General features: G+C 47.4%; 62 protein-coding genes (1 of these 62 cut by a window edge). 37 read left to right on the top strand and 25 right to left on the bottom strand.

Annotated features, from left to right (window positions below):
• The first annotated feature begins 379 nt into the window (after positions 1-379).
• Positions 380-1243 carry a hypothetical protein gene (locus RIF36_RS15370; protein ID WP_350123503.1) on the top strand — a complete coding sequence of 288 codons (864 nt, stop codon included), beginning with the start codon at positions 380-382 and terminating at the stop codon, positions 1241-1243.
• 65 nt (positions 1244-1308) lie between these two features.
• On the opposite strand, the gene RIF36_RS15375 is transcribed toward RIF36_RS15370, so the two are convergent.
• From RIF36_RS15375 to RIF36_RS15385, 3 genes are all read right to left on the bottom strand, one after another.
• Entirely contained in the window at positions 1309-2181 is an 873-nt protein-coding gene (locus tag RIF36_RS15375; protein ID WP_350123505.1) for a TIM barrel protein, read from the bottom strand.
• A gap of 89 nt (positions 2182-2270) precedes the next feature.
• Entirely contained in the window at positions 2271-3785 is a 1515-nt protein-coding gene (locus tag RIF36_RS15380; RefSeq protein ID WP_350123508.1) for a Gfo/Idh/MocA family protein, read from the bottom strand.
• 150 nt (positions 3786-3935) lie between these two features.
• Entirely contained in the window at positions 3936-4103 is a 168-nt protein-coding gene (locus tag RIF36_RS15385) for a pyridoxamine 5'-phosphate oxidase family protein (protein ID WP_350123511.1), read from the bottom strand.
• A gap of 404 nt (positions 4104-4507) precedes the next feature.
• On the opposite strand from RIF36_RS15385, the gene RIF36_RS15390 reads away from it, so the two are divergent.
• Positions 4508-4726 carry a type II toxin-antitoxin system HicB family antitoxin gene (locus RIF36_RS15390; RefSeq protein WP_152000793.1) on the top strand — a complete coding sequence of 73 codons (219 nt, stop codon included), beginning with the start codon at positions 4508-4510 and terminating at the stop codon, positions 4724-4726.
• 56 nt (positions 4727-4782) lie between these two features.
• Here RIF36_RS15390 and RIF36_RS15395 read toward each other — a convergent pair whose 3' ends face one another.
• Positions 4783-5229, bottom strand: a complete 447-nt coding sequence (locus RIF36_RS15395; protein WP_350123514.1) for a pyridoxamine 5'-phosphate oxidase family protein — start codon at positions 5227-5229, stop codon at positions 4783-4785.
• 106 nt (positions 5230-5335) lie between these two features.
• Between RIF36_RS15395 and RIF36_RS15400 the strand changes: the two genes are divergently transcribed.
• Positions 5336-5971 (top strand): TVP38/TMEM64 family protein, encoded by a 636-nt coding sequence (locus tag RIF36_RS15400; RefSeq protein ID WP_350123517.1) that lies wholly within the window; start codon positions 5336-5338, stop codon positions 5969-5971.
• Between the two features lie 24 nt (positions 5972-5995).
• Here the strand turns inward: RIF36_RS15400 and RIF36_RS15405 are convergent, their stop codons facing one another.
• The gene (locus tag RIF36_RS15405) at positions 5996-7396 is read right to left on the bottom strand and encodes a Gfo/Idh/MocA family oxidoreductase (protein ID WP_350123520.1); all 1401 of its coding nucleotides are present in this window, start codon (positions 7394-7396) and stop codon (positions 5996-5998) included.
• 126 nt (positions 7397-7522) lie between these two features.
• Here RIF36_RS15405 and RIF36_RS15410 point away from each other — a divergent pair, with 126 nt between their 5' ends.
• From RIF36_RS15410 to fbp, 4 genes are all read left to right on the top strand, one after another.
• Complete coding sequence (locus tag RIF36_RS15410; RefSeq protein ID WP_350123523.1) at positions 7523-8617, top strand: serine hydrolase domain-containing protein; 1095 nt, start codon at positions 7523-7525, stop codon at positions 8615-8617.
• 189 nt (positions 8618-8806) lie between these two features.
• On the top strand, positions 8807-9277 hold the full coding sequence (locus RIF36_RS15415; RefSeq protein WP_350123526.1) for a low molecular weight protein-tyrosine-phosphatase: 471 nt from the start codon (positions 8807-8809) through the stop codon (positions 9275-9277).
• Positions 9278-10156, top strand: a complete 879-nt coding sequence (locus tag RIF36_RS15420; protein ID WP_350123528.1) for a fructosamine kinase family protein — start codon at positions 9278-9280, stop codon at positions 10154-10156.
• Between the two features lie 86 nt (positions 10157-10242).
• The gene (fbp, locus tag RIF36_RS15425; protein ID WP_350123531.1) at positions 10243-11268 is read left to right on the top strand and encodes a class 1 fructose-bisphosphatase; all 1026 of its coding nucleotides are present in this window, start codon (positions 10243-10245) and stop codon (positions 11266-11268) included.
• Here fbp and RIF36_RS15430 read toward each other — a convergent pair.
• The 3 genes from RIF36_RS15430 to yihA are packed head-to-tail and all read right to left on the bottom strand — an operon-like array spanning position 11231 to position 12785.
• Entirely contained in the window at positions 11231-11566 is a 336-nt protein-coding gene (locus RIF36_RS15430; RefSeq protein WP_350123534.1) for a hypothetical protein, read from the bottom strand. The genes fbp and RIF36_RS15430 overlap by 38 nt on opposite strands.
• The gene (locus RIF36_RS15435; protein ID WP_350123537.1) at positions 11566-12120 is read right to left on the bottom strand and encodes a DUF5606 family protein; all 555 of its coding nucleotides are present in this window, start codon (positions 12118-12120) and stop codon (positions 11566-11568) included. Before RIF36_RS15435 ends, RIF36_RS15430 begins: the two co-directional genes overlap by 1 nt.
• Positions 12121-12173: 53 nt before the next feature.
• Positions 12174-12785: a ribosome biogenesis GTP-binding protein YihA/YsxC gene (gene yihA, locus RIF36_RS15440; protein ID WP_350078953.1), complete on the bottom strand. Its 612-nt coding sequence runs from the start codon at positions 12783-12785 to the stop codon at positions 12174-12176.
• Positions 12786-12931: 146 nt separating this feature from the next.
• Between yihA and ubiE the strand changes: the two genes are divergently transcribed.
• The 3 genes from ubiE (at position 12932) to RIF36_RS15455 (ending at position 15228) form a co-directional block, all read left to right on the top strand.
• Entirely contained in the window at positions 12932-13654 is a 723-nt protein-coding gene (gene ubiE, locus RIF36_RS15445) for a bifunctional demethylmenaquinone methyltransferase/2-methoxy-6-polyprenyl-1,4-benzoquinol methylase UbiE (RefSeq protein WP_317490802.1), read from the top strand.
• Positions 13603-14340 carry a type IX secretion/gliding motility protein PorT/SprT gene (gene porT, locus RIF36_RS15450; protein ID WP_350078949.1) on the top strand — a complete coding sequence of 246 codons (738 nt, stop codon included), beginning with the start codon at positions 13603-13605 and terminating at the stop codon, positions 14338-14340. Before ubiE ends, porT begins: the two co-directional genes overlap by 52 nt.
• Before the next feature lie 135 nt (positions 14341-14475).
• Entirely contained in the window at positions 14476-15228 is a 753-nt protein-coding gene (locus RIF36_RS15455; RefSeq protein ID WP_350078947.1) for an SDR family NAD(P)-dependent oxidoreductase, read from the top strand.
• Here the strand turns inward: RIF36_RS15455 and RIF36_RS15460 are convergent, their stop codons facing one another.
• Entirely contained in the window at positions 15229-15732 is a 504-nt protein-coding gene (locus RIF36_RS15460; RefSeq protein WP_350078945.1) for a cytidine deaminase, read from the bottom strand.
• A gap of 79 nt (positions 15733-15811) precedes the next feature.
• On the opposite strand from RIF36_RS15460, the gene RIF36_RS15465 reads away from it, so the two are divergent.
• Entirely contained in the window at positions 15812-17167 is a 1356-nt protein-coding gene (locus tag RIF36_RS15465) for a saccharopine dehydrogenase family protein (RefSeq protein WP_350078944.1), read from the top strand.
• Positions 17168-17173: 6 nt separating this feature from the next.
• Here the strand turns inward: RIF36_RS15465 and RIF36_RS15470 are convergent, their stop codons facing one another.
• Positions 17174-17884: a tRNA1(Val) (adenine(37)-N6)-methyltransferase gene (locus RIF36_RS15470; protein ID WP_350078942.1), complete on the bottom strand. Its 711-nt coding sequence runs from the start codon at positions 17882-17884 to the stop codon at positions 17174-17176.
• Positions 17885-18164: 280 nt separating this feature from the next.
• On the opposite strand from RIF36_RS15470, the gene RIF36_RS15475 reads away from it, so the two are divergent.
• The gene (locus tag RIF36_RS15475; protein WP_350078940.1) at positions 18165-18647 is read left to right on the top strand and encodes a hypothetical protein; all 483 of its coding nucleotides are present in this window, start codon (positions 18165-18167) and stop codon (positions 18645-18647) included.
• Positions 18648-18658: 11 nt separating this feature from the next.
• Here the strand turns inward: RIF36_RS15475 and rnhA are convergent, their stop codons facing one another.
• From rnhA to aroQ, 4 genes are read right to left on the bottom strand one after another with little or no spacing between them, the layout of a single operon-like run.
• Positions 18659-19117: a ribonuclease HI gene (gene rnhA / locus RIF36_RS15480; protein ID WP_350078938.1), complete on the bottom strand. Its 459-nt coding sequence runs from the start codon at positions 19115-19117 to the stop codon at positions 18659-18661.
• On the bottom strand, positions 19114-19689 hold the full coding sequence (locus tag RIF36_RS15485; RefSeq protein ID WP_317490794.1) for a MarC family protein: 576 nt from the start codon (positions 19687-19689) through the stop codon (positions 19114-19116). Before RIF36_RS15485 ends, rnhA begins: the two co-directional genes overlap by 4 nt.
• Positions 19690-19734: 45 nt before the next feature.
• Complete coding sequence (locus RIF36_RS15490) at positions 19735-20802, bottom strand: aminotransferase class V-fold PLP-dependent enzyme (RefSeq protein WP_350078936.1); 1068 nt, start codon at positions 20800-20802, stop codon at positions 19735-19737.
• Entirely contained in the window at positions 20799-21221 is a 423-nt protein-coding gene (gene aroQ / locus RIF36_RS15495) for a type II 3-dehydroquinate dehydratase (protein WP_317490792.1), read from the bottom strand. Before aroQ ends, RIF36_RS15490 begins: the two co-directional genes overlap by 4 nt.
• 85 nt (positions 21222-21306) lie before the next feature.
• Here aroQ and xerD point away from each other — a divergent pair, with 85 nt between their 5' ends.
• The 4 genes from xerD to lolA1 all read left to right on the top strand — a co-directional run bounded on the left by xerD (position 21307) and on the right by lolA1 (position 26655).
• A complete protein-coding gene (gene xerD, locus RIF36_RS15500) occupies positions 21307-22206 on the top strand; it encodes a site-specific tyrosine recombinase XerD (protein ID WP_350123540.1) in 900 nt (299 codons plus the stop codon).
• Between the two features lie 50 nt (positions 22207-22256).
• Positions 22257-23279 (top strand): quinone-dependent dihydroorotate dehydrogenase, encoded by a 1023-nt coding sequence (locus tag RIF36_RS15505; protein WP_350123543.1) that lies wholly within the window; start codon positions 22257-22259, stop codon positions 23277-23279.
• A 138-nt stretch (positions 23280-23417) separates the two neighbouring features.
• The gene (locus RIF36_RS15510; RefSeq protein WP_350123547.1) at positions 23418-25886 is read left to right on the top strand and encodes an FtsK/SpoIIIE family DNA translocase; all 2469 of its coding nucleotides are present in this window, start codon (positions 23418-23420) and stop codon (positions 25884-25886) included.
• Between the two features lie 130 nt (positions 25887-26016).
• Positions 26017-26655 (top strand): outer membrane lipoprotein periplasmic chaperone LolA1, encoded by a 639-nt coding sequence (gene lolA1 / locus RIF36_RS15515; RefSeq protein ID WP_350094221.1) that lies wholly within the window; start codon positions 26017-26019, stop codon positions 26653-26655.
• Between the two features lie 79 nt (positions 26656-26734).
• Here the strand turns inward: lolA1 and RIF36_RS15520 are convergent, their stop codons facing one another.
• Positions 26735-27796 carry a DUF6588 family protein gene (locus tag RIF36_RS15520; RefSeq protein WP_350078926.1) on the bottom strand — a complete coding sequence of 354 codons (1062 nt, stop codon included), beginning with the start codon at positions 27794-27796 and terminating at the stop codon, positions 26735-26737.
• A 268-nt stretch (positions 27797-28064) separates the two neighbouring features.
• Between RIF36_RS15520 and RIF36_RS15525 the strand changes: the two genes are divergently transcribed.
• From RIF36_RS15525 to RIF36_RS15535, 3 genes are read left to right on the top strand one after another with little or no spacing between them, the layout of a single operon-like run.
• Positions 28065-29315, top strand: coding sequence for a 3-deoxy-D-manno-octulosonic acid transferase (locus RIF36_RS15525; protein WP_350123549.1), 1251 nt, complete (start codon positions 28065-28067; stop codon positions 29313-29315).
• Between the two features lies 1 nt (position 29316).
• On the top strand, positions 29317-30240 hold the full coding sequence (gene rsgA / locus RIF36_RS15530; protein WP_350123552.1) for a ribosome small subunit-dependent GTPase A: 924 nt from the start codon (positions 29317-29319) through the stop codon (positions 30238-30240).
• A 44-nt stretch (positions 30241-30284) separates the two neighbouring features.
• Entirely contained in the window at positions 30285-31094 is an 810-nt protein-coding gene (locus RIF36_RS15535) for a phytanoyl-CoA dioxygenase family protein (protein ID WP_350078920.1), read from the top strand.
• On the opposite strand, the gene RIF36_RS15540 is transcribed toward RIF36_RS15535, so the two are convergent.
• The gene (locus RIF36_RS15540) at positions 31065-32024 is read right to left on the bottom strand and encodes a glycosyltransferase family 2 protein (RefSeq protein ID WP_350123555.1); all 960 of its coding nucleotides are present in this window, start codon (positions 32022-32024) and stop codon (positions 31065-31067) included. The genes RIF36_RS15535 and RIF36_RS15540 overlap by 30 nt on opposite strands.
• 12 nt (positions 32025-32036) lie before the next feature.
• Between RIF36_RS15540 and RIF36_RS15545 the strand changes: the two genes are divergently transcribed.
• The gene (locus RIF36_RS15545; protein WP_350123558.1) at positions 32037-32648 is read left to right on the top strand and encodes a sulfotransferase; all 612 of its coding nucleotides are present in this window, start codon (positions 32037-32039) and stop codon (positions 32646-32648) included.
• Positions 32645-33856 (top strand): glycosyltransferase, encoded by a 1212-nt coding sequence (locus RIF36_RS15550; protein ID WP_350123561.1) that lies wholly within the window; start codon positions 32645-32647, stop codon positions 33854-33856. Before RIF36_RS15545 ends, RIF36_RS15550 begins: the two co-directional genes overlap by 4 nt.
• Here RIF36_RS15550 and RIF36_RS15555 read toward each other — a convergent pair.
• Entirely contained in the window at positions 33848-34777 is a 930-nt protein-coding gene (locus tag RIF36_RS15555) for a GNAT family N-acetyltransferase (RefSeq protein WP_350123563.1), read from the bottom strand. The genes RIF36_RS15550 and RIF36_RS15555 overlap by 9 nt on opposite strands.
• Before the next feature lie 144 nt (positions 34778-34921).
• Between RIF36_RS15555 and RIF36_RS15560 the strand changes: the two genes are divergently transcribed.
• Together RIF36_RS15560 and RIF36_RS15565 are read left to right on the top strand one after the other, a co-directional pair.
• The gene (locus RIF36_RS15560; protein WP_350123565.1) at positions 34922-36064 is read left to right on the top strand and encodes a tetratricopeptide repeat protein; all 1143 of its coding nucleotides are present in this window, start codon (positions 34922-34924) and stop codon (positions 36062-36064) included.
• A gap of 4 nt (positions 36065-36068) precedes the next feature.
• Positions 36069-36674, top strand: a complete 606-nt coding sequence (locus RIF36_RS15565; RefSeq protein ID WP_350123568.1) for an IMPACT family protein — start codon at positions 36069-36071, stop codon at positions 36672-36674.
• A 2-nt stretch (positions 36675-36676) separates the two neighbouring features.
• On the opposite strand, the gene RIF36_RS15570 is transcribed toward RIF36_RS15565, so the two are convergent.
• The 3 genes from RIF36_RS15570 to RIF36_RS15580 all read right to left on the bottom strand — a co-directional run bounded on the left by RIF36_RS15570 (position 36677) and on the right by RIF36_RS15580 (position 39982).
• Positions 36677-37264, bottom strand: a complete 588-nt coding sequence (locus tag RIF36_RS15570) for a 3'-5' exonuclease (protein WP_350123571.1) — start codon at positions 37262-37264, stop codon at positions 36677-36679.
• Entirely contained in the window at positions 37264-38718 is a 1455-nt protein-coding gene (gene nhaC, locus RIF36_RS15575; RefSeq protein WP_350123435.1) for a Na+/H+ antiporter NhaC, read from the bottom strand. Before nhaC ends, RIF36_RS15570 begins: the two co-directional genes overlap by 1 nt.
• A 127-nt stretch (positions 38719-38845) precedes the next feature.
• Positions 38846-39982, bottom strand: coding sequence for an NAD(P)/FAD-dependent oxidoreductase (locus RIF36_RS15580; protein ID WP_350123575.1), 1137 nt, complete (start codon positions 39980-39982; stop codon positions 38846-38848).
• Between the two features lie 124 nt (positions 39983-40106).
• On the opposite strand from RIF36_RS15580, the gene RIF36_RS15585 reads away from it, so the two are divergent.
• From RIF36_RS15585 to RIF36_RS15600, 4 genes are all read left to right on the top strand, one after another.
• Positions 40107-40583, top strand: coding sequence for an Mpo1 family 2-hydroxy fatty acid dioxygenase (locus RIF36_RS15585; protein ID WP_350078900.1), 477 nt, complete (start codon positions 40107-40109; stop codon positions 40581-40583).
• A 287-nt stretch (positions 40584-40870) separates the two neighbouring features.
• The gene (locus RIF36_RS15590; protein ID WP_350094254.1) at positions 40871-41068 is read left to right on the top strand and encodes a hypothetical protein; all 198 of its coding nucleotides are present in this window, start codon (positions 40871-40873) and stop codon (positions 41066-41068) included.
• The gene (locus tag RIF36_RS15595) at positions 41068-41334 is read left to right on the top strand and encodes a type II toxin-antitoxin system RelE family toxin (protein ID WP_350123578.1); all 267 of its coding nucleotides are present in this window, start codon (positions 41068-41070) and stop codon (positions 41332-41334) included. Before RIF36_RS15590 ends, RIF36_RS15595 begins: the two co-directional genes overlap by 1 nt.
• A 126-nt stretch (positions 41335-41460) precedes the next feature.
• Complete coding sequence (locus RIF36_RS15600) at positions 41461-41826, top strand: helix-turn-helix domain-containing protein (protein ID WP_350123581.1); 366 nt, start codon at positions 41461-41463, stop codon at positions 41824-41826.
• 10 nt (positions 41827-41836) lie between these two features.
• Here the strand turns inward: RIF36_RS15600 and RIF36_RS15605 are convergent, their stop codons facing one another.
• Both RIF36_RS15605 and RIF36_RS15610 read right to left on the bottom strand, forming a co-directional pair.
• Positions 41837-43111: a glycosyltransferase family 4 protein gene (locus tag RIF36_RS15605; RefSeq protein ID WP_350123584.1), complete on the bottom strand. Its 1275-nt coding sequence runs from the start codon at positions 43109-43111 to the stop codon at positions 41837-41839.
• Between the two features lie 70 nt (positions 43112-43181).
• Positions 43182-44840, bottom strand: coding sequence for a VRR-NUC domain-containing protein (locus tag RIF36_RS15610; protein WP_350123587.1), 1659 nt, complete (start codon positions 44838-44840; stop codon positions 43182-43184).
• Positions 44841-44907: 67 nt separating this feature from the next.
• On the opposite strand from RIF36_RS15610, the gene RIF36_RS15615 reads away from it, so the two are divergent.
• The 3 genes from RIF36_RS15615 (at position 44908) to RIF36_RS15625 (ending at position 46083) form a co-directional block, all read left to right on the top strand.
• Positions 44908-45390 carry a hypothetical protein gene (locus RIF36_RS15615; RefSeq protein ID WP_350123416.1) on the top strand — a complete coding sequence of 161 codons (483 nt, stop codon included), beginning with the start codon at positions 44908-44910 and terminating at the stop codon, positions 45388-45390.
• A gap of 109 nt (positions 45391-45499) precedes the next feature.
• The gene (locus RIF36_RS15620; protein ID WP_152000838.1) at positions 45500-45805 is read left to right on the top strand and encodes a DUF4160 domain-containing protein; all 306 of its coding nucleotides are present in this window, start codon (positions 45500-45502) and stop codon (positions 45803-45805) included.
• Positions 45802-46083 (top strand): DUF2442 domain-containing protein, encoded by a 282-nt coding sequence (locus tag RIF36_RS15625; RefSeq protein ID WP_350123413.1) that lies wholly within the window; start codon positions 45802-45804, stop codon positions 46081-46083. Before RIF36_RS15620 ends, RIF36_RS15625 begins: the two co-directional genes overlap by 4 nt.
• 2 nt (positions 46084-46085) lie before the next feature.
• On the opposite strand, the gene RIF36_RS15630 is transcribed toward RIF36_RS15625, so the two are convergent.
• Entirely contained in the window at positions 46086-47411 is a 1326-nt protein-coding gene (locus tag RIF36_RS15630; RefSeq protein ID WP_350123590.1) for an ADP-ribosylglycohydrolase family protein, read from the bottom strand.
• Positions 47404-48396 carry a phosphotransferase gene (locus RIF36_RS15635; RefSeq protein WP_350123593.1) on the bottom strand — a complete coding sequence of 331 codons (993 nt, stop codon included), beginning with the start codon at positions 48394-48396 and terminating at the stop codon, positions 47404-47406. Before RIF36_RS15635 ends, RIF36_RS15630 begins: the two co-directional genes overlap by 8 nt.
• Positions 48397-49000: 604 nt before the next feature.
• On the opposite strand from RIF36_RS15635, the gene RIF36_RS15640 reads away from it, so the two are divergent.
• The gene (locus RIF36_RS15640) at positions 49001-49615 is read left to right on the top strand and encodes an HAD family hydrolase (protein ID WP_350123596.1); all 615 of its coding nucleotides are present in this window, start codon (positions 49001-49003) and stop codon (positions 49613-49615) included.
• On the opposite strand, the gene RIF36_RS15645 is transcribed toward RIF36_RS15640, so the two are convergent.
• Positions 49612-50466 carry an alpha/beta hydrolase family protein gene (locus RIF36_RS15645; protein WP_350123599.1) on the bottom strand — a complete coding sequence of 285 codons (855 nt, stop codon included), beginning with the start codon at positions 50464-50466 and terminating at the stop codon, positions 49612-49614. The two genes, RIF36_RS15640 and RIF36_RS15645, sit on opposite strands and share 4 nt — an antisense overlap.
• 294 nt (positions 50467-50760) lie before the next feature.
• Here RIF36_RS15645 and RIF36_RS15650 point away from each other — a divergent pair, with 294 nt between their 5' ends.
• The 6 genes from RIF36_RS15650 to RIF36_RS15675 all read left to right on the top strand — a co-directional run.
• Complete coding sequence (locus tag RIF36_RS15650) at positions 50761-51363, top strand: RNA polymerase sigma factor (RefSeq protein WP_350123602.1); 603 nt, start codon at positions 50761-50763, stop codon at positions 51361-51363.
• Positions 51360-51668 carry a hypothetical protein gene (locus RIF36_RS15655; protein ID WP_350076066.1) on the top strand — a complete coding sequence of 103 codons (309 nt, stop codon included), beginning with the start codon at positions 51360-51362 and terminating at the stop codon, positions 51666-51668. Before RIF36_RS15650 ends, RIF36_RS15655 begins: the two co-directional genes overlap by 4 nt.
• Entirely contained in the window at positions 51661-52131 is a 471-nt protein-coding gene (locus RIF36_RS15660) for a Spy/CpxP family protein refolding chaperone (RefSeq protein ID WP_350123605.1), read from the top strand. The genes RIF36_RS15655 and RIF36_RS15660 overlap by 8 nt, the downstream gene beginning before the upstream one ends.
• A 162-nt stretch (positions 52132-52293) precedes the next feature.
• Positions 52294-53262, top strand: a complete 969-nt coding sequence (locus tag RIF36_RS15665; RefSeq protein ID WP_350123608.1) for a YHYH protein — start codon at positions 52294-52296, stop codon at positions 53260-53262.
• A 15-nt stretch (positions 53263-53277) separates the two neighbouring features.
• The gene (locus RIF36_RS15670) at positions 53278-53913 is read left to right on the top strand and encodes a hypothetical protein (RefSeq protein ID WP_350123611.1); all 636 of its coding nucleotides are present in this window, start codon (positions 53278-53280) and stop codon (positions 53911-53913) included.
• 34 nt (positions 53914-53947) lie between these two features.
• On the top strand, positions 53948-54193 hold the beginning of the coding sequence (locus RIF36_RS15675) for a YHYH protein (protein ID WP_350123614.1). Its footprint extends 507 nt past the window's final position; 246 of the gene's 753 nt are visible here — the first part of the coding sequence; it begins with the start codon at positions 53948-53950; the stop codon falls past the right edge of the window.

Below are 54193 nucleotides of genomic sequence, written 5' to 3' on the forward strand. Positions count from 1 at the left end.
GGAATGATGAAGTGTGCTGTCAGGGGACAGCCCACGGGTACGGGAGTACCAACGCACGCAGTTTGGCGGCTGGCCCTGGCCCAATCACGAGCATGTGCATGCGAGAGAAAAGGGCAGGTTCGCCATCCACGCCGATGGTAAGGTAGAGGAGAAGGGGTAACGGGTAAAGAGGGTAACGAGTAAAGAGGTCGCTCTGTGCAAGCCGCAGGAGCGCCCTCTTTACTTTTTAACAGACCCTTTCTTTCCATCGTTCGGGCCTGATGTCTTCACCTGCCGGCAGAAATACCCGCACAAATACCCTCCTCCCCTGATACAATTTGCCATACGGCACTGATACCCTCAAACGGCGCTACCCGGGATATTTGTGCAAAAAACACCTATGCGCAAATTAGCACTTACCCTATTCGCAGTTGTCGTCACGCTGAGCCAAGTCAAAGCACAGAGTTACTCTTACACCGTTCTTGAAAACGACCCGGAAAAGGCTTATACCAAGTTCGTGGCACCCGAATTTGGCTCAGAGTTTTCCGGTGCCAACTTAAGCATACTAGTGGGTGCCAATGCCCGCATGGGCATTTCTGATAAGCTGGCATTTGAAGGCGATGCCCAAATAGATATTTGGCAGTTCGAGGGCAAGGGGCTTGGCTATCACCTGGAAGGCGGCATTTTTCTTCCCTTAAAAACAAAAACGAAGATAAAAGACGTGCCGGTTATCCTGAGCTACAATCCCTACGCAGATACCAAATATGAAAATGGCAGGCAATACAACATAGAAGAAACCAAATACCTCAATATCGCCGACATGGACTACAAAGACCAATATGGAATGCGGGGCGGTATCTACACCCGTGGGCTCGGCGTTGAAAGCGACGGTATACAGGCAGCAGCAGCGGTGGGAAGCCTATCGCTTGTGGGGCCTTATATTGGCGTGCAAAAAACCTCTCAGGCTTACGTAAAGACAAAAATCAACGACGATATTGACAGAATCGGCGCTGGCTTTGGCAGGTACTTCATCGACGTCATGCTCTTTCCAGTGAGAAGCTTAAGCGACGAAGCCATTGCTCCTGAGTTGAAGAAAGACAAGTTTGTTGGCTGGCGTGGTGGCTTTCAGTGGTACCTCGATCCCCACGACGGAGAGTACAAGCGCCTGATGAACAGTGTGTTTACTGCCGAAATTGGCTCAAGACCGTATACTGGCTTCTACCTCAACATGACCTGGGGCTTTGCTTTTATGAACCAGCGGTAAATAAGTTACCACAAAGGCTTTCGGCTGGCTTGTGCCAGCCGAAAGCTTTCCTCACACACCAAATTTTACTTTTTATTGAGCAAGTACTTATTGAGCAACTCTTTTCCTTTCTTAATTTCAGCCCTGCCGCTCGACTCAATGCCATACCAGCCGCTGTACCCTGAGTCTTTGGCCATGTTGATCATTTTGGCTGTCAGCTCCTCAGTGGGTTGGTTGCGGTAGCTCATGCCGTGCGCATAAGGCAGCGTCTTTTCGAGGTACTTCACATTGTCAAAGTCGTCCATGGGGCGGCGCCAGTCGGGGTAGGTGCCAAAATACAGGTTGTTCACCTCCTGCATCAGCCTCACCATCCAGTCGCCGTCGTTCGAAACTCCACCGTGGTTTTCAATGACCACCTTTATACCGGCCTCCATGGCATACTCCAGCAGCATATTGTACGATTCCACTGCCCATTTCAGCGCTTCTTCCGGGTTGGCACCTTCCGGTCCTCTGCAGTTGGTGCGTATGGCATGGCAGCCCAGGTACTGGGCGATGTCGATCCACTTGCGGTGATTGATCACAAACTGCTTACGACCCTCTTTGGTGTCGGAGGCTCCGTCGCCTTCGGCGTCTACCATGATCAGCACATTTTTCACACCGTGGTCGGCGGCGTTCTTGTTAAGCTGCTTCAGGTAGTTTTCGTGAGGCACTTCCATGAGTGTGTTCACATACTCTATACCGTTCAAACCAAAGTCTTCCCTGGCGACTTTAGCAAAATCCAGGGTTTTCCATTTCCCCTCTCTCACCTCATCCACCAGCGACCATTGGGCCAGCGAAATATCATCCTTCATAATGATAGGGGTTGACGGTTTCTTTTTGGAGGCCGCAAAGGCTGCGGGCCCCATCAGGGAGGCGGCACCAACAGCCGCTGTTTTTCCCATAAAATCTCTTCTGTTCATATCGTAGGTGTTTAAATCTTCTTTTGGTTAGCCTTGTCGGTGCAAGTGGTGCCACCAACAAGTTGTGGGCACGACAATCCTGCATTCTCTTACAGCTCCCAGCCTTTCCTGTATTCTCTTCTGAGGAACTTGTTCGCCTCGGCGTCGTTCGTTATTTCCATCTTCGCCGAGTCATACACCACCCGTTTGCCCGCTCGCAGAGCAACAGCGCCCAGGTTGATGGTCTCCGAAATAGCCCCCGCATAAAGGAAGCTTCCAGGTGACTGCGTTTTACTTTGAAAAGCATCGATCCATACATCGTCGCCCCGTACCGTGGTTTCCTCGGGGGCAGGCTTCCCTGCCTGATAGCTTTTCATCCTGGCTTCGGGCAGCAACACTGGGTTCTCGCACCTGAACTCCGCCAAAATCTTTCCCTTGTCTCCCACGAACATCATGCCTTCCTGCGGCATGTCCTTGCCATCTATTTCCAGCTCTTCAGGAGTCGGGGGTTTCATGCCTCCGTCGTACCAGAAAAGGTCGAAGGCAGGGAGTGTCCCTTGTTTGGCAAACTTGAACCGAACGATACTGGAATAAGGGAAGGCAACGTCATTCACCACCGCTTTACTGACACCATCTACTGTCGTTCGGGTGGTTGTGCCATAGGCTTCAGCACTGTAGGCAGGTGTTTTCACTCCCAAAGTCAGGAAAAGCGGCCACAGGCTGTAGTGGCCCATGTCGGCTATGCTGCCTCCACCGAAGTCGTACCAGCCCCGGAACACGCAGTGGGCATAGTTGGGGTGGTAGGGCCGATCAGGCACAGGGCCGAGCCACAAGTCCCAGTTGAAGCCATCGGGCACAGCCGGTTTGTCGGTCGGGTTTTGCGTCCACTGCTGCCATACCGGGCGGTACGACCAGTTGTGAATTTCCTTAAGGTTGCCAATGGCTCCTTCGTCAATCCATTTTTTCACCAAATCATTGCCACTCCGCTTGCTCCAGGCTAATAAGTGGGTGCTCGTGCCGGTTTTTCTCGCCGTGTCTATGGTCAGCTTAGTTTCGTGCATCCGGTTGGCAATGGGCTTATGAATCACCACATGTTTGCCTTTTTTCATGGCTGCTATCGACACGGTGGCGTGCAGGTGATCGGGCGTCATCACCTTCACCGCATCGATGTCTGTTTCCTTCTCCAGCAGCTCCCTGAAGTCTTCGTATGATTGACACCCCTTGTACTTTCCGGATGGCTTGTTCTTAGCGTAGTATCTCGTCACAAAATCGTGACCTACATCCCTTCCGCCCATAATCCCATTGAAGTTCGCCCCCCAGGAGTCGTCACCCAGCGCCTTTCTGATGCTGTTTCTTATGCCGTAAGGTGACCAGTCGATATAGTCGGTGCTAAGTTTGTTAGGATCGCAAACGGACGTGATTTGCAGCTTGGGATTGGCGATAAGGCCGACCATTTCCCGCATGCCCTGGGTGCCGCAGCCAATGTAGGCCAGGTTGAGCTTGTCGCTGGGAGCAACATAACCTACACCTCCCACAACATGCCTGGGAACAATAGTAAATGCCATCGACGCCAAAGCAGCCGACCCGACGAACTCCCGCCGGTTGATTTTTCTTGCTGGTGCCATAGTTTAAGTAGTTAGAGCGTTCTATAGTTGTTTCGATACATGGAACGTACTATAAGTTACCACCCGGCTATGAAGATCACAAAGCAAAAGTGTTGAATGGGGAAATTGTTGGCGGAAACACTGGTGTATTAAGCCATCGCTGGCAAGTGGCTAGGCCAACGGCACCTCATAGTATTCCAGCGCCCATTCAAGCATAAACCTGACCCGGTTGGGCACTACCTTGTAAACGATCAACTGTGGATTGTCAACGCTGCCCAGATAGTGCTGCAACAGGCGGTTACTGTTCCAGATGTCTTCCAGCAAAGCCCTGTCAATCACCTCTTTTTACATTTGAGTGACGCAGGGCTATTGTGTATTTAAATGCATTGAGTCTTTGACGCTTTCCACCAAAGAAGCTACAAAAGATCTGCCACACTTTGATATAAACCGAGTCGGAGACTCCCTGCTATTACCTATCCGGGAGCCCTTTGGAACACCAGGCAAAGTTGGTGGAAAACGACCCATTTGACTTATCTATCGTTTGAAATGCCGGATGAATTTATTTGCAAATTGGCCCACAGTAAACGGTTAATTATCAATTTCACCTTGCATGGGCAGGCACGAAAAACTATTAATCAAAATTCTACGTGGAACTTCCGATAAAAATATCGGGTTTGAGGAATTCAGAAACTTGCTACTGCACATAGGGTTTGTTGTGAAATATCAGATTAACTTGAGAGAGAATGAATAATAAACCCAGGTACGAAATAATTATTTACTGGAGCAAAGAAGACGATGCATTTGTCGCTGAAGTACCAGAACTGGCTGGGTGTGCCGCAGATGGAGAAACATATCAGGCGGCTTTGGCAAATGTCGAAGTGGTGATAGAGGAATGGATAGAAACTGCCGTTGCGAACGGACGAAATATACCAACTCCCAAAGGAAAGCTGATGTTCGCATGAGCAGGCTATTCTAATTCTAAAGCACTTCGTAACGCTGTGTATAGCGGTTCAACGACTTACGCCAGCGGCACCTCATAATACTCCAGCGCCCACTCCAGCATGAAGCGTACCCGGTTGGGCACTATTTTATACACAATCAGCTGGGGATTATCAACGCTGCCCAGATAGTGTTGCAACAGGCGGTTGCTGTTCCAGATGTCTTCCAGCAAAGCCCTGTCAATCACCACTTCTGCCACGCCGGTGATACGCACCTGGTTATGCTCTTCGTCGACATAACAAAGCTCCACTTTGGGGTTGGTGGCAATTTCCGCCGTCTTTCCGTAGCTTTTCAGATTAGCCACATACACAGTAAAACCGTCCGTTCGCACCGGCGACACGGGCCGCAGCCTGGGCTGGTCGTTGTCGATGGTAGCCAGCACAGGGAATTTCACCTTTTTTACAAGCTCGGCAGCCAGCTGTGGTACTTTGGCAGGGTCGATAGGTTCGGGTGTAGGTTTCGGCATAGGTCTCTGTTCTTAGTGAGCTAAAATTAACGGTTTCCTTTGAAAAACAGCAGGATAAAAACCATCCCGCTATTGGTTAAATTACGTCTCCTGAATACCTTCGTTCATGCGTCTCCTTTACCTTTTTCTCGCCCTGGCGGCCATTGTGCTGATCTCCTTCTTCATCTGGGGCGATCCGCTCATGGAGACTTTCTCTATGGACGGCTCCGTTAGCTGGCTCAGCCAGTATGGCAGCTGGGCCTGGCTCATGGGCATTGTGCTGCTGATGGGCGACTTGCTGCTCCCGCTACCTGCCACGCTTGTCATGTCTGCCCTGGGTTATATTTATGGCCCTGTAGTCGGCGGACTCATTAGTGCAGCCGGTTCGTTCATCACAGGTTCTTTCGGCTACTGGCTGTGCCGCATGATGGGAGAAAAGGCCGCTATTAAACTGCTGGGCGCAAAGGACTACGAAAAAGGAAAGAAGCTATCCGGCAAAATAGGCGGCTGGGTGGTGGTGCTTTCCCGCTGGCTACCGGTATTTCCTGAGGTGATTTCGTGCATGGCCGGCATGGTGCGCATGAATGCCACACACTTTCACCTGGCGCTGGCCAGCAGTGCCATCCCCATGGGCTTTGTTTTTGCTTTTATCGGAAGTGCGGGGACAGAGAATCCTACCATTGCAGTGATATTAAGCGCAGGGCTGCCTCCGCTGATTTGGCTTGCCATCAGGCCCATTTTTAAGGCAAGGCTTACAGCGTAAGCCCCGCCTTCACACACATAGCTATTAAAGTCGCTTTACGCTGGGTTTCAAATCTGTTAGGTCAGCAATCCTGATTTTCTTATTGCCTTGCTCTATGCTTTTTCGGGCAGCCACACCAATCAGCACCGCCATGGCTCCATCACGGCTACCAGCTGCATGACGCAATGGATCGGCCGCATTCGGATCTTTAAAAATCCTGTCCTGTAGTCGGCTGTCGCCGCCGCCATGGCCCGCTCTCACTCTCGGCACTTTGATCTGCTGATAGTCGGCAAAATTCTTCATCACCATCATCTGGTCAAACTCCTCAGCTTCTTCCTTTTTGCCCTGTGTCATTTCCAGCTCATGGCGGTTGGCCTGGTCCACCTCGTCTTTGCCCTGCTGCCATGGAATATCCTCCCAACTGTCGAGCCTGCCCTCCATACCATTGAAAGCCACTCTCCAGCCTTCGTATGGTGAATAGGTCGTCAACGAATAGTTCACCACCACTCCGTTAGCATATTTGATCTGGGCACTCATTTTATCGTAAATGTTGATATCGTCTTTCCATACGCAGCCGTCTCTCAGGTAGCCATCGTATTTTTCATTGTCGGCGTACAGGCTCATCAGGTTTTTGCTTTTGGTCATATCCCAGTAAAACTTGCAGTTACTTTTGTGCGGGCATGGCCGGCAGTTGGTGTGCTTGAATTCAGTGTGGTTCTTGCCATAATGCTCCAACTCGCCAAACGCTACCACTTCCACCGGGTCGGAATCGATCCACCAGTTGAGCAGATCGAAATGGTGACTGGCCTTGTGCACCCAAAGGCTTCCGCTGTTCTCAACCAACCGGTGCCAGCGACGGAAGTAATCCGCCCCGTGATACACATTGAGGTACCAATGGAAGTCCACCGAGGTGAGTTTACCGGCTGCATTGTCTGCCAGTTGCTGTTTGATAGCCGTGGCCAAAGTAGAATACCTGTAGTTAAAGCCCACAATCACCTTTTTGCCCGACTTGCGCTCAGCATCCAGTATCGCCTGGCATTTGACGTCGTCGGTCGTCATGGGCTTTTCCGTCAGCACATTGTAACCTTTATTTAGCGATTTGATAACGAATTCATGGTGCGTGGAATCCATGGTGGTAACAATTACCAGATCAGGCGTGGTCTTGTCGAGCATGTCATCGAAGTTGTCGAACATTTTGGCATTGGGCGCAAAGTCGTTTTTAGCCAACTCCATCCGCCCTTTGTTCACATCATGCAGGCCAACAAACTCAAGGTCGTCGCCGTAGCTGTTAACAACCCTCTTTCCCCAGAAGCCAATTCCCCTTGACCCTGTGCCTACCATTACTACTTTCCTTTTTGCCCGGCGGGCGAAAGCATTCATGGGATTCACCAACATGGAGCCGGCCACGGCCGCTCCGGTAGTAGCTACAAATGATCTTCTCTGCATATGTATTTAAATAGGTTTCAATCAAGATAACCATTTGTCCCGGGAATTCGAAGCATTTCTTGTCATTCTCCAAATGGCTGATGTGAGCGGCGGCTGCCCTGTTTTCAAATTTGATTATATTGAGTGATGAAAAAAATGCTCCTGACCTACCTTGCCGCTATCTGTTTCGCTTACAGTTGCCAGCAACCCGAAACGTCTTCCACTCCCTACAAAGCTGCCATTGCAGAAAGCAGCCGAATGATAGATTCGCTTATGACTGCGGAGAAAGTGCCGGGCATCGACGTAGCCGTTGCCATCAATGGGGAGATTGTATGGTCACAAGGTTTTGGCTATGCCGATCTTGAGAACGAAGTCCCTGTCAAAGCAGGTTACACGCTTTTCAGGATAGGTAGTGTTTCAAAGCCGATAGCTGCATCTGCTGTTGCGTGGCTGATGGATGAAGGTAAACTCGACCTCACACAACCTGTGCAAACCTACGTACCCAATTTCCCAGCAAAGAAGTATCCCGTAACCGTGAAACAGGTGGGCGGCCATATTGCAGGCATCAGGCACTACAGGGGAAATGAAATGCTAAGCAGCAGCTATTACCCCACGGTTGCGGAGGGACTCGATATTTTCAAAGACGATACGTTATTGTTTGAGCCCGGCACACGGTATTCGTATTCGAGCTATGGTTTCAACCTCCTGAGTGCCGTGGTAGAAGGTGCCAGCGGGAAAGATTTTCTTCCTTTTGTGCAAAAGAATGTGTTTGAGGCCCTGCACATGGATCGTACCACACCAGATGTCAACCACGAGATCATCCAGGGGCGCACCTCTTTCTACGACCTCGACAGCCTGGGAAGCATCGTGAACGCAACTTATGTTGACAACAGCTACAAATGGGCTGGCGGCGGATTTATTTCCTGCACCACCGACCTGATAAAATTTGGTGAAGCCTACAGAACAGGAACTTTCCTGAGCGATAGCAGTCGTTCCATTTTGCTCACCTCTCAAGTGCTGGCAGACGGCAACCCAACTGGTTACGGGGTTGGTTGGGGTGTTTGGGAAAAGAACGGCAGAAAGGGCTTCGGCCACACCGGCGGCTCTGTGGGAGGCATTACTGATTTTCGGGTCTACCCCAAAGAAGGCTTGATTCTCGTGCTTTTATCAAACTCCTCTGTTACAAAGTATGGAAATGTGAGTGACCGGATCGTCGAGCTTTTTCTCGCCAGTGACAAATAATGAAGCGATATTGAGGCTGTAAAAGAAGAAAAGCCTCCTGAAGATCAAGAGGCTTTCTTTACTGTTAAACAGGTGTATGAATAAATTTGTGTTATGTAGAGGTATATACGGGAAACCACCGATAGGTAACCACCCTTTTCGGAAATAATTTATTTTTTTTCATTTTATTTTAAAAGGCCATATTTAAGCATGATAAAGGTACTTTTTGTATGTCTGGGAAATATTTGCCGGTCACCGATGGCGGAAGCAATTTTTAACCGGCAGCTCAAAGAGCGGGGGCTGTCCGACCAGATAGCGTCCGATTCAGCGGGAACTTCACGCTACCACATCGGCGCCGACCCCGACCCACGCACCATCGACTGCGCCATTGGCAACAATACGCCCATTGACCACAAAGCCCGGCAGATTCGGATTGAAGACTATCACGAGTTTGACTATATCCTTGCCATGGATCAAAACAACTACAGAGACATTGCCGCTGTTTTCAAAAAGGAGCATCCCCACTTTTACCTGATGAGGGAATTTGATGAGCAACGTGACAGCCTCGATGTGCCCGATCCCTACTTCGGAGGCATGGACGGTTTTCAGCAAGTGTACGACATGCTGTGGCGGGCAAGCGACAAACTAATTGACAGCATTGCCCGGGAAAAGAACCTCTAAATGTTTGATGAGCATTTTAAATCGTTCTTCGAAAAGGTCATCTTCCAAAGTACGGGTGTAGAGACAGAAGAGATCGATTTTAGCTTTGTGGCTGGTGGCTGCATCAACAATACGGTCAAATTAAGCTGCAAGGCTGGCGTATTTTTTCTGAAATGGAACGAAAGCGCACCAGCAGGCATGTTCGAAGTGGAAGCCAAAGGGCTGAAGCTCCTGCAAGACACGGGAGCCGTGCGGGTGCCGGAAATAATCAATACTGGCACCATTGAAGGGAAAGATTATTTATTACTCGAATTCCTTGAGTCTGGCAGGCGAGCAACCAACTATTCAGAAACACTTGGAAGGGAATTGGCAGCCCTTCATCGCCACTCCTCTTCCTACTTTGGCCTCAATCACGACAATTACATTGGTCGCCTTCCACAAAAAAATGAATCCAAGCAATCTTGGGCCGATTTCTTTGTCGAGTGCCGGTTAAAACCGCAGGTGGGCCTGGCTGCTTATAACAGCCTTATTGCCAACGACACGGTGTTACGATTTGAAGCCTTCTACGCTAAGCTGCCCACTCTTTTTCCTGAAGAGCGCCCTTCCCTGCTCCATGGCGACCTGTGGAGTGGCAATGTGCACACAGGGCCCGATGGACATGCCTGGCTCATCGATCCTGCAGTTTATTTCGGACACCGGGAAATGGACCTGGCCTTTACCCAACTGTTTGGAGGATTTGATGCCTCCTTCTATTCCGCCTACCACGAATCTTCCCCCCTGCAGCCTGGCTGGAAAGAGAGAACCGATCTCTGTAACCTCTACCCTCTGATGGTGCATGTCAACCTGTTTGGCACCTCCTATCTCCCAGCCATTGAGCGAACACTTTCCAGGTATATTTAAAATATTTTCAGCGGTTTTCTTGCTGGTGCAATCGATTTAGATGTAGTTTTAGGCCTGTTTTAGACATTAACCCAAAGTTTAAGCGGATGGTAGACAAAAGCAAATTGGGCCAACCCGTTGGCACAACGCTTGATCGTTTTATTAAAAACAAACAAGACGAATTTTCTTTTGCTACCGGGGAATTATCCCAAATTCTGAGAGACATCGGGCTGGCAGGCAAAATCATCAATAGAGAGATCAGCCGTGCCGGCCTGGTGGACCTGGGAGGCTCAGTCGGTGAGCAGAACATCCAGGGTGAAAATCAAGAAAAGCTTGATGTCATTGCCAATATCCGTTTCAAAAGAGCGCTGAGAAACGGCGGCGAGGTGTGTGCCATCGTATCGGAAGAAGACGACGGCATCATAGACCTCAACAATCCACACGGAAGATACATTGTCGCCATCGATCCGCTTGATGGTTCTTCCAATATCGACGTCAACGTATCCATTGGTACTATTTTTTCAGTTTACCGAAGATTATCGCCGGTAGGCGGCCCCGCCCTGCGGGAGGATGTGCTGCAAAAAGGTGATGACCAGGTGGCGGCAGGCTATTTGCTCTACGGCTCTTCTACCATGCTGGTGTACAGCACAGGACACGGGGTCAATGGATTTACTTATGATCCGTCGCTGGGAGAGTTCTTCTTGTCGCACCCCAACATGAAAACTCCAACCACTGGCAATATTTACTCCATCAACGAAGGGCCCAGTCAGCTTTTCGATCCTGGTGTTCAGCAGTATATTCAGCACTGCAAGGAGCAACAACTTACTGCCAGGTACATCGGCTCGTTGGTCGGCGACTTCCACAGAAACATGCTGAAAGGCGGCATTTATATTTACCCGGCTACTCCGAAAGCGCCTAACGGAAAGCTGAGACTGCTTTACGAATGCAATGCACTAGCCTATATCATTGAGCAGGCAGGTGGGAAAGCCACAGACGGAAAAGGAAACAGAATTCTTGATTTACTACCCAACGAGCTTCACCAGAGAACACCCTTCTTCATCGGATCCAGCGAAATGATGGAAATGGCAGAGTCGTTCAGTCTGGCGACCGCCGATACCTCTCCCTTAGTTTGATTTTCTCCAGCTGCCGATCAACAATGGCAGCGGTAAGATTGGCCGCCACCTGTTCGGGTGCGCTCTCTTCCAGCAAGGATATGACTTTAGGTTCAGGCAGGTCGATCCGGTAGAGGATGTTCAGTAGCTGTTCAAAGGATTGATCAAGCATCCGACGAACGACAGGAGTCAGCACTTCTATAAGCAAACTCCTGGCTTTGTCTTCATCATCAGCTGCGGTGTTCTCAACACTTTCAGGCACCTCGAAATGCTTGTTCAGCAACTCCAGTGTCCTGTTGGCAAGATCACGCTCGGCCATTACTTGCCTGCGGACTTCTTTTTGGCAGCGGGCTTGGCCTTGGTTTTTTCTTCCTTGGGTTGCTTTTCAGCAGCCTTGGCAGCAGGAGCCTTCGTAGCAGCAGCTTCTTTGGGTGCCTTTGCCTTGGCTGGCTTTTCTTCCTTCACCTCTTCTTTGGGCTCGTCGAAAACCTCAGGGGCCACGTCCACCAAAATGCTGTACCAGTTCACCAGTTTTTTAATGTCGGACACGTATACCCTATCGGCATCGTAAGTGGGCAACACATGCTTCAGAAACGACTTCAGCTCTTCGTTGTCGGAGTTTTTGGTAAGACCAGTGTCGCCGGCAAATTCCTTGTGCACCTTGCGCATTACGTCCTCCAACGCCACCGTGCCTTCATTATCGGTGGTGTAAATAGAGATTTCATGAAGGATAGACACTTTGGAGTTAGCGTTGACTATCAGCTTGGACTTCTTTTCATCTAACGATTCCAGTATGACGCCTGAGCGGGTAGGATTGAGAACTTTGTAAAGTCCGCCTTTGCCAGACACTGTTGCAATTTCTTTAAACTCCATATTTGTCAGTTTGTGGGCGCAATTTTAGATATTTTAATCTCACCATTCAACGCTTAATCACTTTTTTGCATAAAAAGCCCGTTGGCTTCTTCTATATAGCCGAGCAATTCTTCCTTTCCCCGCTTGTCTTCAGCTGAAGTCACGAACGATGGAGGCAGAAAAATCCAATACTTCTTCAATTCCCTCATAAAGGCCGCTACTGAAGATTGAGTATGGTTTTTTGACTGTTTGTCGGCTTTAGTGAACACAATTGATAGTGGTATTTCGTTCTCCCCTGCCCAGTTAAGAAACTCGAGGTCAATTTTTTGGGGAGGAAGCCTCGAATCGATGAGCACAAACAGGTTGCACAGGTTCTTCCTTTCCAGCAAGTATTGCTGGTTCATGATCTCCCACTTGGCCTTTTCTGTCTTGCTTACTTTGGCCCAGCCATAGCCCGGCATGTCCATCAGCAGCCACGAATCGTTGATCAGGAATTGGTTGAGCAACTGGGTCTTTCCTGGCTTTGACGACGTTTTGGCCAATTTACTGTGATTGGTCAGCATGTTGATGAGCGACGACTTGCCGACATTACTGCGCCCAATGAAAGCATACTCCGGCAGCTCGGATTCGGGGCAGGTATTAACGTTGGCATAGCTTGCCAGAAAAGTGGCTGTATCAATCCGCATTTTTTGAAATTTTGGCAAAGATACAAACCCTATCGAGAACAAATTTTAAAAACGCAAGGTTTGCAGTATACTTGCGAAAAGTTTCGCACACCAGTTCCCTCATTCATTGCCCTTTTACTGGTTTTATTGACAATTATTTGCACTAGATGACCGTAGTACCCTACAAAGAAAAGGAAGGAAGCAAGAAAGCTCAGGTAGCTGAAATGTTTAACAACATTAGCCGCCGGTACGATTTCCTCAATCACTTCCTCAGCCTTGGCATCGATATCGTTTGGAGAAAAAAAGCTGTTCGGGAGCTTAAAGAGATAAAGCCAAAGCAAATACTCGACATCGCTACGGGCACAGGTGACTTCGCTATTGAAGCCCTTTCATTGAAACCCGACAAAGTAATTGGCGTCGACATCTCGGAGGGCATGCTGGCCATGGGTAAGAAAAAAATTGCCCGCATGAAGCTGGAAGACAAAGTTGAACTTCAAATGGGCGATTCAGAAAAGTTGCTCTTCGATGACAATACCTTCGATGCAGTGATCGTTGCCTTTGGGGTAAGGAACTTCGAAAACCTGGAAAAAGGGCTGGCCGATATGTGGCGGGTGCTGAAACCAGGAGGAAAAGTGGTGGTGCTGGAGTTTTCAAAACCCACCCGCTTTCCCATGAAGCAGCTTTATAGCTTTTATTTTAAGTACATATTGCCTATTATCGGCAGAATGATTTCCAAAGACCGGGCGGCATATACATACCTTCCCGAGTCGGTAAAAGCGTTTCCCGACGGGGTGCTGTTTACTAACATACTGGATCGGGTTGGGTTCAAAAAAACAATATGCAAACCACAAACCTTCGGCATTTGCTCCATTTATACCGGCATCAAGTAGCAATAATTATTTTGCTGCTTGGCCTTGCTTCGTCATCCGTAGCGCAGCACAGCACTGTCATCAACCTACCCAACTACACTGAAAAGTTTCTTCACTATGGATTTGGAATGGGCCTGCACAGTTCCCGATATGCCATTCAATATTCCGATGCCTTTGCTGCCGATGACACGCTTCATTCGGTAGTTCCTCACAGCCTGGGCGGCTTCAAAATTGGCTTTATTTCCAACATGAGGGTGATGCAATACCTCGATTTCCGGTTTTTGATCACCGTTGGGTTCTATGAAAACAAACTACTGTATCGGTCGGTGACGGGAAACACACTGGAGCAGCTGGTTGACGCCACCACGGTGGAGTTGCCTATGCTGCTGAAATACCGATCAGTGAGGCGTGATAATATTGGGATGTACCTGATAGGTGGCATCACTCCTACCATTGAGGCCCGTGGAAAAGACGACAAAGCAGACGCCAGCGAGCGTTTGCTCACCAAAAGCACTTCTGTGGCGCTGGAAGCCGGTGTTGGCTTCGACCTCTACTACCCGCTGTTCAAGTTCGCCCCGGAAATTCGCTACTCCTGGGGAATCTCCAATATCCTGACTAACGACGTGAACAAGTACAACGATCCGCTAAAGCGGGTTTCACCTCACAACCTAACCCTTTACATTACCTTCGAAGGCGGTCCATCTTAATTTGCTCCGTTGACCATTCTCAACTTTCAGCAACTATTTGTCCACTGATTGTGGCAGGCTATGCGCCATTTGGTTGAAGTTTAGGTCGCTATGCCTTTAATTGCCGCTGTTTACTCACCAAAGCATTTTAGCTCCATGAAAAAGATCGCTCTCATCACAGGTGCCACCTCAGGCATTGGAAAATCAACTGCCCACTACCTTGCCGACCAGTTTTACCTGATCATTTGCGGAAGGCGAAAAGACAAGCTGGAGGAGCTGGCCCACAACCTGCGAACCGAAACTGATGTGCACGTACTGAGCTTCGACGTAAGAGATCAGCGGGCCGTGAACCAGGCCATTGAGTCGCTGCCATCGAACTGGAGAGATATCGATGTGCTTATCAACAATGCCGGCAATGCGCATGGCATGGATGTTATTCATGAGGGCAGCACACAAGACTGGGACGACATGATTGATATCAATGTGAAGGGGTTGCTTTATGTAAGCAAGGCCATCATCCCTGGTATGGTAGAAAAAAAGTCGGGTTTTATTGTAAACATTGGGTCAATTGCCGGGAAAGAGGTGTATCCAAAAGGCAATGTGTATTGTGCCAGCAAGCATGCCGTAGATGCCATTACCAACGGAATGCGACTGGACCTGAACCCCTATGGCATTAGAGTAACGGGCATTCACCCCGGTCTGGTGGAAACTGAATTTTCGCTGGTTCGCTTCAAAGGCGATGAAGAGAAAGCCAAACAGGTATACAAAGGAATGAAACCTCTGACAGGCGATGACGTGGCAGATGTAATCAAGTACGTGGTGACCCGGCCTCCTCATGTGCTGCTCAGCGACATCGTGCTATTCCCGACCGCCCAGGCAAGCGCCACCATGGTGCACAGGGAGTCCTGATCAGATTTCGGATTCAAAGGGAAACGGCATCAAATCACTGGCTTTTTCGAGCACCAGCACTTCATCGTTGGGGTAAAGCATTAACAACTTGAATGGACGGCGTTGCTTATGCTGCATTTCCATCATCACCTGTCGGCAGCCTCCGCATGGGTGAGCCGGCTCGGCCACTTCCGACTTTGCCGGAAAAGCGACAACAGCCAGTATTTCAATTGGCGTGTTGGGATAGTTGGATGACGCATGGTAGAGGCAAACCCTCTCAGCGCAAAGCCCTGCGGGAAAAGAACGATTTTCCTGATTGGAACCGGCCACGACAGTACCATCAGCCAGCAATGCCGCCGCCCCCACCTGAAAATTGGAATAAGGTGCGTGTGCAGTGAAGCGTGCCTGCGAGGCGCTTTTCACTAGTGCAGCCTCTTCTTTACCCAGCTCATCTAATGGCACGATTGTATAATCGATTTCTACTTTACCCGTTCTGCTCATATATACATATTCGATGGACAGCATTATACTGATTTATTGTTGAAAAAGTTTTAAAGCCTCCACCAAATCGGCTAATTTTCGAACGATTTAACCCAAAATATTTATGACGAAGCGCATACTGTTGGTCGGAGCCGGAAGGTCTTCCTTTTCTTTAATTAACTACCTCATCAGCCTTTTGAAAGAGAACAACTGGCAGCTCTGCATTGGCGATCTCGATGTTGGCTTTCTAAGTGAAAAGTTCGGCTCTGTTGAGAATGTGCAAGTAATCTCCTTTGACGTTTTTAATCAGGAGCAAAAAACCAAAGAAATAACGCAATCCGACCTGGTCATTTCTATGCTTCCAGCCAAGTTCCATATCCACGTGGCTGAAGTGTGTGCAGAGCATGGCATCAACATGATTACGGCGTCGTACGTCTCCGACGACGTCAAAGCGCTTGATGAAAAATTCAAAGCCAAAGGAGCTATTTGCGTCATGGAAATGGGCCTCGACCCTGGCCTCGATCATATGTCGGCCATGAAGGTGCTTGACCGGATCAAAGACAAAGGCTACAAGCTCCATGCGTTCGAAACCTTCACCGGAGGCCTGCTGGCACCTTCCACGGAGGACAACCCATGGCAGTACAAATTTACATGGAACCCCCGCAACGTGGTGCTGGCAGGGCAGGGCATTGTGAAGTTTATTCAGGAGGGGCGATTTAAGTATATTCCCTATCACAAGGTGTTCAGGCGCACAGAAGTCATCCACATACCCGGACATGGCTATTTTGAAGGATACGCCAACAGAGACTCGCTGAAGTATGTCGACTCCTATGAGCTTCAGAACATCCAAACCCTTTACCGGGGCACACTGCGCAGACCCGGTTTTTGCAAGGCCTGGGATATTTTTATCCAGTTGGGTGCGACCGACGACTCCTTTAAAATGGAGAGAGTCGACGAAATGACACACCGCCAGTTCATCAACTCATTTCTGTATTTCAATCCACATGATTCCGTAGAATTGAAACTGGCCCATTACCTGAACATTGACATGGAATCGGAAGAAATGTACAAGCTGAAGTGGCTGGGTCTGTTCGATGATGAGTTAGTTGGCTTAAAAGAAGGCACTCCGGCACAAATTCTGGAGCATATTCTCAAGAAAAAGTGGACGCCACGCAAAGACGAAAAGGACATGATCGTGATGTGGCATAAGTTTGACTTCAAAGAAGATGACCAGGCCAGAGAAATCCAGTCGTACATGGTAGTGATGGGCGACAATGCCAACGATACGGCCATGGCCAAAACAGTGGGGCTGCCTCTGGGCATTGGCGCTAAGATGATTTTGAATGGGGAGTTCAAACTGAGTGGTGTGCAAATACCCACGAAGAGAGAAATTTACAAGCCGGTGCTGAAGGAGCTGGAAGCCATGGGATTTGAATTCAGCGAAAGGGAAATAGACTTGATGGAAACAGCCAAAGGATAAGAACCGTCATAAATTCAAGTAATACGGTGCCAGCAGCTTTTTAAAGGCTGCGGTATAGGCATTTGAGTCATCTCGTATCACCAGTTCACTTTGTGTTGTCTTGGCTTCAGTTTTCGCATAGCAGGTGATCATTCTGAATATCGAGCCTCCTTCCTTGTTTCTGATGATGTGGTTTTCTAACGGATGCAGCCCTTGTAGTTTGGCCGTTTGGGCAAACAGTCCTGCCTCGTAGGCGGGATAGATCACATAAAACCTTCCCTCCGGCATTAGCAGCTTACCGACAACAGCAGCCAGGTCCTTCATTGAAAGGCTATAAGTATGCATCGCCAGCTTTCTTCTGACGTCATCGGATGGCACGTAGTTGGTGTAAAAAGGTGGATTGGAAACAATCATGTCGAAACACTCGGGAGCTTCTTCAGCAAAAACCTGAATGGTAGCGTTGACGATATTCACTCTTTCCCTCCATGGACTGCTTTCCACATTTCGAAGCGCCTGTGCAGCTGCCTCTCCGTCAGCTTCAACCGACGTTATTTTTCCATTCGTTCGTTGAGCGATCATTAAAGCCAGCAGCCCCGTACCGGAACCAATATCCAGAACACTGGCATCGCCACCACAGGTGGCAATAGCTCCTAACAGGCAGCCCTCAGTGCTCACCTTCATGGCCGCACCATCCTGATTGATCCTGAATTGCTTGAATTGAAAAAAGTTATTTCCCATACGATACCGCTTTCAACACCTTGCCCCTTCCCGTGATACACTCATTTGTAGCTGCATAAATAGCCGTTTGGAAGGCTAAAGTGATTTTCAGTGTTAAAAATACCTAAAAATAGGTATAGAACTCCGTGTTATTCTTGGGTACTTCGATGCGTACAAAAATGACAGCAGAAATCCTGTTCGGAAGCGATACCTGGAAAAAGTAAAGCAGCCGAAAAATGACCTGAGCAATCATTGGGGTTTCTGAAAATGTCGAACTACTAACTTCTAACCCCGTGAGGCAATGCAACCTGAAATCAACAATGATAAACCAATTGCGGATGATCTTAAAAGCTCATCTGTAATAGGGCTGATTACCAATTACAAGAGAAAAGGAATGTTTGAAGCTCGTTTGATAGAAAAAGACGACGATGATAAAAAATATATCTATTTGAAAGTGGGCCACGAAGACTTTTATATTGATCTGGACGAGAACGACATCCTAAGCGATATGTTCTCAGAGCATGAAATGGCCTCGCTTATCGAGGAGCTGATCATTGAAAATTTAAGACTGGAAAGCAACCTGAGGGCTGCATCACAATGGCTCACAACTGATGAGTCGACCATTTTGGAGCTATCGGCCAAAGGATACAACGCACAGCAATTGTGCTCAAAAACAGGCCTTTCATCAGACACTATCGAAACACTGAAGGGAGAGCTAAGCTTAAAACTGAACAAGAGCAGCTTCGAGGAGGCTCTGGAATTTATCAGAATCAAGAAACTTTAGTAGTCGTAAGTTTAAGTAGTAGAATCCTCGAATCCTTGGTCAACTAGTAAGTGCGGAGCTTCAGCGCTTTGCACTGCTAGCTGATCACACCTTTCGTTCTCAACATTGCCAGCATGGCCCCTCACCCAGTGAAACTTCACTTTATGAGGTGATGAAGCTTTTAAATACTCCTCCCAAAGGTCCTGATTCTTCTTTCCCTTAAACCCTTTTTTCACCCAGCCTGCCAGCCAGCCCTTTTCCACAGAGTTCACCACATACTGCGAATCGGAATATACGTCCACCTGCACACCCGGCCTCTTCAGTGCCTGAAGACCTCTGATGACAGCCAGCAGCTCCATCCTGTTGTTGGTTGTTAACCTATAGCCTTCACTTAGCTCCTTCCTGAGGTCTTTGTGCAGCAACACAGTGCCGTAGCCTCCCCGCCCCGGATTGCCTTTTGCTGCGCCGTCGGTGTACATGATTACCTTCATGTCAGTAGGTTGGTTTTAATCAGTTTGATGGCTATCGAAAGCAAGATGATTCCAAATACCTTCCGAAGGATGTTGAGCCCGGCTTTGCCCAGTTTACGTTCGAGCCAGTTGGTGGTTTTTAACACCAGGTAAACAAACAGCAGGTTGACCACGATGCCCACCAGTATATTCGGCAGGGAGTATTCCGCCCTCAGGGAAAGTAAGGTTGTCATGGTGCCTGCCCCGGCAATAAGCGGAAAAGCAATCGGTACAATAGAGCTGGAAGTAGCACCGCCCTCTATTTGCTCATGCTTAAAGAACTCCACACCAAGAATCATTTCCAAACCAATAATGAAAATCACCAGTGCTCCGGCAATGGCAAACGAGCTGATATCAACCCCAAAAAGACCGAGAATTTTCTCTCCCAGAAAGAGAAAAACGATCATTAAAACCCCCGACGCCAAAGTAGCCTTTTCTGACTGGATATGCCCTACCTTCTGCCTGAGCGACACAATGATGGGAATGCTACCAAGGATATCGATAACAGAAAAGAGGATAAGAGAAACAGAAAGAATTTCTTTGAAGCTGAACATTTTCCTTATGAAAATTTGGAGCGCAAATTTTGCTCTCTGAATCAGCTAATCAAAGTTTTTCTTGAGGAAAAAGCGAAGAGATTGGATTTCTTTTTTCTTGATGGAAGGAAAGTTGGCAATTCGTATAGTGTCTTCCTTCCACTCACCATAGCCACTTCCGAGGGTGAACCCAGCATCGGAGGACTTCTCCAGCAGCTCTTTTATCACCGAAGGTTCAGCTTTCAGTGGAATGACGGTAGTAGAACGCACCGATTCATTCTCGACAAGGGGTGTCCATGAGTCAAACTTGTTCAGAAAATCCATCCAGTCGAGAAACCTGTTTTTGACTTTTCTATTAATTTCTTCAATAGGTCTTCTGTCTTCCATCAGCCGGTAGAGCAGGTAAATACCTAATATATTCGGAGTGTAGGGAGTCTGGTCCTTTCTGCTATTGGCTATAGAAAAGAGAAGGCTGTTGTAGTGATCGTTCTCATTCAATTTCTCAGCCTTTGCAACGGCGGTCGGCGACAAGATCATAATCCCCATCCCAGAAGGCAGCCCGAATCCTTTTTGCACAGAGGCAAACCAAACATCGGCCATTTTGAAAGGCAGTGTTGTGGCTGCCATGCTGGAAGTGGCATCCACGGCAATGAGCCTGTCGGCGAACTGCCGCCGTAAAATCGTTAGTTCTACATCGCTTACCTGCGTGCCGTTGGAGGTTTCATTTTGTGTAACACAAACAACATCCGCCTCGTCAGGAACGGCAAGTAACTTTATGGGGATTGAATCTTCTATATCAAATGAAGCGGCATGGGTTTCAACACCGAGCTTTCCGGCATATTCACACCATTTATTACCAAACGCTCCGTTATACACATGAAAACTGGCTTTTGCTGTCAAGCTCTGCGCAATAATCTCCCAGCATTCGGTAGCTGACGAAGTGAAAATGATCTCGTAGTCTTCGGGCACATCTAGTTTTTGTTTGAGCAACTTCTTTGTCTTTTTGAAGAGCTTCATAAAGGCAGCACTCCGATGGTTTTCGGAAAGTATTCCTTCCATGTAAGCATCATAGAAGTACTCGGTCACCTTGGCATTGACCCTCGACGGCCCCGGATAAAAGGAGATGTGGCTCATTTATTATCAAGCAGGTATTGAACTCCTAGTTTGTAGCCTGTAAGCCCCAGTCCGCTGATGATCCCTACACAATTCTTTGTCAGGTAGCTATGATGGCGAAAAGCCTCACGGGCATAAATATTGGAGATGTGAACTTCCAAAACAGGTGTTTCGATAGCGGCGATGGCATCGGCAAGCGCCACCGAGGTATGCGTAAAAGCACCCGCATTGAGCACAACGCCTTTCTGCGAAAAACCAATTTTATGCAAATAGTCGATCAGTTCCCCTTCATGGTTTGACTGAAAATACTGCAAATCGACAGACGGAAATGCTTTCTTGAGTTCTTCGAAATAGGTTTCAAACGACTGAGCACCATAAATGCTTTTCTCACGCACTCCCAGTAGGTTCAGATTGGGTCCGTTAACGATACTTATTTGCATACCTTAAGCCTGTGTTATCTAAATATTTTGTAAAGTAAATGTTCCTTGACTATTGGCAAGTACAATTCTCCTAAATTTACTGCCTATGGCTTGGGAACTCTACATTAAGCAATTTAAAAATTACCTGAAACTGGAGCGCTCTCTGGCTCAGAATTCTATCGACGCCTACCTTCACGATGTGCGCCTGTTTGCACAGTTTATGGAAATCAAAGGGCTTTCGCTGAGCCCCGAAGAAGTAAAGCCTAAGCATATCCACGATTTTCTGGAACATGTGAACGAACTTGGCCTGGCCGCCCACTCGCAGGCACGGATCATCTCAGGCCTCAAGGCCTATTTCCGGTTTCTGCTTAATGAGGGTGATATCCAGAAAGACCCGATGGCGCTTATTGAATCGCCTAAATTGGGGCGCAAGCTACCCGACACCCTCGACTACAACGAAATAGAGCAGCTTCTGGCAGCCATTGACCTCTCAACACCTGAGGGAATGCGTAATAGAACCATTCTTGAAACGCTCTACGGGTCTGGTCTTCGGGTATCCGAATTAGTCGGTCTCAAAAGAGAAAACGTGTTTCTGGATGTCGACTTTCTCAGAGTGCTCGGCAAGGGTAGCAAAGAAAGGCTGGTTCCGCTTGGCTCCGACTCCAAGAAATACCTCACTATGTACATGAACGAGGTGCGGGTGCATATTCCCATCAAACCAGGTAACGAGGCATTTGTGTTTTTGAACAGGCGTGGTTCTAAGCTCAGCAGGGTGATGGTGTTTATGGTGATCAAAGACCTGGCAGCGAAAATTGGACTAAAAAAGAAAATCAGCCCGCACACCTTCCGCCATTCATTCGCTACGCACCTCATAGAAGGCGGTGCCGACCTGAGGGCGGTGCAGGAAATGCTGGGGCACGAATCCATCACCACCACGGAAATTTATACCCACCTCGACAGAGACTACCTGAGGCAGGTGATTACGCAGTTCCACCCACGGAGTTAAAATTGGTGGATTAATGCTTTGTTGTTTTCTTTGCCCATAAATATCGTTGAATGTACAAAGCCCTTATTAAGCCCCTATTTTTCTTGCTTTCTCCCGAAAAAGCGCACTACCTGGCCATGAATTTGCTTTCGCTGGTTTGTAAAATACCTGGCGGAAAGTGGCTGACGTCTGCACTATTTAGCTACCAGCGGCCTTCACTGGAAAAAGAAGTGTTTGGCATCAAATTCCCCAACCCCGTTGGTCTGGCTGCCGGATTTGATAAGGATGCCAGGTGGATCGACAGCCTGGATGCGCTGGGCTTTGGCTTTATTGAAATTGGTACATTGACGCCAAAAGCGCAGGACGGAAACCCGAAACCACGGCTTTTCAGGCTGCCGGAGGATGAGTCGCTTATAAACAGAATGGGCTTCAACAACCAGGGAGTAGACGCAGCGGTGGTAAGGCTTCGTCAAAGAAAATCAAAAGTCATTGTGGGTGGCAATATTGGCAAAAACAAAGTAACCCCGAATGAGAAAGCTGTCGACGACTATGCTATCAACTTTCTTAAGCTGTTTGATGTAGTTGATTACTTCGTAGTCAATGTAAGCTCACCCAACACGCCCAACCTTCGGGCCCTTCAGGAGAAAGAGCCGCTGAAAGCGTTGCTATCGAGCCTGCAAACGATGAACCTTTCGAAGCCAGCGCCAAAACCAATTTTATTGAAAATCGCTCCCGATTTAACGAATAGCCAACTGGACGACGTCGTTGAAATTGTTACCGAAACCGGTATTGCAGGCATTATCGCCACCAACACCACTATCAGCCGAGATGGGCTTGTTACTGACCAGCAAAAGGTTGAGCAAATAGGTGCTGGTGGTCTCAGTGGAAAAGTCCTCAAAGAAAGGTCCACCGAAGTCATTCGCTATTTACACACCAAGACCAACGGAGGAATTCCCATTATTGGCGTGGGTGGCATCTCTACAGCCGCCGATGCGAAGGAGAAACTTGATGCTGGCGCCTCCCTGGTGCAGGTGTACTCAGGCTTTATTTACGAAGGACCATCCATTGTGAAGAACATTCTGAAACAGCTTTGATCGTTGAAAAGCTTTCAGCAGAAAGCTCATAGTTGCTGGCAAAGGAGCACACAAGAAACTCCTGTGCCTTTCGTTGAATTGCTGAAGAGGTATCACTATTTTTGAGGCTTATTCATACATCCTGGGAGAACCTCCTACATGGCAAAAAACACTTTCAAAACAAATAATTACAAAAAAGAAGAACCAAAGAAGGAGAGCACGCCCCTTCCCAATTTTTTCAAGGACAAAAGAACCCACCTCGTTTTCGGCTTCTTTTTGCTCATTCTTTCCATCTTCCTATTTGTGTCATTTTTCTCCTACTTGTTTTCGGGTAAGGCCGACCAAAGTGTGGTGGAGTCATTCATGGATACGGGAATAAGGGCTTCGGGGTCGGAAATCAAAAACTGGCTTGGGCTCCTCGGTGCCGTCACTTCACATTTCTTTATTTTCAAGTGGTTTGGTATTGCGTGCCTGCTGGTTCCGCCATTCTTATTCATTGTGGGGTTCAAAATACTGTTTGGCAAATACCTGCTCCCCCCCTTTCGGGTGCTTTCTTTCTCTTTGTTCTTCATCTTTTGGACAAGCCTCCTGCTGGGCTTCTTTTTGCTTTCCAGCAATGAGATTTCAGAATATGGATTCCTTAGCGGGGGCATCGGCTACGAGCTGGCGTTGATTTTTAACGAATTCATGGGCTGGGGCACCTTCTTGTTCCTGGTGTTCGCTTTTCTGGCGTTCAATATCTACTTCTTCAACATCACCAAACTTTTCACAGAAACAGTTCATGCTCCGGTAGTGGAAAGTGAGACTGAGGAGGGAGAATTTACGGAAGAAACAGAAGAAGTTTCCGACGAAGAAGAACTCGAAAGCTGGACTGTGAGCGGGAAAGAAAACGAAGAGCCTATAGAACTAGCCCTTGACAAGGAGCCACCCGTAAAAGAAAAAAGCACCGGCAATGTGCCGCTGGAGCTACTCAATGAGGAAGATCTGGAGGCAGAGCAGGAAGTAGACAAAGCCCTCAAAAAAATCCTCAGCTCATCGCCCAAGCCCTCAGTGTCTGAAGACGTAGCCCTTGAGGTGGAGGAAGTGGAGGAAGAGGTGGTAGACGGAAAGCTGGCCAACTACGACCCCACCCTCGACCTGCCGAAATACAAGTATCCAACGCCTGAGTTGCTGAACGATTACCCCGACAACAAGGTAAAAGTGACGAAAGAAGAGCTGGAGGCCAACAAGGACAAGATTGTAGAGACCCTTACCAACTTCAAAATTGGCATTTCCAGCATTAAGGCAACCATCGGCCCTACTGTTACGCTCTACGAAATAGTACCGGACGCCGGGGTGAAAATTTCAAAGATCAAGAACCTCGAAGACGACATTGCGCTGAGCCTGGCTGCCCTGGGTATACGGATTATCGCACCGATTCCCGGGAGGGGAACGATCGGTATTGAAGTGCCCAACAAGAACAGGGAAATGGTGGACATGAAGTCGGTGATCATGACCGAGAAGTTCATGAAAAGCGACAAAGAACTGCCCGTGGTTTTGGGTAAAACAATCTCCAACGAGGTGTTTGTACTCGACCTGGCCAAAATGCCTCACATGCTGATGGCTGGAGCCACGGGACAGGGAAAGTCAGTAGGTATCAACGTACTGCTCACCTCTCTGATCTACAAAAAGCACCCATCGCAGCTCAAGTTTGTGCTGGTCGATCCGAAAAAAGTTGAATTAACACTATTCAACACCATCGAGCGTCACTTTTTAGCGAAACTGCCCAACAGTGAAGAAGCCATCATCACCGACACCAAGAAAGTGATATTCACGCTGAACTCTCTGTGTATTGAGATGGATCAGCGTTACGACCTGCTGAAAGATGCGGCTTGCCGGAACATCAAAGAATACAACGGAAAGTTCGTCAACCGAAAACTGCTTCCAACAAAAGGGCACCGGTTCCTCCCTTACATCGTAGTGGTGATCGACGAATTAGCCGACCTGATGATGACAGCCGGCAAGGAGATAGAAACGCCTATCGCCCGACTTGCGCAGCTTGCCAGGGCCATTGGCATTCACCTGGTGGTGGCCACACAGCGCCCCTCTGTGAACGTCATCACTGGTGTAATCAAAGCCAACTTCCCGGCAAGGCTATCATTCAGAGTAGCCTCCAAGATCGACTCACGTACCATCCTCGACGCCGGCGGTGCCGATCAGCTGGTGGGGATGGGCGATATGCTGCTGTCTACAGGTAGCGACATCATCAGGTTGCAATGCGCCTTTGTCGACACACCTGAGGTAGAAAGGGTGTGCGAATTCATTGCAGCTCAAAGAGGTTATGACACCGCCTACATCCTTCCCGAATTTGACGGAGACGAGGGCGGCGAAAGCGGAGTGGGTGAGGTGGATCTATCAGACAGGGATGCTTTGTTTGATGAAGCTGCCAAACTCATCGTCATGCACCAGCAAGGCAGCACCTCGCTCATTCAAAGAAAAATGAAGCTGGGCTACAACAGGGCGGGAAGGCTCATCGACCAGCTGGAAGCAGCCGGAATAGTAGGGCCATTTGAGGGCAGCAAGGCGAGAGAAGTGCTGGTAAAAGACGAAATGGAGCTGGAATTTATCCTTAAAGGGCTTGATAATTAAACTTGGCACCAAACTTGGACAACAGGTACCTGACCTCCACAATCTGAAGCATTCAAACTTTATTGAGAGATTGGTGAGATAAAAGGTGTAGTTTTACAAGTTGGAAATGATAGTTTTTAAAAAAGAAGCAATGACATTAAAAGGAGTATTGAGTTTATTAGCATTAGTATTGACCACTTTTGTTTACGCACAGCAAGACCCGGCTGCAAGAGAAGTTCTTGATGCTATGAGCAATAAGTACCGCAAGGTACCAGCCTTCACAGCCGATTTCACCTACATACTTGAGAACCCGCAGGAAGGTCTCAATGAACAATTTGCAGGGAAAATTACTGTAAAGGGAGCAAAGTTTAAGCTGGAACTCGAAGGGCAGGAAATCATCAATGATGGCGAAACCGTTTGGACTTACCTTGGGGAAGTCAATGAGGTGACAATCAACACCTACAGCCCTGATGATGCTGAGATTAACCTGAACAATATATTTGACTTGTATAAAACAGGTTACAAATACATGATGGTGGATGACATGACCACTGCCACCAAAAAAACTGTGGACTTGGTTCCCGATGACAAAAACCTGAACTACTTTAAGATAAGGATGGACATTACAAGCGCAGGAAACAACCTGAACAGCTTTAAGATTTTCGACAAATCGGGCAACAGATACACTTACGCCATCACGAAGTTCACTGAGCAGCCAACACTAAGCGACAAGGTTTTTGTGTTCGACATAGCTGCCCACAAGGGCGTGGAGGTGATTGACTTTCGTTAGTCATCCTGCTTCTAAAGAACATAAAAAAGAAGGCCATCGGAACATCGATGGCCTTCTTTTTTATGTGATTCTGTTTGAATTACCTCACGCTGAATCCAACGCCAGCAGTAATTGTATTGTACTTCTGCACGGTATAATCACCATGTAGGGTGAGGATAGCCAATTTCAAACGAAGTCCGATGGTGGCTCTTGCTCCTCCTGACTTGAACATCAAGTCGACAGGATCCTGCAATTCGATATCCGCAGAAGCACCGTTTGAAGCTTCAGCTTCGATTGTGTAAGTACCCAACATTTTCAAGTTCGACTTAATCGAATTGGCACCAAACCCGCCGTATACGGTAAGAATGGATAGCTTTTTGGATACAAGTATCTGATAAGTCAGCGAGCTCACGGAAATCTCTCCGGTTCCATCATCAGTGATTTCAGAACCAGCAAAACTGTTTTCAGCACTTAGCTTTGTGTAGCCAATAAGTACCGAGGCATCGAACGGGAGCACTTTCATTCCAGGAATCCATTGTTTGAAGTCGTGCATGACGCCAATACCGAATAGGCTGATAGAAAAATCCTCTGAAGCAATGGTTGGCATCAACCTCAGTTTCAAATCAGTGCCTTTCGGCAAGCCTATGCCCAATTGTGCTACAGGCGTTGGTACATAAGGAAACCCAAACCCTGAAGGTAGCTCAACAGCGCTATTTACCGTATAGGTCTGTCCCTGGTATTCTCTTTGATAACTTAACTGTAATTCTGATTCAGTGTCTCCTGGCCCGAAAAGTGTTTCCACATCGGCAGTGCTTTGGGCAGCGCCGCCATTTTGACTCACGCCAGAAATTGAACTGTAGTCGGATGCATTGAACTTAAAAACCTGTCCCTCTTGCGGAACTGAGGCCAAATTCACGGAAACGGTCAAATCAAAGCCCGGAAATTTGTGAGGAGCAGCAGTGTTGTACCATCCATTGGCCATCCCTACGCCAAAGCCAGTAAAAAAAGGCCCCACGTAGTTTTCCAGCAATTTTTCGGCATCGTCACCTTGCGCTTTCAACACTTCAGAGAAATCCTGACCTTTTGACTCCTTTGAAGAAAGAACAACAATAAAAAGGGCTAACCCGAGACAACTAAAAACTTTTGTAAAAACAGACTTCATACGTTATACGATTTAGATTGGTTCATTATTTAGTCAAACCTATTAAAATGTAATTTTAATCAATTCATCTCAAGATTTATCAAAATGTTCTCAAAATTGACTTTTTCGAGCGTTGGCATCAATCCCCTAAAGTGGGTATTTATTTTGCTTAGCTCCCCGTTGACTTAAAAGAGAGCACACAAAGTCCCCCCAAAAGCGTCAGCCAGCATTCCCTGCGAAGAAGCGAAGTTGGTCAGCATGGTGGTGCGTTTTTTACTTAATTTGCGGCATGATCTACTTTCTTTATAAAGCAGGGGCCTGGATATACTTTGCATTGATAAGAATTGTTGCTGTTGTGAACCCGAAAGCCGCCCTTTTTTATAAGGGGAGAAAGAACCTGTTTCGTAACCTTGAGGACAATTTACCTTCGAGCAGCGAACCACTTGTTTGGTTTCATGCCGCCTCACTGGGAGAGTTTGAGCAGGGAAGGCCCGTGATCGAAGAACTCAAAAAGAGGCTGCCAAACGTGAGAATTCTGCTCACTTTCTTTTCTCCATCGGGCTTTGAGGTGAGAAAAGGGTATGCGATGGTCGATTATATCTGCTATCTGCCCATTGAGTCTGCAGAAAACGTTAAACGGTTCTATGATCTCACCAATCCAAAGCTGGCTGTGTTTGTTAAGTACGAGTTTTGGAAGGAATACATAGACCAGGCACATAGCCGAAACATCCCTCTGCTCTCCATTTCATCTATTTTTTGGGAAGCCCAGATTTACTTCAAAAGCTACGGCAAGTTTCTTAAAGAGTCGCTCTATTATTTCGATCATTTTTTTGTGCAAAATGAAACAAGCAAGCGACTACTTGAAAGCATCAATATTGACAGAATAACAGTTGCTGGTGACACCAGATTTGACAGAGTAACCACCATAAGGCAACAAGCAAAGGACATTGAGATAGCCAGGGTATTTAAAGATGATGAGTTGGTCATTGTGCTCGGAAGTGTGTGGGAGAGTGACATGAAAGTACTCTTTCCGGCGCTCAACGCTCTGGGTAAAAAAGTCAAAATCATTATTGCTCCACATCAAATTGAGCCGGGTTTTCTGACTAAAATTGAAATGAAGTTCAATCACTCATCCGTCCGTTTTTCGAAAGCAACCGCTGAAAACGCCGCTAACTACCGACTGCTCTTGATCGATAATATCGGCATGCTATCATCTCTTTATGGCTACGGGGAAATCGCCTTTGTGGGAGGAGGTTTTCGGGGAGGGCTCCACAACACCCTGGAACCGGCAGCTTTTGGCATTCCAGTGCTGTGGGGCGATAGTGAATCAAATGCAAGGTTTGCGGAAATCGCAGGCCTTATCGACTCGGGAGGAGGGCTGCCAATAGGCAGCTCTACCGGTGCTGCAAAGGTACTTGCCGATCTGGTAGAAAACGCAGAAACTAGGAAGGCGAAGGGTAAGGCAGCCGGAGACTACGTCCAAAGTAAAACAGGAGCCACCGACACCATAGTTGAGTACCTGACCAAACAACTTAAGTAGCATGAAGGGCAGAGTTATTAAGTCGACCGGGTCGTGGTATTCAGTGCTACTGGAAAACGAAGCTGTGGTAAACTGTCGGCTCCGGGGAAAATTCAAACTGGACAAGCAGAAGGTAACCAACCCGGTAACGGTTGGCGACTGGGTGGAAGTCGTTGTTGAGCCAAGCTCTGACACCGAGTACATCATTACTGATATTTATCCAAGAGACAACTACATCATTAGAAAGTCTCCCAAAAAAATGGCCTTTGGGCACCTCCTGGCTTCGAATATCGACCTGGCAGTACTGGTTGCTTCTGTAGTATATCCAAAGACTTCCACAGGCTTTATCGACAGGTTCTTAGTAACCGCAGAAGCTTACAGGATACCTTCTCTCATTTTATTCAATAAAAAGGATTTGTGGGACGATGAGGCCCGCAGTTTTGTCGAAGAAATGATGGAAACGTACAAATCAATAGGTTATTCGTCACTTATAATGTCTTCATTTGACGACGTGGATATTCAAAAGCTAAAAGAAGTACTCCACGGAAAAACATCGTTGTTTTCAGGCCATTCCGGCGTGGGTAAATCGACCCTTTTGAATAAGCTCACCGGCAGCGTCACCCAAAAAACACAGGAAGTGTCTGACTTTGCGAACAAAGGTGTGCACACCACCACATTTGCAGAAATGTTTGAAATTGAAAAAAATACTTTTGTAATTGATACACCAGGAATAAAGGAGCTAGCTTTGGCAGAAATTGAAGAAGAAGAGCTCAGCCATTATTTCCCTGAAATGAGAGAGCTTATCGGGCAATGCAAATACCACAACTGTACGCATACCCACGAGCCGGGGTGTGCGATCGTTGAGGCGCTGGATAGTGGGAAAGTGCCAGCGAGCAGATACAACAGCTATTTGTCGATGTACGACGACGAGGACAATCGCCGATAGCACATGCTTCAAATAGAAAAGAGCAAAGGATATAATTGAGAAAAATGAAGGCAAACGTAGGATTTGGATCAATTGACTACAAGGTAGAAGGGGAGCCTTTCGTTGGCAGGAATGAAGTGCTGGCAAAGCTGGATGATGATCTTACTGCAAGGAGAAACTGGCACAAGCAGGGCTATGTAATAAAGAGGTTCCTCCCTTCTGGCACCTACCTTCAGTTTCATGGCGGTATGGAAGAACTATTCCGCAAATGCCTGACCAGAGCAGGTATCGAAGTCAACCCAAATTTCAAGTCAAGCAATTATCATGAGCTTGTTAAAGGTAATTATGATCTCCACCTTAAAGTAATAGAGCAAACCAAACTGCTTCAATGGTATGACTTACCTATTCACGTGTCAATAATTGAGGAGATCGTCTCAGAGATAGTATCGATACCCGTGAGATCCGTCAAGCCTATGAACGGAGAGAGAGTCTTCCATTTTCGGGTGGTGAGACCAGGAGAGCCAGACTTCAATCCGTTGCACAGAGACGCCTGGCAGGAGGAAAATAAGGGTGCCATCAATATTTATGTGCCACTTGTGGGGAGCAATCAAAACTCATCACTATTGCTGGCTCCGGGTTCCCATTTGTGGCCCGAACATAGAATTACCCGATCAAAGGAAGGAGCCGTCATGAATGGCCTGAAGTTCAATGTACCAGGCGTTATGGACTCTCAAATCCCCATCGCTCTTGAACGACCAAATCCGGGCATCAACCATGTGATGGTGTTTTCTCCCTACCTTATTCATGGCGGGGCTGTCAACAAGAACAGAAGAACAACCCGCATATCACTTGAAATGAGATTTTGGCGCAAATAAGTGGCCTTGCAGCCAATGGTAACTGTTTCGCAACCACCTAAGATCAATTTTAAGCCGGTTGAGAAGCTCCAAAATAAGATAAATAAAAGGCAGGCGGCCATACCCCTTAAGCAATTCCAAAAACAACGTGGCTTCTTTGTGGTTGGCACTGAACACCGACTGACGTATTTCATACCTAAGCCTTCTTCTGAGAGCGTGATCCTCCTCTTCAGACTGGTTCATCTGTTGTATTTTCAAGCAAACCAGATAGGTAGAATGCAGTTGTTCGTCGCCCTTTTTATACCACCGGGTTGATAGGGACCCTGAATGCTTCCTGATCGAAGTAAACACCTCAGGCTGATAGGCATACTTATACTTTCTGGCCGACCTCACCCAAAAATCGAAATCTTCGTAAGAGAGCCTGGCATCGTATCCGCCAAGATTGTCAATCACCTGCTTCCGGAACATCATTGTGGGTGGAGCGATAAAATAGGTAGAGATAAGCAGCTTGTAAATATTCGCTTCAGGTTGACGAAAGGAAGTAGAAAAATGGTGCTTCAGGAAATCGCCTTTTTCGTTAATGTATTCAGCATTGTGGTAAATAACGCCAAAGCTTTCATCCAGTGTTTCAAAAAAAGAGACTTGAGCAGCGACCCGGTCAGGGCGCATCACATCATCAAGCGAAAAATCGATGATGTAGTCACCTTCTGCCAGCTTCAGTGCACTGTTGAACGAACTACAGTTCCCCTGATTTTTCGTATTCTCAATAAATGGAATATCTGGTTTACCTTTCAACAAAGACTTGATAACTTCACCGCTGTTGTCCTTGCTGGCATCGTCTACTACGATCACCTGAATATCAGGATAGGTTTGGTTCCAAACCGACTCCAGTGCCTCCTGTAGGTAGGGTGCCTGGTTATAGCAAAGACAGATGACGGATACCTTTTTCAAATCGTTTGCAAAATGTACAAAAATGGTGAAAATAAGATTTTTTGCATTGGACTACCCAGAACAGGTACCACTTCTATCCATCTGGCCTTTCAATACCTGGGCTTGAAGAGCATTCACTTTCCAAAACAACTTTGGGAAGATATTCAGCACCCAATTATGTCAGAGTTTACGGCATTCTCCGATACACCACTTTCACTTTTGTATCCAAAGCTAGACAAGGCGTTCCCCGGGTCGCTGTTTGTCCTTTCCACAAGAGAGTTGAACTCCTGGTTGAAAAGCTGTGAGTGGATGTTCAGGTACAAAGCCAATACGTGGGCATTTAACCAGGAACCCACCAAAACTTTCCATAGAGAACTGTTCGGCACCACTACATTCGACAAAGAAATGTTTACGAAAGGATACAATGAATTTCACAACGAAGCCCGCTCCTATTTTCAGAACAATGCGAACTTTCTTGAGCTAAACCTGCCTGAGGAAACAAGCCCATGGAAAAAATTATGCGGCTTTCTCGGCGCAGAGGAGCCTGATATTCCATTCCCACATCACAAAGACCACAGGTTTGGGCTCGTGGATCGGATTGCCATTTGGCTGGAGGATAAAAAGTATAACAACTCCCAGCCATGAACATCTTCGTCATTCCGTCGTGGTACCCTACCGAGGATGAGCCTCATACCGGCATATTCATCAAAGAGCAGGCTATTGCCCTGGCAACCTGCAATCGCCAAAACAACGTAGGTATTTCGACCTGGGGGTCGCACGTAAGGTCTCTTCTTCTTGAGAGAGAAAATATACATTTGTGGGGCAGAAAGATCCTTAGAGGGTTGGCATTGAAGCCACGCACAACTGACCACGCCAACAATTGTAGAGAATACTTCACACCTGCCTTTACATGGTCAAGGTCGCTTTTAAAAGGTAACATCAGAAAGATCATAGAGGTTAATGAAGCCCACTTTAATCGCTTTGCTAATGAATTTGGTAAGCCTGGCATCATCCACGCTCACACCGCCTATCCTGGTGGCTATGTGGCCATGAAGCTTGGAAAGAAACACGGCATTCCCTATGTGATCACAGAACAAATGAGCCCGTTTCCTCTCAAAACCTTCGATATCGCAGGTAAATTACACCCCTTAATACTGGTGCCCTACCAGCGATCACAAAAAAACATTGCGGTGTCCAGGGCCCTCTACCAAACGATGGCATCGAAAGGGGTGGCTAACCTAACGCTCATCAATAACCTGACTGACGAGGAATTCTTTCAGCCATCAACGTTCCAAAAATCGACCGCCCTGTTTCACTTCGCCTTTATAGGTAGAATAGAAGAACAAAAAGGCATCAGGTACCTTATTGAGGCAGCGGCTTTGTTAAGAGACGCAGATGTCGGCTTCACCTTGACGATAGGAGGCGATGGGTCGGAGATTGACAACCACAAGAAAAAAGCTGAGGAGTTGGGACTGACTGACCACATTCATTGGCTCGGCACACTTAGCAGGGAAGAAGTAAAAGCAGCACTACAGGCTTGCGATGCCTTTGTGCTGCCGAGCATCCACGAGAACCATCCGTTGGTATTGCTTGAAGCCCTGGCAATGGGCAAACCGGTGATAGCGACAAGATGCGGTGGCTCGGAAGAAATTGTGGCACCAGAAGTGGGTACGGTAGTGGACAAAGCGAATAGCCAGCAGTTGTTTGAAGCAATGAGGGAATTCTCACAAAGAAGCGTCGTTTTTGAAGCAAATGAGATAAGGGCGTATTTTCTTTCGCACTTCTCCAAACAAGTGATTACGCAGCAGTTGGAGGCTCTTTATAAGGAAGTCGTAGAAGGGTTCTCAACGTAGTAACCTGAGGCAAGCAGCAAAGCCCACTTCAGCTCCCATCTTCTCCTTAAAACTAAACAAGCCTTTCTGAGACTCACCACGCACCGACGACTTCCCCATGTCTATGAGTGCATACTCTCGCTCGGCCGCCCAGCCGTGGAGCCGATCGATCAGCATCACCATAGGGCTGTAGTTATTGTAAGCAGTGCTGGCAGCGGGCAAAAAATAGTAAAGCACCTTGTCTGACACGTGGGTGGTGATGCACGCAGCAACGATGAGTTGGCCGTCCCTGATCGTAAATGCCCGATAAACCCCTTCCAGGTTTACCCACGAACGCCGAAGGCTGCTTTCAGAGATATTGATAGCGACGCCCTGCTCCTTCCTGCAGTCTTCAATAAATGAATATACCTCGCCGAGCTTTTCCAATGACTCCTCAGCAAAAATGAACCCGGCATTCAGGCATTTATTTAACCGCCGCACCTGACTGCCATGCATTTTTTCCTTCAGTTGATGGGCTGGCGTTACGGGTATGTGTTGATGTAAGTCAGAGAATTGTGTAAGGAACCCAGCCTCCAGCAAGCACCTCGCAAACATATTCCCGGCAGTTGTCGGATATTCGGAGAAGGGTGAATAAACTGTTACCTGATGTCCTGAAGATTCACCTATAATACGACCGACAAGCGCTTGAATGTGTTGCCCTCCGACTTCCTGCGCAACCGAAAGCCCTCCGAATGGACTCCTGGGCATGCTCACCCAACCGTCATTGTCTATGAAAAAGTGAATAGCCCCATACACCTTGCCATTTCTCTCCAACGTAAATGAAACATAACCTCCATCAGGGAACTGGTTTTCCATAAATGCCATAGATTGAAATAGCAACGGCTTAAATGCCCACTGCCTTCTTTCCAGGCCTCTTCCATTCTGATAGAAATTCACTTCCATATTGCCTGAGTTACTCCTGTCTGGTACTAACAACCGTTGACCATCTTATTGCCAAAGAAAAATAAGCTTCGCAACATAATTCATGCATAGTTAGACGTTTAGTTTTTAGTTTTGCAACTGAATGAAAGATTATTGCTGCCATTTATGAAATCAACCTTTGGGCTAATTACTGTCCTGTTGTTCGTCATCCTCTCCCCTCCTCACACCGCAACATCGCAGGAAAGGCTTCCACTTTTTAGCAGTAAGAGTAAAATCAAATTAGTGCAGCTTTGTGTGGACCACATCTACAACATGGAATTTGATGAGGCCAGAGTGCTTTACAAAGAGATAAAAATTGCTTTGCCAGGTCATCCCGCCATCGATATGCTCGATGCTTTCTTTATCTCATGGCAGGAAATGCCTTTCAATGTTCATTCCCCGGGTTACAAGAACCACATTGCCAAGCTTCAAGCGGTAATTGAAAAGTCGCAAAAAATATTGAAAGAGGATGCTGATAATGAAGAAGGCATTTTCTTTGAAATGTCGGCAAGGGGGCTATTAGCAGAGTACTACGCTGACGAGGGTAGCTACATGAAGGCCATCAGCGAGGCTAAACAGACCTATGATTTCATCAAAAAAGGTTTCGAGCTGACCGACAAAAACCCGGAGTTTCTGTTCACTGTTGGCTTGTACAATTATTTCAGAGAGACCTACCCTGAAAGACATCCTATCTACAAGCCATTTTTGTGGTTTTTTAAGAGTGGAGACAAACAGCTGGGGCTTAAGCAGCTTGACCAGGCTTGCCGGCAAGGAGTGCTGACGAAAGTTGAAGCCAATCTTTACACGTCCTACATCTACTTGCGGTACGAGAACAATCCGGAAACTGCCCTCAAGTACCTTAGAAGACTTAATAAAGACTATCCGAAAAACGCCTTTTTCCAAACGAAGCTTGCTGAGGCGCTGGTGATGAACGAGCGCTACAAAGAGGTGGTTCCCCTGGCGGATGAGCTTCTTGGGAATTCAGACGCTTACTACCGTATGTCGGCCAACTTATTTCTTGGCATCATGGAGGAAAAGAAAGCTCAAAACTTAAGTGACGCAACCTATTATTACCAAAAAGCCCTGAGCGAATCAGCGACATTTGAGTTCAAGGGCGAATACTACAAAAGCCTGGCCTACCTGGGGTTGGGGCGGATTTTCCGGAGCCAGGGCAACAGCGACCTTGCCGACGGGCAGTTTAACCTGGCTATTGAATGGGCCACTACCGAGGAGGTGGAAAAAGAAGCTAAAGGTTATCTAAAACACTAGTGAAGTGGCCTCTTTTCAATCCATTAAAGCTACATCAGAAGGTTTCTACAAAGAGAAGGGCAGCAAGTTTCTGGCATTTGCATTCCCAGTGCGGACGGAAGATGATATCAAGCACCGGCTTGATGACCTCAGAAAGCAATACTATGATGCCCGGCACCACTGCTACGCCTACATCCTGGGCAACAAAAGTGACAAATACAGAGCCAACGACGACGGTGAACCCAACCACAGTGCAGGCGACCCCATTCTTGGTCAACTGCGCTCCAAAGACCTGACAAACACCCTTGTGGTGGTGGTTAGGTACTTTGGTGGCACCAAACTGGGCGTATCCGGTCTCATTACCGCCTACAAAACCGCTGCAAAAGAAGCGCTGGATGCTGCTGAGGTAATTGAAACCACCATCAAAGACGAGGTATTGATCGATTTCACCTACGAGCAGACCAGCGATGTGATGAGGCTCGCAAAAGAGTTCGGCCTGGAAATAGAGGGGCAAACATTTCAGGAAATGTGCTCACTTCAGGGTTTTATTGAGGTTGGCACCGGAGACTCGCTCAAAGAGAAACTTGCACTGGCAGGAGTTTCCAGTGTTCGCATAATCAAAGCCACATAACGTTAATACAAATAACCCTTGCTGTTCAGCACCTGGTAAATTTCCCGGCACACCCAGGCATCGGTAGCCGCATAGTGGATCTGCGCCTTTGTAAGCTCTTCGTTTTCCCAGTTGGAAGTTTGCTGGGCCTTGTTGATTCTTTTACCCAGAATCATCCCCGTCAAATTTCTGGCACCCATGTTTTCAAACTCAAGGTCTTTCACCACCTCATTCAGGTCAATAAACCCATCGGGTTCGAAGCGTCTGATCTTGTTCAAATCTACCAGGTCGTCACGCAAGGCCACACCTATTTTGGTAATGGATACGTCCTCCATCAGGTCGTAAATTCGATAGTGGGGCCCCAGGTGGTTGATTCTGAAGAGAAAGGCCTCTTCCTGAGTGGCAAACTGCACCAGAGCTGTCGGAAAATATTGGCCTTTCCTGAACGCTGGCTTTGTCTCGGTGTCGAAACCTAAAATTTTTTCCCTTGCAAGTACAGTGGTGGCATCTTTGATGTCGGCCTCATTCGAGATCACATGCACCTTACCTTCAAATCGAAACTCGGGTAATTGCAGTATTTCCTCTTTCGTAATTTTCTTTGGAAAGGTCATTAAGCTACTGCCTCCTTCTGCTCCTTGTACCTTCTGATTTTGATATTAAACACAGCAAAAGCAATGGTCATTAGTGGGCTTATTATATTAAAAAAACAATACGGGGCATAAATAAAGGTGCTCACACCAAGTACGCTGGACTGAGTGGCTCCGCAGGTATTCCACGGCACCAGCACCGACGTCACTGTTCCGCTGTCCTCCAGCGTTCGACTCAAATTCTCAGGCATCAATCCTCTTTCTCTGTAGATATCTGCATACATTCTTCCCGGCACCACGATAGCCAGATACTGGTCAGAAGCTGTGATATTAAAAAACACGCAGGTAGCAGCCGTTGATGTAATCAGCGACCATGTAGAATTCACCCGCTTAATAATCTCGGCAGCAATCTTTTTCAACAAGCCACCTGCTTCCATGATACCTCCAAATACCATAGCGCACAATATCAGCCAAATGGTGTTGAGCATGCCCGACATGCCGCCAGTTGACAGCAATTCGTTCACCATCGCATTGTCAGTCACCACATTGATATCTGTATAAAGTGCCTTCATCACTCCCACATACGTTTGTTTCCAAAGAGGCCCTTCTACGGCGGCCACCTCCAAAATGATATTGGGCTGGAAAATGAAAGCAAACACAGCTCCCAGCAGGGTGCCGGCCAGGAGTGCGGGAATAGCAGGTACTTTTCTGATAATCATAAAGATCACAGCCACGGGCACTATGAACAACCATCCGTTGATATCGAACTTATCACTTAGCGAGGCCAGGATAGGTGCAATATCATTTACTGTGCCGTCGGATGACGAGAATACGCCAATTCCGATATAAATGAGCAAAGTAAGTGTGAGCGAAGGAACAGTGGTATAAACCATGTACCTGATATGTGTAAACAAATCAGTACCGGCCATCGCAGGGGCGAGGTTAGTTGTATCAGAAAGAGGTGACATCTTATCACCAAAGTAAGCACCCGAAATAATGGCCCCGGCTACAAGCCCTTCGGAGATTCCGAGTGCCTGCCCGATACCGAGCAGAGCAACACCAAGGGTAGCAATCGTGGACCAGGAACTGCCCGTTGCCAGAGACACTATGGCACTAACAACGCAGGCGGCAAACAAAAAGATGGTAGGGTTAAGAATTTGAAGGCCATAGTAGATCATCGCAGGAACGATACCGCTTAGCAGCCAGGTGCCTGCCAGCGCCCCTATCAACAAAAGAATTAAGATCGAAGACATAGCGGAGCTGATGCTTTTCACCACCCCGTCAATCATATCATCCCAGGAAATACCCAGTCTTGTAGCAACAAGGGCCGCCACAGCGCCTGCTAAAATGAGTACGATTTGGTTGGAGCCGTCAAGGGCTGCATCACCAAAAATGACAACATTAAGAGACAGTAGAACAATAAGGAAAATGATGGGAATAAAGGCTTGCCAAAGGGTTGGCTCTTTCGTTTTTTGCATAAAAACGGTTTATAACGATATGAATAAGGTTTGAAGATAGTAAAAAATCAAAAGGGAGGCCTGCTTTTGCATTCCTATAAATATTTTACCACAAATGTTTTGGTTCTGTCTTTGATTAGTACAACTATCAACTGCTAGTAAGTCCTGCAAGTTCTTCCCCCACCAGCGTGCCGATAGCCACGCCCATACCACCGAGTCTCACTCCAACGGTTATGTTGTCGGAAAGCTTCTTTACAATAGGTTCCTTTGTTTTTCCGAACGCCATAATGCCAGACCACTGCTGATCAATTTTTAGTGAAGAGCCAGGCACAATCACCTCGGCAAGCAGTCGTTTCAGCTCAGCCAAAATTACCTCATTCACACCAAAATTAGTAGTTGTCTCTTTATCAAAATCGAGGTTCCTGCCGCCGCCCAGCAAAATCCGGTCGCCAGCGTTCCTAAAATAATAGAAGCCTTGATCCATGTGAAAAGTCCCCCGAAAAGGAACCTTTTTCATTGGCTCGGTCACAAAAACAAGCCCCCTGCCTGGCTTAATGTCCAGCTCAGGAAAGTACTGTGAAGCAAATGCGTTCGTGCAGAAAACCAGTTTTTTGGTTTTGAATACGATGTCGGTGTTGGTGGCAGATGAAAAAGCGGACACCTCCACATGGCTTTGCAAGTCTTCATGCCGCTTTACTTCGCAGCCGGTAAGCACATGTATTTTTTTTGCGGCAGCGATTTGATAAAGGCTTCTCATCATGTTGCCGGTATGCAGCTGCCCCTCCAGGGGATTGACAATGACCGTTTTTACCACCGACTTGTGGAAACCGAATTTTTGAACAAGCTGTGCGCCCTCCTGAAATACTTCAATACCGAAAAAGCTTTTCAGCAACCCATTCACTTTGGGGATTTCGGGCAGGTACTTTACCTCAGCTTCCGACACCAACTCATAACCGCCATTTTGCTGAAAGCCCAGCCCGGCATCCCCCACTCGTTGTCTGAGCTTCTGGAGTCCGGCCCACCTGCGTTTTACAAGTGCCAGGCAGCCCTCTTCACCAAGAACCTTGATATCTTCCACCAATTCGGTGAGGCTGCCAAAGCAGGCAAAACCTGCATTCTTTGTACTAGCCCCTGATGGCAGCAGACCACGTTCCAAAAGCAATATGCTGGCATCTGACGTTTTCTCTCGCAAACTAATGGCAGTACTCAGCCCAACAATACCTCCGCCTACCACGATGTAGTCCCAGTTTTGAAACGATTGGCTTTCCCAAAAACTTAATGACATAAGGCTGTTTTGTTTGGATGCAAGCTAGTGAATCGATCAATTACCCGACACCTCTTGTTGATAAATGGACTTAAAATATCAAAAGGATTATGTATTTTAGAAGAACATAACCCTAATGATCATTATGAGAAAAATAGACAGCCTCCTTTCGGAGTATGGCGAAAGCCACCAAAACAGCACCAACAAGGCCATTCACTGGATTTGTGTACCACTGATATTTTTTAGCATTGTGGGGCTTATCTGGTCTATCCCCAGTGGCTTTTTGCAGAATTTCATCAGCGACAATCCCTACGTGAACTGGGCCACGCTTCTGCTGGCAATCACACTCATCTACTACCTCACGCTTTCTATTCCGCTCTCCTTTGGCATGCTTGCGGTGGCTGCTGTTTGTTGCCTGGCCGCCAATTATCTAAGTCAAACCTTTGCCACACCACTCTGGGCCATTTCATTGGGGATATTTGTTGCGGCGTGGATCGGGCAGTTCTACGGACACAAGGTGGAAGGGAAAAAACCATCGTTTTTTAAAGACCTCCAGTTCCTCCTTATTGGGCCTGCGTGGCTCATGCACTTCATTTATAAAAAACTGGGCATACCCTATTGAGTCACTTTACACAAGCCTAAAAAGCGCTTCAGAAACTGGGTGATTGAGAATGGTTAATATAAAAGGAAACAAGTTCAGATTCATTGTAAGGTTTAGCTTTACCGCTCAGCAGTGGGGATTGATAAGAGCTACTGCCACCGTCGGCACTTAGCCACGCTGCCTATAGCTATAATATACGAAGTGGCGGGTACTGCTCCAGAAAGCTTCCGGGATTCACTTCGATTACTTTGCGGCTTAGGCCTCATGATGTGTTAGTTTCCGTCTTTCCGATTAGTTATCTTTGTTTTATGAGTTCAATAGTTGTAAACCCCAAAAGCGAGAAAGAATTGCAGTTTATCTCAGAACTGCTGCAAAAGCTGGGAGTTGATTCGAAGGTTTTGTCTGATGAAGATGCAGAAGACCTTGGATTATCCATGCTTATGAAAGACGTCGATCGTTCAGATTTTGCTTCTGAAGATGAGGTGATGTCAAAGCTTAAAGTTTAATGCAGGTTGTTTATTTGAAAAGGTTCAGTAAGGATCTTGATAGAATCACCCATCCGAAAGATCGACAAGCAATTGCAGATGTAATACAGATCGTCAAGCAAGCCAGCAAAGTTGACGAACTACCGAATATCAAGAAGTTGGCTGGTTTTAACGATGCATTTAGGTTGCGCTCTGGTGATTATCGAATTGGGATATTTATTGATGGGCAAGTCGTTCAGTTTGCTAGAGTAGCACATAGAAAAGACATCTATAAGATCTTCCCGTGAGTTGCCCCGTTTGAGCAACCATTTCCTGGAAACTAACTACAAAATAATTCCCGTCAAATAGTTTGGAACCCACGCCGAATACGATTAAAAGACGTGACTAAAGTGTGACAAAAGCATAAAAACACTATGGTTGGAATAATCGACACAGAAAAACAATACCACGAAGCGCTTCATCTGGTGGAGCGTCTTCTTGACGCTCACCCTGATTCGAAAGAAGGTAAAGAGCTTAGGCTACTATTGCTCGTCATAGAAAAATATGAAGATGAGCATTTCTCAATCGACAGCCCAAATCCTATAGAGGCTATCAAGATAAGGATGGAAGACCTGGGCTTAAAGAATAAAGACCTTGTGAAATCAATCGGCGATAAGGGGACGGTTTCAAAGGTACTGAATTACAAAACCTCTCTTTCGCTAAAGATGATACGAAACTTGAGTAAGCAATTGAGCATTCCCGCCGATGTACTGATCAAAGAGTCTACACCTGCTGTCTAGCTATCGGTTGCTAAACTAATTTCTTATAAAGACTCACCACCTCTTCACCCATTCTTTGCCATGAAGCCTTTTTAAGGTCGCTTTCCTGGGCTTTGGTGTAGGCTTTGAGCCTGGCTGGGTCGCCCTTCAACTCACCGATAAAGTTCTTGATGGAAAACGTATCCCATGGGTCAAACTTCGCTGCATGGGTGAGCACCTCCGAAACCCCGGCATTTATCGACAAAACTGCTGGTACCCCAGCACTCACGGCTTCCAGCGCCACAATACCAAACGGGTCGGAGTTAGATGTTAGCAGAAAAACGTCAGTGTCTGCAAAAAACTGAGGCAACTTCTTTTGGTTCAGGAAACCCGGGAAATTGAAATAGTGAGACAAATTCATTTTGTAAACCTTCTCTTTCAGTTGGTCCAGCATATGGCCGCTGCCCGCCATCGTAAATCGGTAGGCGTCATCCATTCGAAGGAGCTCCCTGGCCACATCCACAAAATGCTCTGGTCCCTTTTGCCCAACCATTCTCCCCAGAAACGAAACATTGAAAGTACTTCTTTTGTGGTGCTTCGCAGCCGCCACAGGAAAATACCCATTGTGGACGACGTGAATTTTAGACAACTTGATCCCATAGTGTAAATGGATGAGCTCCTTCGTTTGATGGCTTACGGTGATAATGGCATCGGCATTTTCGAAACCCTTTCGTTCGATATCGTAGATGTGTTGGTTCACGTGCACACCCATCCTATCAAACTCTGTGCTGTGACAGTGCACCACCAATGGCTTACCACTAGCCGACTTCGCCATTACCCCTGCTTCGAAAGTCATCCAGTCGTGCGCATGAATGACATCTGCATTTGACTTTGTAGCTTCCTCCCCTACTATAATGGCATATTTCACCACTTCATTGAAGAGGTCGGGGCCGTAGCCACCTTTCAACTTCTTGCGAAGTGGTTCAAGCTTTTCTTTTAATACCGTTTTTTCTTTTGTTTGCTTTTGAACTACGGGCTGTTTAACAAACTGCTCTTCCGACAAGTAGGGCAAAAGATAGGAGCCTATTTCCAGCACTTTCACATCTTCCCACCACTCCCGCTCTTCCGACAACACTTTTTTCCATTCCACTTCCTCAGCCTCCCTGAGCGAGACTTTGTTCCACGATTTCTTCGCTGTAACCTTCGGAAGTATAAAATCCACCGACACGTTCTGCTCACTCAGCCCCAGGGTCAAGCCATGACACGCAACACCTAATCCTCCGGAAATTTCGGGCGGGTATTCCCACCCAAGCATGAGTACCTTCATTCAAATGGATTTATGCTTCAATATAAAAAAGAAAGGATCAGTGTGGTAGATAAGTTCGGTAAAAAAGGAATTAATTATACACGATTCTCAGCACCTCTACCTTCACACCATGCTCCTTCATAAAGTCAATCCAAAAAACCTGATGGGCCGATAGGTGGTCGGTAGGAGATTTCACCTCCCAAAAGTGATATTCATCGCTATTCCACACAAACAGGTCGGGCAAGCCAGTACCATTCTCCAGCGGATTGCGGGCCATTTCCAACGAAATTTCCTTTAGCTGCTCAAGGCTTAGATGCCGAAACAGCGCTTCCATATGGGCGGCCAAATCAGGATGCCAGCCTACCCATGGGTTAACAATATTCTCCTTGGCTTGCATGGTCACAAACACTTTTTCCTGCAACTGTTGTTTACTTTCAAAAACAGAGAAAAAATGCTCAAAAGCCTGGTAGCGGCTTTTTAAGTAACGACGATCCTGCAGGTCAACCGGCACACGCTGCAAAGGCTGGTGAATGAGTGCCCGCTCCTGGCTGTAGAGCTCTTCCCAAAAAACCAGGCCGAACAGACTACGCCAGATATAGTTCTCAGTATGGGCGCCTTCAAAGCCTTGCTCTCGCAGGGTAATCAAAACATGCTCTTCGATGTTCAGGCTTCCATCTGGTTTTGGCACGATCAACTCCGGCGCCTCCTTCATCACCCTTGTGGTGGTAAGCACCTGTTTCTTTCCTGACAGCTTTACCAGTTGATCGCTGGCAAAAAGCCACTCAGAGTGCGTTTCCGGCTCGGCAGCAATTCGCTGCAGCACTTCCTTTGCATCATCCTTTTTCCCAAGGCCTATCAGCACCCTCACCAGCCGTTCCCTCGACTCAGGCAACGAATGCCTCGAATAGGTGATGGCGGCTCTTTCCAACAATTTGTTTTGCTCGTACCACTTGCCTGTGCGCATGATGAACTTCTTCACAATTGATTCCGCCACTGGCGACAGATTTTCGGGCACGTAAGTCAGCGCACCTACAGCCTCATCGATCAGCGCTTCATCCTCAAGCAACATGGCCCTTTTTAACGCCCTGTATTGCTGGTGCAGATCGAACAGTTGGCTCACCTCGTCATAGCTTCTGAATTGTGGTTTGAACAGCTCTTCATCGTAAGTTTCAAACTTAGCATTGCCAATATCCCTGATCACGAACTGCGACATATCGCCCCACGGATGCCCGAAGAAGAAAAGCCTGATCATCTCCAGTTGCTCCAGCTTTGCCATCTCCACCACTTCTTCCAGTTCCAGCAGCCTGTCCCTCATTTTGGGCAATGTGAAAGTTTCGAATAGTAACAGAATCAATTCTTCTCTGTTAGCTTTTTTTGCTTCCACCCCAACGCTTTTCAGTACCTCCTTCAACTCCCCTACTGTAAAAAGCCTCACCAGGTCCAGCGCATCCCATTCGTCGTTGACCACTGGTGAAGAAATAAATCCGTTTTTCTGTAACTCTCGCCATGCGGTGGCGGTATCCTTAATCTCAGTGTAAACTAGTTTTGATGGTCGGAAAAATCGACCTTTGCGGTTGGCCATCCGGATGTAAAGGCACTGAGCACTGATGCTTAAGGCACGAAAGTCGGAAAGGAAGCCAGTTTCAAAAGGAGTTAAAAATGAAGCGTATAGTCTTTCTACATGAGCCAGCACATAGAGGAAGTTGTCGTGGTAGTAGGTATCGTGAAGGCGAATTGGAGGCGTTCCCATTATTTTTCTTTCCGAAGATGCAACCCTGACACCAAATTAGACATCTAATAAGCAAAATCAATTCATTTTGAAAAGAAGAGAGTTAGCGGCCTATTTACTTTTTACACTTGCAATCCTGTATTGCATAGTGGTGGAGCGCAGCCATCTGATGGTCAGTACCACCGAGAATATTCTGGAGCGGCCGCTGCCTGCCTTTACCGAATTGATTATCGATATACCTTGCCAGGTAAGGGTACATACACAACGAGTGGGCCAGGGCAAAATCATCGGCGACAACGCCCTGCTCGACAAACTCAACCTTTCCTCAGAGGAAGGAACCCTCTACATCAAACTGGACGACCCTGAAGCCAAGCATTGGAAAAACTTCCTTTTCAGTCGCTGGGAAAGCGTCACGCTTGACATCTACATCCCTTCAGACGCACCTCAACTGGCCGGCACCTCCAGGTGGCTAACTTTCAAAGAATCGGAAGACGACGGCATGACTATCCATTCTTTCGGGCTTAGCAGCCTGAGAATCGGGACTGACAGCGTGATGTCGGCTAGTTTTTGAGTGCTCGATTTTCAACTTTAAAAGACTTTTACTATTCACTCATATTGAATAACTTCATCCAGAGTTAGTCAATGTACCTCATTGTTTGCAACCAGTTAACGAATATTAAGTGCCAAAAATATTTGAGTATTTTGGAATAATTATCTTTTTCTATTCAAATGAACATGACCCAATACACGTTCATGCTCAAAAAGGTGAATATGAAACCAAAGCCGAGTTCTTCCTTTTGAATGGAGAAATCACAGAGATAAAATTGTCGGCAGTCAAAGGCAGAAAAAGTCTTAAAAGTGGTGATTTAAGAGACTTCAAATTGTTCCTATCGAACTACTCCGAGAAAATAGTCGAAAAGTGGGTTGACTTTTTTGTGTATCATAAAAATGTTAGTTTTGAGAAGATTACAACAAAGCTGTCATGATTATCACAGACGATACGAAAGAAAGCAGCCAGGCTATTGTGAGCGTTTCGATGGCGGAGTATGTTAATGACTACACCATTCGGATTCATTTCAGTGACGGAATTACTCAACTGGTCGATTTCAAGGAATTTCTATCCAAAAGCAAACATCCCGCTGTTAAAAGATATCTCAATAAGGATTTGTTTACGAAGTTTGAGATAGTTGACGGTAATCTTAACTGGATGGATTACGATTTGATTTTTCCGGTTTGGGATTTGTATACTGGCAAAATTAGCTGAAACTAGTCCGCCCTGTAACCTGCCTCAGCGGTTTTCCTGGCCAGCTCTTCCAAATCTATCCCCACTATTTCCTTGGTCGCTTTTAGTGATTTCTCTTTCAAGCCTTTAGGTAAATCGTTATACCCCCAATACGCCCCAAGGATGGCACCTGTGATGGCAGCCACTGTATCGTTGTCACGGCCATAGTTAACCACAAATTCCATGGCTTTTTGAAAATCTCCGCCTGAATACTCCAGTGCCATCAGGTTAATGAAATGAATTTCTCCAGCATGAAAAGGAATGTCCTGTAGCCTGTCATCCATCAGTTCGTAAGCTTTTGATAGCTGTGCATATTCCAGCTTACTCCCTTTAAAATTTTTGGGCATCCTCAAAGCCGGATCAATGTCTTTTTCCGTCAACGCTTTGGCTTTGTACGCAATCTCTTTGGAAGCGGTATAGCTGGCGTAGGCTAGTCGCCCAATGAGCCTGCTGTTGAAATACCTAAGCGGGTCAACCTCCCTTGTAATCAGTGCTATTTGTTCCGGTTTTACACCCGGCTCCATGGCTTTGGCCACATAGGCTGCAGTAAGCCCGGTAATATCACGAGCATAGCCATGATCAAAGAAGCCCAACCTGTAAGATTCTGTATATGCTCTCTGAGGCTTCCCGGGATAAAACCCACCGATAGATGGCGAATAGAGCATGCCTGCACAAGCCATTTCTCCACCGTAGAATTTGTTCACAGCGTAGCTATAGCCCTGTAGATCGTCGTCAGCAAACGGCTTGGCTACCTTGGCCCACTCCTGTAGCCAGGTCATGTGCATCAGCTGGCGTTCCATGGCTTCAGGCCCAAAGGCATCTATTTCTTTCACCTGTTGCATTTCTGCTTTGTACAGATTGATGATGTGGTTGGCAAAAGCCTTTGCATCCAGCGAATCGCTGGCTTGCTGGGTGACCAGGTAGTTCCCCATCAGCAATTTCCAGCGGGTGTCGTCGGTAGTGCCACCGGCAGCCAGGTTGTCTTCCCACGGGCCTTCCGGTGAGCCTTCCCTGGTTACTGCATCCAGGCTATCGACAAAGCCGAACTGGGCTTGAATGGCAGTGCGATGCCACATTTCGGTGGGGGCTCCCATGGCATCGCCAATGGCTGAGCCGACCAGCATGCCCAGCACTTTATCGTAGTACTGCTCCTTAGTCAGGTCTTTTGGCCAATGGGTTGAGACCTGGCCAGAAGGTGCCGCTGGTGACGGGAAAGAGGGCGCTTTATTTTCGCTGTTCTGCTGGCAGGCAAGGAGCCCAATCATCAGGGCCAACAAGACAGTCGAAGCAATATGTTTTGTCTTATGCATTTGATGTTATCTTTTTAGCGGCCAGCTTGAGCAGCTCTTCCTTTTCTTCCAATGTCAATTCCAGCGGAAGCTGCGCCAGGCCAATAATCCTTCGCAAGATTTCCATCCCTTCAATTTGTCCGACAAATTCGGCGTTAATGCTTCCTCCGTATTGCGCCATTGCTTTTTCAATATCGGCTTCGGGCTGCTGCGCCATGTGCAAATGCGCCAGCATCACGCCCAGGTCATACTCGGCAGGGCCAAAGAAGCAAAACTCCGGGTCGATGACTTTAAAACCGGCATTCACCCGAAGCCAGCTGCCCGGATAGTAGTCACCATGCAGCAAAGCGTTGCCCGAAGCCAGGTAAATCTCGCCAAGCGCCGACACTTTGCGTTTCAACACGGAGTCGGTCTTGTAAGTCATTGCCAATGCCTGAAGACCCGGCTGTATTGTGTCAAGATCAAAGCCATTGTCTTCCATATAAGGATAAACAAACAGGTGCTCGTGGTTCAGCTTTCGCAGCGCCAGGTTGCCGGGAAAGGTATTCACTGTTTCACTGTCGAATTTTTGCTCATGCAGCACCTTTAGAAAATCCACTGCGGCCGTCAATTCTTCGGCTGTCATCTGTTCGTCTTTCTTATAAACAAATGTGTAATCAGCCCCTTTTCCAAGATCCTCCAACACCATCAAATGATTTTTAGCATCGAAGCCGACTACCCAGGGCAGGTATTTCCTCAGCTCCGGCAGTGAAGCCGCCAGGGCATAAAACCGGCGCTCTACGCCTATTCTTTCTATGGGTGCGGCAATTTGCGGGTACTTGTTAACAAAAGCTCTGGACTGCTTTAGAATAAGATTCCTGGTGTCCCCTACCACCCTCACCACTACGTTCATATTGCCTTCGCCGGGCTTTTCCAGTCTGAGCACCTCCTCGTAGGGTTCCATCCAGTTTCTATCCTGCAAGTACTGCAGCATGGCACTTCTCGAAATATCCAGGGATAATTCCATCTGACGCTTACGGTTTTGATTAAATAACGCTTACAATCGCAAAATGACTATTTGAAACAAAAGTTGCTGTATTAAAAGTCACTTTCTATTCAAATGGTCGGCAAGCGAACCAAACTGGCGGGCGTCGGTGTGGCAGCAATGCGCTGAGCGCTGGGAGCCGTTAGCCGCTAGTGAGAAGGCGTCGGTACGGCAAGTGGGTTAAGCGTTGGGGCCGTCAGCCGCCGGTGTGAAGGACGATCGGGTTTTTGAACCCGGTGTCTGACGGCATTTGCTGAGTGGCTATGGCCGTACCGACACCTGTGCTACCGAAGGCAGGCGTCGGTACGGTAGCGGAGACCTTAGCGAAGGGAACCGTCAGCCGCCGGAGTAGAGCACAGCAGTTTTTTTTGAACCCGGTGGCTGACGGCTTCCGCCAGTGGTCGGACACAGCTTGCTGAGTGGCTAGGGCCGTACCGACACCTGTGCTACCGAAGGCAGGCGTCGGTACGGTAGCGCAGACCTTAGCGAAGGGAACCGTCAGCCGCCGGAGTGCGATGCAGTAGGTTTTTTTGAATGTATCAAAGTACGCTTAACTTAGCCGTACAAAATCATATTTAGCTTTTCAATGCCACAAATCGACACCATTATTTTTGACCTGGGCGGCGTGCTCATCGACTGGAACCCACGTTACCTGTACCGCAAGATTTTTAAAACTGAAGAAGAGGTCACCTGGTTTCTTGACAACATCTGCACCAGTGCCTGGAACATCGAACAAGACGGTGGCAGGTCATTTGCGGAAGCAACAGACTACCTCGTAGCCAAACATCCTGAGTGGGAGGAGCCCATCAGGGCTTACTACGGAAGATTTACGGAAAGCTTCAACGGTGCCATTCGGGAAACGGTGGAGATACTAGATCACCTCAAAAACAAAACGGATCACAGACTCTACGCCCTTACTAACTGGTCGGCAGAAAGCTGGCCCTATGCGCTCGACACGTTTCCTTTTTTGCATTGGTTTGAAGGCGTGGTAGTGAGTGGCGTGGAGAAAACAAGGAAGCCTTACCACGACATTTACCAGATCGTTTTTGATCGCTATGGGGTGAATCCGGAGACGGCCATTTTCATTGACGATAACCATGATAACGTGGTAGCGTCAAAGGAGCTGGGCGTGACAGGCATCCACTTCAAAAGCTCAGCTCAGCTTCGTGAAGACCTGCAAAAGCTGGGTGTGCTCAGCTAGAGATAGGGCTCAAAAAAGTCGACAGGCAGGTGCCAAAGCTTGTCTTTGAACCTGCTTCGGAAAAACCCAAAATGACCGATCTCCTTCAAGCCGAAATCTGATGGCTTCAATTGCTGGTGGGTTGTTTCGGCGTTCGAGTACTGCGTCTGTAAAAACTTAACGGCTCGTGGGGGTGCCATCATGTGGTCGTCGTGCACACCAACAAAATGAATGGGTATGGTGAGAGCTTCGAACTTTTCTTTCACGGCTTTATCATCCTTCCAGATACCCTGCGGATGCAATCCCCAGGTTCTCCATTCGAGGGCAGCCTGCTTCGGTAGTGGTGGGCCTCCACCCACCACAATGCCCGGCATATAACCCAGGGCGTTGGAGCTAAGCGGAAGGGAGACTTTCCAGAAAAAATTAACAAGAAATCTGTAAACGCCATCCCACAAATGGTTGGCCGCACATTGGGATCCAATGAACCAGGCAGCAGTTATTCGGGGGCTCAATTCCGCCAACGGAAGTACCTGCCCAGCCACGCTGTGGCCGATCACAAAGACCTTTTCATAATTGTCGAATCCCCAGGCCAGCGCTGCCTGCAGGTCAAGCCGGCCCCAGTCGCTCATTTTGGCATCAAAGCCTTTGATGGGCCCATGCAGTGATTCGCCAATACCCCGATAGTCGAAGGTCATCACATTGAACAGCCCTGTTTCTGCCAGGTAGGCGGCGTACTTGCTGTAATAAGGCTTGGGCACGCCCGTGGCCGAGGCGATGACCACCAAGGACTTAGAAGAAGTCGATGCTTTGAATAGCTGTGCCGATAGTTGGTAACCATCGGAGGCAGTTAGCTGGTGAGGAGGGGCGATCATAGAAGTTAAAAAAGTATGCACAAAGATAGTATCATACTATTGAATCCGGTCGGGGAAAAGACATTTATAAAAAGAACCTGGAGGCAGCTTTCAACGCTCGTTCGGTGCCTGCACGCAGAACCGGTAAATAGTGCAGCAATCACAAAGGTCGGCCGTAAGCAGCGCTGTAGAGAATAGCCGCAAGACTACATCCAAAGAAAATCATACGATTTTAAGAGAGCGAAATATTACTTTAGTGGGACTTTTAAACCTTATTATGCACGAGGCTGCGTTATTATCTCGAAAATCGGTTCAATGATCGACGAAAAAAGCTGTTTACAGGCAATAGCGCAAGGTAGCGAAGCGGCACTGGAGCAGCTTTACAATCATTATGCTGATAGAGTATACAATACGCTGATAAGCTACACCAGGAATGCGGAAGATGCCGAGGAGTTGTTGCAAGATGTATTTGTAACCATTTTCAACACTGCGTCCGGTTTTCAGTTTAACTCTTCCGTTGGTACCTGGGTCTACCGCATAGCTGTCAACAAATCATTGGATTTTCTTAGAAAACAGAATAGCCAAAAAAGAAAAGGTGTCTTCGCTTCACTGTATGTGAAGGATTCGGCTGAAATAAAATATGAATCTGCCGATTTCGTACATCCAGGCATTCAATTAGAAAACAGGGAAAATGCCAAGCTGCTCTTCCGGGCGATAGACACACTTCCTGAAAGTCAAAAAACAGCCTATATCCTCACCCAGGTTGAGGGGTTGCCGCAGAAGGAAGCGGCTGAAATCATGAACCAAAGTGCAAAATCTGTTGAGTCGCTGGTGCAGCGAGCAAAATCGAATTTGAAAAACGAGTTAGAAAAATATTTTCCTGAACGAGGGAAAACTAAAAATAGTACGTCAAAATGAACATGAACCAAAAAAATCGTGCTACAGAGATAATGAACAGCCTGGAAGGCATTCAAAGAGCCAAAGCTCCACACGATGGTTTTGCCAAAATTCAGCAGAAGCTGGCTGAGCAGCGAAAACAACAGCCACTCACCAAACAACAGGCGGGCAATGAATGGATCAAAATTGCAGCTGTCATAGCGCTGGTGGTCTGCTCGAATATATGGGCCGTTTCAAACTATCTGGGATCCAACACCAGCACCTCGGTGGAGACGAGTGGCTATCCGCAAATTATGTCTGATTTTAACTTGTACGACAATGAGTAATAAAATGTATCGCATCGGATTTTTAATTCTTCTGGTGATCAACGTTGTGCTTGTGATACTCTTCCTGGTCGGGCCAAAACCCCCAAAACACCAAAGTGGAATAAAGGACGAAATCGGCCGGGAGCTAGGCTTCACCAATGAGCAAAAAGCAATGTTTGACGAAATGGCAACAGCACATAGGGAAGCTATTCTGGATCTTGAAAAGCAGGAGCAAGAGCTGGTGAGGTTATTTTTTGAGCAACTGGGCTCAGAAAACATTAGCAGCGATAAAGAGGCTTTACTTGAGCAAATGTTGCAGCTGGAGAAGGATAAAATCATGGTCACATACGACCATTTTGCAGCACTCAAACAAATATGCACTGAGGAACAACAGCTCAGATTTGACGACGTGATGAGGCGAATTATACCTGTATTGACCAATTCACCCGACAGGCCGATGACTCCTGGAAGGCCTCCCTTTTGAAGCCTTGGCCCTTCCCCGCTACTCTAAAGGACTGATCGAAAATCAAAACTGATCAACATTATCCTTCGCCAGCGAAGGATTTTTTTTGCCCTCAAAAGAAAAATATAAAGAGACCGAAGGATTTGAAACCAAAGCACGTCTATACATCCAAAAAATATAGATATGCACAAATTTCAGTCCCGTATTTTCTTCTTATTAATGCTCGCTATTGTGATTTCATCCAATGGCTGCAAAGACGATGTAACGCCCGGCGATGAGGCAGGAATAGTCGTTGACGTAGACCCTTCCCTGTTCCTGGAAGGCACCACCGTTACCACTATCGACTGCACACTTTCTGATGGAACCAAGACCACTTGCTACCAAATAGTGGCGAGTACGCCCACCGATCACGACATGGGTCCCTGGTGCCCTGACAACATTGCAGATGGTGCAGAAGCCGGTGGAATCTGGCTGGAAAACGGAGAGGTATATGATGTAGATGGGGCCTTTGTTGCCAATATGGCCAACTTTTATAATGACGACACCTGGCTCATGTATGATGCCAATGGTGATATTTACGTCACAAAAACAGAAGACGACTGCATCAACGCAGCCAACCCCAACGTGGGGGTAGCCTACAAGAACTTCTGCGTAGAGTGTATTCCCGACTACATCTCTGATCTCACCAGCACCTGGTTGATCCCAACTACCCCGGTAAAATTAACCGCCCCGGCCAGCTTTGGCGGAATGGGCCCTCCTGGCCAGCAAGTATCAGGGCCGTCGGTACGGGGCATCGCCTTCAATGGAGCAGAGTTTTCAGCATCAGCACCTGTCGACAACATATTAGGTGCCTATACTTTGGCCCCATTCGATGATGCGGGCGGTCACATCAACGTGCATCAGGGTTATCATTACCATGCAGCAACAGGTGTTTCTACACAGGTAGCACAGAGCGACGGGCATGCAGCTATGATTGGCTATGCCATGGACGGGCACGGCATCTATGCACAGGTCAACGAAGATGGCAATGAGCCAAGCGACCTGGACAGCTGTCGTGGGCACTACGATGACACGAGAGGCTACCACTATCATGTGGATGCCCCTGGCTCCAACAATTTCATCAACTGCCTGCACGGCGCATACATCAATTAATTGAAAACAGCCGCTATGAAAAAGATAATGAAATCAATTTTGGCAATGGTTGCGTTTCTTTCAGCCACATCAGCGATTGCGCATCAACCAGATATTTCTTCATTCACGCTTATTGAAAAGGAGACCGGCCAGTGGATGCTTCAGTTGAACGCCTCTATGACGGCCTTTCAGTATGAAGTAAGAAATGCCTACGGCGAAGACTCCTACGCTTCGGCCGAGGAATTTAACCAATTGCTTTTGACCCACCTGAAAGAGCAAATCGACATCCGGATAAACGACAAAGAAGTGGCGTTCGAAAACGGAATGGTCATGCTTGGGCACGCCACCACTGTTGCCTTTGAGCTATACGGAGTGCCTGATACGGTGGAAGAAGTGTTTGTTGCAAACAAGGGGTTTCAAAGCATTCATCGCAGTCAGGTTATCTTCAGCATCGTCAAAGAAGGGCTTGCAAGGTCCCGGTTTGTTTTAAATGAGGCCAATGACTACCAGCTCAATGCATCATTAAAAGGCAATCAATTAATGATAGCAGAGGCCTCCTCCCCCAGGGTGTATTGGATGGCCCCAGCAACTGTTGCTATCGCCTTTGCACTGTTTGGGTTTCTTTTTTACGGCATCAATTTTAGAAAAACGGTTTGGGCTCCTGGGGCTTGATCAATGTGATCAGTTGACTTTTAATTTATCAATCATGAAAAAAATATTCCTACCCATCATTCTCCTGAACATGGTGTCATGTCAGAGTGATGATGTTGCCGATAATATGGCAGGTTCAGTAGAAATTGCTGATGTTGTGCTGGCCCATTTTAAAAATGACTATACCGATGGTGTCAGTGTTCAGGTAGCCGACGGCAATATCACCATTAGCAGCACCGGATTGCCCAACCACAAAACGCCTTACTGGGGAGCGGGCAACGAAATGTACGAGGATTTTCCT

The organism is Imperialibacter sp. (assembly GCF_040222815.1).
GTDB lineage: Bacteria > Bacteroidota > Bacteroidia > Cytophagales > Cyclobacteriaceae > Imperialibacter.

Excerpts from the sequence above, each read along its gene's own strand:
- RIF36_RS15390 (WP_152000793.1), top strand. The coding sequence starts at position 4,508 with ATGAATAATAAACCCAGGTACGAAATAATTATTTACTGGAGCAAAGAA.
- RIF36_RS15395 (WP_350123514.1), bottom strand. The coding sequence starts at position 5,229 with ATGCCGAAACCTACACCCGAACCTATCGACCCTGCCAAAGTACCACAG.
- RIF36_RS15405 (WP_350123520.1), bottom strand. The coding sequence starts at position 7,396 with ATGCAGAGAAGATCATTTGTAGCTACTACCGGAGCGGCCGTGGCCGGC.
- RIF36_RS15435 (WP_350123537.1), bottom strand. The coding sequence starts at position 12,120 with ATGGAGTTTAAAGAAATTGCAACAGTGTCTGGCAAAGGCGGACTTTAC.
- RIF36_RS15555 (WP_350123563.1), bottom strand. The coding sequence starts at position 34,777 with ATGGAAGTGAATTTCTATCAGAATGGAAGAGGCCTGGAAAGAAGGCAG.
- nhaC (WP_350123435.1), bottom strand. The coding sequence starts at position 38,718 with ATGCAAAAAACGAAAGAGCCAACCCTTTGGCAAGCCTTTATTCCCATC.
- RIF36_RS15630 (WP_350123590.1), bottom strand. The coding sequence starts at position 47,411 with ATGCATAAGACAAAACATATTGCTTCGACTGTCTTGTTGGCCCTGATG.
- RIF36_RS15610 (WP_350123587.1), bottom strand. The coding sequence starts at position 44,840 with ATGGGAACGCCTCCAATTCGCCTTCACGATACCTACTACCACGACAAC.
- RIF36_RS15650 (WP_350123602.1), top strand. The coding sequence starts at position 50,761 with ATGATCGACGAAAAAAGCTGTTTACAGGCAATAGCGCAAGGTAGCGAA.
- RIF36_RS15595 (WP_350123578.1), top strand. The coding sequence starts at position 41,068 with ATGCAGGTTGTTTATTTGAAAAGGTTCAGTAAGGATCTTGATAGAATC.
- RIF36_RS15475 (WP_350078940.1), top strand. The coding sequence starts at position 18,165 with ATGCAACCTGAAATCAACAATGATAAACCAATTGCGGATGATCTTAAA.
- RIF36_RS15400 (WP_350123517.1), top strand. The coding sequence starts at position 5,336 with ATGCGTCTCCTTTACCTTTTTCTCGCCCTGGCGGCCATTGTGCTGATC.
- RIF36_RS15600 (WP_350123581.1), top strand. The coding sequence starts at position 41,461 with ATGGTTGGAATAATCGACACAGAAAAACAATACCACGAAGCGCTTCAT.
- RIF36_RS15535 (WP_350078920.1), top strand. The coding sequence starts at position 30,285 with ATGAAGGCAAACGTAGGATTTGGATCAATTGACTACAAGGTAGAAGGG.
- RIF36_RS15590 (WP_350094254.1), top strand. The coding sequence starts at position 40,871 with ATGAGTTCAATAGTTGTAAACCCCAAAAGCGAGAAAGAATTGCAGTTT.
- RIF36_RS15585 (WP_350078900.1), top strand. The coding sequence starts at position 40,107 with ATGAGAAAAATAGACAGCCTCCTTTCGGAGTATGGCGAAAGCCACCAA.
- rnhA (WP_350078938.1), bottom strand. The coding sequence starts at position 19,117 with ATGAAGGTAATCATGTACACCGACGGCGCAGCAAAAGGCAATCCGGGG.
- RIF36_RS15655 (WP_350076066.1), top strand. The coding sequence starts at position 51,360 with ATGAACATGAACCAAAAAAATCGTGCTACAGAGATAATGAACAGCCTG.
- RIF36_RS15635 (WP_350123593.1), bottom strand. The coding sequence starts at position 48,396 with ATGGAATTATCCCTGGATATTTCGAGAAGTGCCATGCTGCAGTACTTG.
- RIF36_RS15560 (WP_350123565.1), top strand. The coding sequence starts at position 34,922 with ATGAAATCAACCTTTGGGCTAATTACTGTCCTGTTGTTCGTCATCCTC.
- RIF36_RS15525 (WP_350123549.1), top strand. The coding sequence starts at position 28,065 with ATGATCTACTTTCTTTATAAAGCAGGGGCCTGGATATACTTTGCATTG.
- RIF36_RS15605 (WP_350123584.1), bottom strand. The coding sequence starts at position 43,111 with ATGAAGGTACTCATGCTTGGGTGGGAATACCCGCCCGAAATTTCCGGA.
- RIF36_RS15665 (WP_350123608.1), top strand. The coding sequence starts at position 52,294 with ATGCACAAATTTCAGTCCCGTATTTTCTTCTTATTAATGCTCGCTATT.
- RIF36_RS15670 (WP_350123611.1), top strand. The coding sequence starts at position 53,278 with ATGAAAAAGATAATGAAATCAATTTTGGCAATGGTTGCGTTTCTTTCA.
- aroQ (WP_317490792.1), bottom strand. The coding sequence starts at position 21,221 with ATGCAAATAAGTATCGTTAACGGACCCAATCTGAACCTACTGGGAGTG.
- RIF36_RS15455 (WP_350078947.1), top strand. The coding sequence starts at position 14,476 with ATGAAAAAGATCGCTCTCATCACAGGTGCCACCTCAGGCATTGGAAAA.
- RIF36_RS15490 (WP_350078936.1), bottom strand. The coding sequence starts at position 20,802 with ATGAGCCACATCTCCTTTTATCCGGGGCCGTCGAGGGTCAATGCCAAG.
- RIF36_RS15510 (WP_350123547.1), top strand. The coding sequence starts at position 23,418 with ATGGCAAAAAACACTTTCAAAACAAATAATTACAAAAAAGAAGAACCA.
- ubiE (WP_317490802.1), top strand. The coding sequence starts at position 12,932 with ATGACCGTAGTACCCTACAAAGAAAAGGAAGGAAGCAAGAAAGCTCAG.
- lolA1 (WP_350094221.1), top strand. The coding sequence starts at position 26,017 with ATGACATTAAAAGGAGTATTGAGTTTATTAGCATTAGTATTGACCACT.
- RIF36_RS15415 (WP_350123526.1), top strand. The coding sequence starts at position 8,807 with ATGATAAAGGTACTTTTTGTATGTCTGGGAAATATTTGCCGGTCACCG.
- xerD (WP_350123540.1), top strand. The coding sequence starts at position 21,307 with ATGGCTTGGGAACTCTACATTAAGCAATTTAAAAATTACCTGAAACTG.
- RIF36_RS15430 (WP_350123534.1), bottom strand. The coding sequence starts at position 11,566 with ATGGCCGAGCGTGATCTTGCCAACAGGACACTGGAGTTGCTGAACAAG.
- RIF36_RS15470 (WP_350078942.1), bottom strand. The coding sequence starts at position 17,884 with ATGGGAAATAACTTTTTTCAATTCAAGCAATTCAGGATCAATCAGGAT.
- RIF36_RS15375 (WP_350123505.1), bottom strand. The coding sequence starts at position 2,181 with ATGAACAGAAGAGATTTTATGGGAAAAACAGCGGCTGTTGGTGCCGCC.
- RIF36_RS15550 (WP_350123561.1), top strand. The coding sequence starts at position 32,645 with ATGAACATCTTCGTCATTCCGTCGTGGTACCCTACCGAGGATGAGCCT.
- RIF36_RS15465 (WP_350078944.1), top strand. The coding sequence starts at position 15,812 with ATGACGAAGCGCATACTGTTGGTCGGAGCCGGAAGGTCTTCCTTTTCT.
- rsgA (WP_350123552.1), top strand. The coding sequence starts at position 29,317 with ATGAAGGGCAGAGTTATTAAGTCGACCGGGTCGTGGTATTCAGTGCTA.
- RIF36_RS15410 (WP_350123523.1), top strand. The coding sequence starts at position 7,523 with ATGAAAAAAATGCTCCTGACCTACCTTGCCGCTATCTGTTTCGCTTAC.
- RIF36_RS15640 (WP_350123596.1), top strand. The coding sequence starts at position 49,001 with ATGCCACAAATCGACACCATTATTTTTGACCTGGGCGGCGTGCTCATC.
- RIF36_RS15460 (WP_350078945.1), bottom strand. The coding sequence starts at position 15,732 with ATGCTGTCCATCGAATATGTATATATGAGCAGAACGGGTAAAGTAGAA.
- RIF36_RS15370 (WP_350123503.1), top strand. The coding sequence starts at position 380 with ATGCGCAAATTAGCACTTACCCTATTCGCAGTTGTCGTCACGCTGAGC.
- RIF36_RS15660 (WP_350123605.1), top strand. The coding sequence starts at position 51,661 with ATGAGTAATAAAATGTATCGCATCGGATTTTTAATTCTTCTGGTGATC.
- RIF36_RS15520 (WP_350078926.1), bottom strand. The coding sequence starts at position 27,796 with ATGAAGTCTGTTTTTACAAAAGTTTTTAGTTGTCTCGGGTTAGCCCTT.
- RIF36_RS15625 (WP_350123413.1), top strand. The coding sequence starts at position 45,802 with ATGATTATCACAGACGATACGAAAGAAAGCAGCCAGGCTATTGTGAGC.
- RIF36_RS15545 (WP_350123558.1), top strand. The coding sequence starts at position 32,037 with ATGTACAAAAATGGTGAAAATAAGATTTTTTGCATTGGACTACCCAGA.
- RIF36_RS15570 (WP_350123571.1), bottom strand. The coding sequence starts at position 37,264 with ATGACCTTTCCAAAGAAAATTACGAAAGAGGAAATACTGCAATTACCC.
- fbp (WP_350123531.1), top strand. The coding sequence starts at position 10,243 with ATGGTAGACAAAAGCAAATTGGGCCAACCCGTTGGCACAACGCTTGAT.
- RIF36_RS15420 (WP_350123528.1), top strand. The coding sequence starts at position 9,278 with ATGTTTGATGAGCATTTTAAATCGTTCTTCGAAAAGGTCATCTTCCAA.
- RIF36_RS15580 (WP_350123575.1), bottom strand. The coding sequence starts at position 39,982 with ATGTCATTAAGTTTTTGGGAAAGCCAATCGTTTCAAAACTGGGACTAC.
- RIF36_RS15380 (WP_350123508.1), bottom strand. The coding sequence starts at position 3,785 with ATGGCACCAGCAAGAAAAATCAACCGGCGGGAGTTCGTCGGGTCGGCT.
- RIF36_RS15485 (WP_317490794.1), bottom strand. The coding sequence starts at position 19,689 with ATGTTCAGCTTCAAAGAAATTCTTTCTGTTTCTCTTATCCTCTTTTCT.
- RIF36_RS15645 (WP_350123599.1), bottom strand. The coding sequence starts at position 50,466 with ATGATCGCCCCTCCTCACCAGCTAACTGCCTCCGATGGTTACCAACTA.
- yihA (WP_350078953.1), bottom strand. The coding sequence starts at position 12,785 with ATGCGGATTGATACAGCCACTTTTCTGGCAAGCTATGCCAACGTTAAT.
- RIF36_RS15505 (WP_350123543.1), top strand. The coding sequence starts at position 22,257 with ATGTACAAAGCCCTTATTAAGCCCCTATTTTTCTTGCTTTCTCCCGAA.
- porT (WP_350078949.1), top strand. The coding sequence starts at position 13,603 with ATGCAAACCACAAACCTTCGGCATTTGCTCCATTTATACCGGCATCAA.